50 protein-coding genes and 1 tRNA gene (2 of these 51 cut by a window edge) are annotated in these 56774 nt (G+C 62.9%); 26 read left to right on the top strand and 25 right to left on the bottom strand.

Features of this window, described 5'->3' with window-relative positions; all coding sequences use genetic code 11:
- The 4 genes from ACWNZ3_RS08920 to ACWNZ3_RS08935 form a co-directional block, all read left to right on the top strand.
- Window positions 1-681, top strand: partial view of a helix-turn-helix domain-containing protein gene (locus tag ACWNZ3_RS08920; RefSeq protein ID WP_274577185.1) — the 3' portion only. The gene continues 591 nt to the left of window position 1, outside the view; 681 of the gene's 1272 nt are visible here — the last part of the coding sequence; the start codon falls outside the window, past its left edge; it ends in the stop codon at window positions 679-681.
- 79 nt (window positions 682-760) lie between these two features.
- Window positions 761-1885 (top strand): flavodoxin-dependent (E)-4-hydroxy-3-methylbut-2-enyl-diphosphate synthase, encoded by a 1125-nt coding sequence (ispG, locus tag ACWNZ3_RS08925; protein ID WP_274577188.1) that lies wholly within the window; start codon window positions 761-763, stop codon window positions 1883-1885.
- A gap of 66 nt (window positions 1886-1951) precedes the next feature.
- Window positions 1952-3103, top strand: a complete 1152-nt coding sequence (locus ACWNZ3_RS08930) for a DNA cytosine methyltransferase (RefSeq protein ID WP_496901894.1) — start codon at window positions 1952-1954, stop codon at window positions 3101-3103.
- A complete protein-coding gene (locus tag ACWNZ3_RS08935; RefSeq protein ID WP_496901864.1) occupies window positions 3100-3639 on the top strand; it encodes a GIY-YIG nuclease family protein in 540 nt (179 codons plus the stop codon). The genes ACWNZ3_RS08930 and ACWNZ3_RS08935 overlap by 4 nt, the downstream gene beginning before the upstream one ends.
- Here the strand turns inward: ACWNZ3_RS08935 and ACWNZ3_RS08940 are convergent.
- Window positions 3636-4388, bottom strand: a complete 753-nt coding sequence (locus ACWNZ3_RS08940) for a DsbA family protein (protein ID WP_496901865.1) — start codon at window positions 4386-4388, stop codon at window positions 3636-3638. The two genes, ACWNZ3_RS08935 and ACWNZ3_RS08940, sit on opposite strands and share 4 nt — an antisense overlap.
- 82 nt (window positions 4389-4470) lie before the next feature.
- Here ACWNZ3_RS08940 and ACWNZ3_RS08945 point away from each other — a divergent pair, with 82 nt between their 5' ends.
- The 5 genes from ACWNZ3_RS08945 to ACWNZ3_RS08965 all read left to right on the top strand — a co-directional run bounded on the left by ACWNZ3_RS08945 (window position 4471) and on the right by ACWNZ3_RS08965 (window position 12309).
- A complete protein-coding gene (locus tag ACWNZ3_RS08945) occupies window positions 4471-5613 on the top strand; it encodes a pyridoxal phosphate-dependent aminotransferase (RefSeq protein ID WP_496901866.1) in 1143 nt (380 codons plus the stop codon).
- 62 nt (window positions 5614-5675) lie between these two features.
- Window positions 5676-6890, top strand: coding sequence for an N-acetylmuramoyl-L-alanine amidase (locus ACWNZ3_RS08950; protein ID WP_496901867.1), 1215 nt, complete (start codon window positions 5676-5678; stop codon window positions 6888-6890).
- 125 nt (window positions 6891-7015) lie between these two features.
- A complete protein-coding gene (locus ACWNZ3_RS08955) occupies window positions 7016-9568 on the top strand; it encodes a penicillin-binding protein 1A (protein ID WP_496901868.1) in 2553 nt (850 codons plus the stop codon).
- A 108-nt stretch (window positions 9569-9676) separates the two neighbouring features.
- Entirely contained in the window at window positions 9677-10801 is a 1125-nt protein-coding gene (gene prfB / locus ACWNZ3_RS08960) for a peptide chain release factor 2 (protein ID WP_269366339.1), read from the top strand.
- Window positions 10802-10899: 98 nt separating this feature from the next.
- Window positions 10900-12309 (top strand): amidase, encoded by a 1410-nt coding sequence (locus ACWNZ3_RS08965; RefSeq protein ID WP_496901869.1) that lies wholly within the window; start codon window positions 10900-10902, stop codon window positions 12307-12309.
- Here ACWNZ3_RS08965 and ACWNZ3_RS08970 read toward each other — a convergent pair.
- The 3 genes from ACWNZ3_RS08970 to ACWNZ3_RS08980 all read right to left on the bottom strand — a co-directional run bounded on the left by ACWNZ3_RS08970 (window position 12302) and on the right by ACWNZ3_RS08980 (window position 14562).
- Window positions 12302-12544 (bottom strand): hypothetical protein, encoded by a 243-nt coding sequence (locus ACWNZ3_RS08970; protein ID WP_496901870.1) that lies wholly within the window; start codon window positions 12542-12544, stop codon window positions 12302-12304. The genes ACWNZ3_RS08965 and ACWNZ3_RS08970 overlap by 8 nt on opposite strands.
- Window positions 12541-13701: an aromatic ring-hydroxylating oxygenase subunit alpha gene (locus ACWNZ3_RS08975; protein WP_496901871.1), complete on the bottom strand. Its 1161-nt coding sequence runs from the start codon at window positions 13699-13701 to the stop codon at window positions 12541-12543. The genes ACWNZ3_RS08970 and ACWNZ3_RS08975 overlap by 4 nt, the downstream gene beginning before the upstream one ends.
- Before the next feature lie 117 nt (window positions 13702-13818).
- Window positions 13819-14562 (bottom strand): helix-turn-helix domain-containing protein, encoded by a 744-nt coding sequence (locus ACWNZ3_RS08980; protein ID WP_496901872.1) that lies wholly within the window; start codon window positions 14560-14562, stop codon window positions 13819-13821.
- Window positions 14563-14837: 275 nt separating this feature from the next.
- On the opposite strand from ACWNZ3_RS08980, the gene ACWNZ3_RS08985 reads away from it, so the two are divergent.
- On the top strand, window positions 14838-15197 hold the full coding sequence (locus ACWNZ3_RS08985) for a hypothetical protein (protein ID WP_269366332.1): 360 nt from the start codon (window positions 14838-14840) through the stop codon (window positions 15195-15197).
- Window positions 15198-15239: 42 nt separating this feature from the next.
- Here ACWNZ3_RS08985 and ilvN read toward each other — a convergent pair whose 3' ends face one another.
- Both ilvN and ACWNZ3_RS08995 read right to left on the bottom strand, forming a co-directional pair.
- Window positions 15240-15800 carry an acetolactate synthase small subunit gene (gene ilvN, locus ACWNZ3_RS08990; protein ID WP_114276483.1) on the bottom strand — a complete coding sequence of 187 codons (561 nt, stop codon included), beginning with the start codon at window positions 15798-15800 and terminating at the stop codon, window positions 15240-15242.
- A gap of 77 nt (window positions 15801-15877) precedes the next feature.
- On the bottom strand, window positions 15878-17629 hold the full coding sequence (locus ACWNZ3_RS08995) for an acetolactate synthase 3 large subunit (RefSeq protein ID WP_274577205.1): 1752 nt from the start codon (window positions 17627-17629) through the stop codon (window positions 15878-15880).
- Between the two features lie 631 nt (window positions 17630-18260).
- On the opposite strand from ACWNZ3_RS08995, the gene ACWNZ3_RS09000 reads away from it, so the two are divergent.
- From ACWNZ3_RS09000 to ACWNZ3_RS09010, 3 genes are all read left to right on the top strand, one after another.
- Window positions 18261-19352, top strand: coding sequence for a TRAP transporter substrate-binding protein (locus tag ACWNZ3_RS09000; RefSeq protein WP_269366330.1), 1092 nt, complete (start codon window positions 18261-18263; stop codon window positions 19350-19352).
- Between the two features lie 114 nt (window positions 19353-19466).
- Window positions 19467-20357 (top strand): TRAP transporter small permease subunit, encoded by an 891-nt coding sequence (locus tag ACWNZ3_RS09005; RefSeq protein WP_269366329.1) that lies wholly within the window; start codon window positions 19467-19469, stop codon window positions 20355-20357.
- A 27-nt stretch (window positions 20358-20384) separates the two neighbouring features.
- Entirely contained in the window at window positions 20385-22739 is a 2355-nt protein-coding gene (locus ACWNZ3_RS09010) for a TRAP transporter large permease subunit (protein ID WP_496899744.1), read from the top strand.
- A 509-nt stretch (window positions 22740-23248) separates the two neighbouring features.
- On the opposite strand, the gene ACWNZ3_RS09015 is transcribed toward ACWNZ3_RS09010, so the two are convergent.
- From ACWNZ3_RS09015 to ACWNZ3_RS09030, 4 genes are all read right to left on the bottom strand, one after another.
- On the bottom strand, window positions 23249-24070 hold the full coding sequence (locus ACWNZ3_RS09015) for an arginyltransferase (protein ID WP_274577209.1): 822 nt from the start codon (window positions 24068-24070) through the stop codon (window positions 23249-23251).
- An 87-nt stretch (window positions 24071-24157) separates the two neighbouring features.
- Window positions 24158-24583 (bottom strand): RDD family protein, encoded by a 426-nt coding sequence (locus ACWNZ3_RS09020; protein ID WP_496899745.1) that lies wholly within the window; start codon window positions 24581-24583, stop codon window positions 24158-24160.
- Window positions 24584-24676: 93 nt separating this feature from the next.
- Window positions 24677-25087, bottom strand: coding sequence for a DUF2852 domain-containing protein (locus tag ACWNZ3_RS09025; RefSeq protein WP_114276491.1), 411 nt, complete (start codon window positions 25085-25087; stop codon window positions 24677-24679).
- Between the two features lie 127 nt (window positions 25088-25214).
- Complete coding sequence (locus ACWNZ3_RS09030; RefSeq protein ID WP_496899746.1) at window positions 25215-25697, bottom strand: YbaK/EbsC family protein; 483 nt, start codon at window positions 25695-25697, stop codon at window positions 25215-25217.
- A gap of 28 nt (window positions 25698-25725) precedes the next feature.
- Between ACWNZ3_RS09030 and ACWNZ3_RS09035 the strand changes: the two genes are divergently transcribed.
- The 5 genes from ACWNZ3_RS09035 (at window position 25726) to ACWNZ3_RS09055 (ending at window position 31814) form a co-directional block, all read left to right on the top strand.
- On the top strand, window positions 25726-28527 hold the full coding sequence (locus ACWNZ3_RS09035) for a [protein-PII] uridylyltransferase family protein (RefSeq protein WP_496899747.1): 2802 nt from the start codon (window positions 25726-25728) through the stop codon (window positions 28525-28527).
- A complete protein-coding gene (locus ACWNZ3_RS09040) occupies window positions 28524-28802 on the top strand; it encodes a hypothetical protein (RefSeq protein ID WP_269367366.1) in 279 nt (92 codons plus the stop codon). Before ACWNZ3_RS09035 ends, ACWNZ3_RS09040 begins: the two co-directional genes overlap by 4 nt.
- A gap of 530 nt (window positions 28803-29332) precedes the next feature.
- Complete coding sequence (locus ACWNZ3_RS09045) at window positions 29333-29962, top strand: DUF6778 family protein (protein WP_496899748.1); 630 nt, start codon at window positions 29333-29335, stop codon at window positions 29960-29962.
- 74 nt (window positions 29963-30036) lie between these two features.
- The gene (locus ACWNZ3_RS09050; RefSeq protein WP_496899749.1) at window positions 30037-31272 is read left to right on the top strand and encodes an RSP_2647 family RNA methyltransferase; all 1236 of its coding nucleotides are present in this window, start codon (window positions 30037-30039) and stop codon (window positions 31270-31272) included.
- On the top strand, window positions 31272-31814 hold the full coding sequence (locus tag ACWNZ3_RS09055; protein WP_496899750.1) for an RSP_2648 family PIN domain-containing protein: 543 nt from the start codon (window positions 31272-31274) through the stop codon (window positions 31812-31814). The genes ACWNZ3_RS09050 and ACWNZ3_RS09055 overlap by 1 nt, the downstream gene beginning before the upstream one ends.
- A gap of 57 nt (window positions 31815-31871) precedes the next feature.
- Here ACWNZ3_RS09055 and ACWNZ3_RS09060 read toward each other — a convergent pair whose 3' ends face one another.
- The 7 genes from ACWNZ3_RS09060 to ACWNZ3_RS09090 form a co-directional block, all read right to left on the bottom strand.
- Entirely contained in the window at window positions 31872-32555 is a 684-nt protein-coding gene (locus ACWNZ3_RS09060) for a M48 family metalloprotease (protein ID WP_496899751.1), read from the bottom strand.
- A 72-nt stretch (window positions 32556-32627) separates the two neighbouring features.
- Window positions 32628-33776: a cytochrome P450 gene (locus tag ACWNZ3_RS09065; RefSeq protein ID WP_496899752.1), complete on the bottom strand. Its 1149-nt coding sequence runs from the start codon at window positions 33774-33776 to the stop codon at window positions 32628-32630.
- Between the two features lie 107 nt (window positions 33777-33883).
- Window positions 33884-34312 (bottom strand): OsmC family protein, encoded by a 429-nt coding sequence (locus tag ACWNZ3_RS09070; RefSeq protein WP_496899753.1) that lies wholly within the window; start codon window positions 34310-34312, stop codon window positions 33884-33886.
- Between the two features lie 248 nt (window positions 34313-34560).
- Entirely contained in the window at window positions 34561-35748 is a 1188-nt protein-coding gene (locus ACWNZ3_RS09075) for a vWA domain-containing protein (RefSeq protein ID WP_269367373.1), read from the bottom strand.
- Window positions 35749-35751: 3 nt separating this feature from the next.
- Window positions 35752-35922, bottom strand: a complete 171-nt coding sequence (locus ACWNZ3_RS09080; protein ID WP_269367374.1) for an apolipoprotein acyltransferase — start codon at window positions 35920-35922, stop codon at window positions 35752-35754.
- A 16-nt stretch (window positions 35923-35938) separates the two neighbouring features.
- On the bottom strand, window positions 35939-37309 hold the full coding sequence (locus ACWNZ3_RS09085; protein WP_496899754.1) for a DUF2927 domain-containing protein: 1371 nt from the start codon (window positions 37307-37309) through the stop codon (window positions 35939-35941).
- Between the two features lie 279 nt (window positions 37310-37588).
- Window positions 37589-38428: an AAA family ATPase gene (locus ACWNZ3_RS09090; protein WP_114276504.1), complete on the bottom strand. Its 840-nt coding sequence runs from the start codon at window positions 38426-38428 to the stop codon at window positions 37589-37591.
- Window positions 38429-38563: 135 nt separating this feature from the next.
- On the opposite strand from ACWNZ3_RS09090, the gene dksA reads away from it, so the two are divergent.
- Together dksA and ACWNZ3_RS09100 are read left to right on the top strand one after the other, a co-directional pair.
- Complete coding sequence (dksA, locus tag ACWNZ3_RS09095) at window positions 38564-39019, top strand: RNA polymerase-binding protein DksA (protein WP_269367376.1); 456 nt, start codon at window positions 38564-38566, stop codon at window positions 39017-39019.
- Between the two features lie 67 nt (window positions 39020-39086).
- Window positions 39087-40247 carry an FAD-dependent monooxygenase gene (locus ACWNZ3_RS09100; protein WP_496899755.1) on the top strand — a complete coding sequence of 387 codons (1161 nt, stop codon included), beginning with the start codon at window positions 39087-39089 and terminating at the stop codon, window positions 40245-40247.
- Window positions 40248-40504: 257 nt separating this feature from the next.
- Here ACWNZ3_RS09100 and ocd read toward each other — a convergent pair whose 3' ends face one another.
- Entirely contained in the window at window positions 40505-41557 is a 1053-nt protein-coding gene (ocd, locus tag ACWNZ3_RS09105) for an ornithine cyclodeaminase (protein ID WP_496899756.1), read from the bottom strand.
- 11 nt (window positions 41558-41568) lie between these two features.
- The gene (rocF, locus tag ACWNZ3_RS09110) at window positions 41569-42489 is read right to left on the bottom strand and encodes an arginase (RefSeq protein ID WP_496899757.1); all 921 of its coding nucleotides are present in this window, start codon (window positions 42487-42489) and stop codon (window positions 41569-41571) included.
- 107 nt (window positions 42490-42596) lie between these two features.
- Here rocF and ACWNZ3_RS09115 point away from each other — a divergent pair, with 107 nt between their 5' ends.
- Window positions 42597-43022, top strand: coding sequence for an Lrp/AsnC family transcriptional regulator (locus tag ACWNZ3_RS09115; RefSeq protein ID WP_269367380.1), 426 nt, complete (start codon window positions 42597-42599; stop codon window positions 43020-43022).
- Here the strand turns inward: ACWNZ3_RS09115 and ACWNZ3_RS09120 are convergent.
- A complete protein-coding gene (locus tag ACWNZ3_RS09120) occupies window positions 43014-43481 on the bottom strand; it encodes a disulfide bond formation protein B (protein WP_496899758.1) in 468 nt (155 codons plus the stop codon). The two genes, ACWNZ3_RS09115 and ACWNZ3_RS09120, sit on opposite strands and share 9 nt — an antisense overlap.
- Window positions 43478-44056 (bottom strand): YqaA family protein, encoded by a 579-nt coding sequence (locus ACWNZ3_RS09125; protein ID WP_496899759.1) that lies wholly within the window; start codon window positions 44054-44056, stop codon window positions 43478-43480. Before ACWNZ3_RS09125 ends, ACWNZ3_RS09120 begins: the two co-directional genes overlap by 4 nt.
- 121 nt (window positions 44057-44177) lie before the next feature.
- Between ACWNZ3_RS09125 and ACWNZ3_RS09130 the strand changes: the two genes are divergently transcribed.
- A tRNA-Leu gene (locus tag ACWNZ3_RS09130) sits at window positions 44178-44261 on the top strand.
- Window positions 44262-44777: 516 nt separating this feature from the next.
- Here the strand turns inward: ACWNZ3_RS09130 and ACWNZ3_RS09135 are convergent.
- Window positions 44778-45602, bottom strand: a complete 825-nt coding sequence (locus tag ACWNZ3_RS09135) for an IS5 family transposase (RefSeq protein WP_067290280.1) — start codon at window positions 45600-45602, stop codon at window positions 44778-44780.
- 474 nt (window positions 45603-46076) lie between these two features.
- Here ACWNZ3_RS09135 and ACWNZ3_RS09140 point away from each other — a divergent pair, with 474 nt between their 5' ends.
- Together ACWNZ3_RS09140 and ACWNZ3_RS09145 are read left to right on the top strand one after the other, a co-directional pair.
- Window positions 46077-48959 (top strand): Hint domain-containing protein, encoded by a 2883-nt coding sequence (locus ACWNZ3_RS09140; protein ID WP_496899760.1) that lies wholly within the window; start codon window positions 46077-46079, stop codon window positions 48957-48959.
- A 166-nt stretch (window positions 48960-49125) separates the two neighbouring features.
- The gene (locus tag ACWNZ3_RS09145) at window positions 49126-49500 is read left to right on the top strand and encodes a DUF4440 domain-containing protein (protein ID WP_496899761.1); all 375 of its coding nucleotides are present in this window, start codon (window positions 49126-49128) and stop codon (window positions 49498-49500) included.
- A 423-nt stretch (window positions 49501-49923) separates the two neighbouring features.
- On the opposite strand, the gene ACWNZ3_RS09150 is transcribed toward ACWNZ3_RS09145, so the two are convergent.
- Together ACWNZ3_RS09150 and ACWNZ3_RS09155 are read right to left on the bottom strand one after the other, a co-directional pair.
- Complete coding sequence (locus ACWNZ3_RS09150) at window positions 49924-50544, bottom strand: nucleotidyltransferase family protein (RefSeq protein WP_496899762.1); 621 nt, start codon at window positions 50542-50544, stop codon at window positions 49924-49926.
- A gap of 40 nt (window positions 50545-50584) precedes the next feature.
- The gene (locus ACWNZ3_RS09155; protein ID WP_496899763.1) at window positions 50585-53002 is read right to left on the bottom strand and encodes a GcvT family protein; all 2418 of its coding nucleotides are present in this window, start codon (window positions 53000-53002) and stop codon (window positions 50585-50587) included.
- A 180-nt stretch (window positions 53003-53182) separates the two neighbouring features.
- Here ACWNZ3_RS09155 and ACWNZ3_RS09160 point away from each other — a divergent pair, with 180 nt between their 5' ends.
- Window positions 53183-54487, top strand: a complete 1305-nt coding sequence (locus tag ACWNZ3_RS09160) for a DUF2254 domain-containing protein (protein ID WP_496899764.1) — start codon at window positions 53183-53185, stop codon at window positions 54485-54487.
- A 38-nt stretch (window positions 54488-54525) separates the two neighbouring features.
- Here ACWNZ3_RS09160 and ACWNZ3_RS09165 read toward each other — a convergent pair whose 3' ends face one another.
- Complete coding sequence (locus tag ACWNZ3_RS09165) at window positions 54526-54753, bottom strand: hypothetical protein (protein WP_496899765.1); 228 nt, start codon at window positions 54751-54753, stop codon at window positions 54526-54528.
- 173 nt (window positions 54754-54926) lie between these two features.
- Here ACWNZ3_RS09165 and ACWNZ3_RS09170 point away from each other — a divergent pair, with 173 nt between their 5' ends.
- Window positions 54927-56774 carry the 5' portion of a GcvT family protein gene (locus ACWNZ3_RS09170; RefSeq protein ID WP_496899766.1) on the top strand. 576 nt of this gene lie beyond the right edge of the window, so the window shows 1848 of its 2424 coding nt (coding positions 1-1848); its start codon is at window positions 54927-54929; the stop codon falls past the right edge of the window.

Consider the following 56774-nt stretch of genomic DNA (forward strand, 5'->3'; position numbering starts at 1 on the left):
GATCCGCTTGACGGCGCGCTGTCAGCAGCGCCCGAGATCGGCGGTTCCGCAGATGCGCCGGACGCCATCGAGGCCCCCCGCGCCGATGCGCTGGACCGTCTCTATCGCCCGCAGGCGCTGGATGTGCCGGTACTGGTCGCCCGCGATGCCCCGATTTCCACCATTGATCCGCGTTCGGTCGGGAATTTCCCGGACCTGTCCACCATCGGGTCACCTGCCGTGATCCAGACCGCTGAACTGACGCTGGATGCCGAGCCGGGGGCCGCCGGCTCTCCGGGTGGCGCTGTCCCGCAGGTTGTGGAAGGTGCTGCAGGGACCGTGCGCATGGTTGCCGCCTATCCGTCCTGGGTGCGTGTGACCGCTGCGAATGGCTCCGTCATCTTTGAAAAGGTGATGAACAAGGGCGATACCTACGATATTCCCGCCACGGAAGAGCCGCCAACCCTGCGCACGGGCGAATCCGGTGCGCTGTATTTCGCGCTGGCGGATGCCTGTGTCGGTCCGGTGGGCGCACGCGGTGCGATCACATCGAACCTGCCGCTGCATCACGAAGCCCTTGCGGAACTTTACGCGCCGGTTGACCCGACCAAGGAGCAGCCGCTGAGCCGGATGTTCGCCGACCTCGCGGGCAGCGACATCGACCCTGCCGTGCTGGCAGCGATGCCCTGCCAGACCCGGTAGAACAACGGGCTGCCCCCATTGCGAAGGGGCGGCCGAGTGTCTAGGTTCCCCTTGAATTCGCAACCCCCGGGAAGCCGTAATGTCGCTCAACCACATCCGTCCATGGCGCAATATCTACCGTCGTAAAAGCCGTCAGATCATGGTGGGCAATGTGCCCGTCGGGGGTGATGCGCCGATCACCGTCCAGACCATGACCAATACGCTGACCACGGACGTGAAGGCGACGATTGCTCAGGTGCAGGCGGCGGCGGATGCGGGGGCGGATATCGTGCGCATTTCGGTCCCGGATGAGGCATCGTCCAAGGCGTTGCGGCAGATCGTGCCGGAGGTTTCCGTGCCGATCGTGGCCGACATCCATTTCCACTACAAACGCGGGATCGAGGCGGCAGAGGCGGGTGCGGCCTGCCTGCGCATCAACCCCGGCAACATCGGTGACGAAAAGCGCGTGCGCGAGGTCATCAAGGCCGCGCGCGACCACAATTGTTCGATCCGCATCGGGGTGAATGCCGGCTCGCTTGAGCGGCACCTGCTGGAGAAATACGGCGAACCCTGTCCCGATGCGATGGTGGAAAGCGGTCTGGACCACATCAAGATCCTGCAGGACAACGATTTTCACGAATTCAAGATCAGCTGCAAGGCCTCTGACGTCTTCATGGCTGCCGCGGCCTATCAGCAACTGGCAGAGGCCACGGATGCGCCCATTCACCTTGGCATCACGGAGGCGGGGGGCCTGACCTCCGGCACCATCAAATCGGCCATCGGGCTGGGCAACCTTCTGTGGATGGGCATCGGCGACACAATCCGCGTCAGCCTCTCCGCCGACCCGGTGGAAGAGGTCAAGGTCGGCTATGAGATCCTGAAGTCGCTGGGCCTGCGGCACCGGGGTGTGAACATCATTTCCTGCCCCAGCTGCGCGCGCCAGGGTTTTGACGTGATCAAGACCGTCGAGGCGCTGGAAAAGCGGCTGGAACACATCAAGACGCCCATGAGCCTCAGCATCATCGGCTGTGTGGTCAACGGCCCCGGCGAGGCGCTGATGACCGATGTGGGATTTACCGGCGGCGGGGCGGGTTCCGGCATGGTCTATCTTGCCGGCAAGCAGAGCCACAAGCTGGGCAATGACGGCATGATCGAACATATCGTCGAACAGGTGGAAAAACGCGCCGCCGAGATCGAAGCGCAAGAGGTCAGGGCGGCGGAATAAACCTGTAAGAGTTTACCATTCATTTACTATCGACAAGTCAGACTGGCTTTTATAGCAATAGATATGGTGTCAGATTTGGATACAACCCCACGATATGCCGAGTTTTTCTGCGGCGGAGGGATGGTGCGTGCCGCACTTGGCGAAACTTGGCAATGCGTTCTGGCAAACGATATTGATCCGATGAAATGCAGGGTCTACCGGAGCAATTGGGGTGATGTTGGCCTTGTTGAGGGCGATATTGCGGATTTGAATGATCAGTTTCTTCGCCAACCGATTGACTTGTATTGGGCCTCCAGCCCATGTCAGGACTTTTCACTGGCTGGTAAGGGCAAAGGTTTGGTTGGTGAGAGGAGCGGTGTATTCGCTGTTTGGGCAGAAAAGATTTCAGAGAGTGTTTCGAGCGGTTTTGCGCCGAAAATCATCGCATTTGAAAATGTCGTCGGCTTGATCTCCCGCGACAACGGACGGGATTTTTCCGCAGTTGTACTCCGGTTAAGTGAACTGGGCTATTCCGTCGGTGCGCTGGAAATTGATGCAAGCGGTTTTTTACCGCAAAGCCGTCCGAGACTGTTCGTCATCGCCGTTCGCAATGACCTCGATATATCGGGCTTTCGGGAACATGGCGCAAGCGGACCTTATCATTCGGACCGGCTGAAATCCTATGTCTCTTCCGCTTGCAATGAAATTCGCGAAAGATGGGTATGGTGGAAACACACCGAAGGCGGGTCATCACGCAACAGCCTGATCGATTTGGTGGATGATGAACCGGATACGCATTGGCTAACGGATGTGGAAGTCAATTATCTTCTCAGTATGATGTCTGAACCAAATCTGAAACGTGTTGAGGATGCCAAAGAACGGGGGGGGCGCCAGATTGGGATGCTTTACAAACGGGGTCGGCCAGATGGCACTGGCCGGGTGCGGCAACGGGCAGAGATTAGATTTGACGGTCTGGCAGGCTGCCTTCGTACCCCTACTGGAGGTTCTTCGCGCCAGACCATTGTGATTATCGAAGAAGGGACTGTAAAGGCCCGGTTGCTTTCATCTCGTGAAGTGGGGCGGCTTATGGGATTGCCGGATACCTTCCGGATGCCTTCGCGCTACAATCAAGCCTATCAGGTCGCTGGCGATGGCGTAGCCGTCCCTGTTGTGCGCTATCTGGACGAGCAGTTTTTTCGGCCGTTTCTGTTGATTTCCAAGCAACGGAACGCGGCGTGAGTTCTGCTCAGAAGTTTCGGTCGTCCGTTCTGCGTAACCTGACCGACAAGGTCGGCGTTTATGCGCTTTGCGATTTAGATGCCCAACCGATTTACGTTGGCCAGTCCGTCGACGGCATTCGTACCAGGGTACGTCGCCACCTGACATCTGCGCGTTCTGATGTGATTGCGAACAGGCAGATTGATGTTTGGGAAATCGCTTATGTATGGGCGTGGCCACTTGACGATGTGGCCGAAATTTCTAACCTCGAAGCCGCGATTTTTGCTAAATATGATGCGGAAATGCCGTTGATGAACGGAAAAAGTCTGTCGACACCGGATGGATCAGTAGCGAGACCGGCAAAGCAGACAGTCCAGATCATTGATGACGCGACTTTGCGCCAGCGGCTCATGCCTGCCCAGCGACTGCCCCGGCAAATCCAACAATATAATCTTTTGGTTGACTACATTCTCAATGTGAAAGACGCGGCTCATCTCAAACGTTCGCTGAATGCACACTTTGAACGCCTGATCAGATATCATAGCAAGTTTCTTTAGCCCCGTTTGTCGTCCACGATGGCGCGCATCTGGTCATAGGGCAGATAGCCGCGCAGCATTTCGTCATGCACCACAAAGGTCGGCGTGCCGGAAATCTGCAGCGTCTGCGCCAGGGCGCGGGTCTGCGCGATCTCCTGCGTCACCTCTTCGCTGTCCATCCGCGCCTCGATGGCATCCGCATCCAGATCCAGCGTTTCCGCAATCCGGCGCATCGCCGGCACGGTGATGGAGCCGCTATAGGCCATCAGCGCATCGTTCATCGCCTTGTAGGCATCGCCGCCCGCGACCTGTTTGGTGGCGATGGCAAAGCGGGAGGCGAGCACGGAATCCTCACCCAGAATCGGCAGTTCCTTGACGATAATCCGGATATTTCCGTCTGTTTCCAGCAGCTTGGCCACTTCACCATGGGCGCGTTTGCAATAACCGCAGCGGTAATCCAGGAATTCGACCAACGTGATGTCGCCCTCCGGATTGCCGCCAACCCAGGAATAGCCATCGTCAAAGATCGCCGCGGCATTGTCGGAAACCATGTTCACATCGGCCTGGGCCTGGGCTTCGGCCTCGCGGCTTTGCAGCAGTTCCACCGCTTCCATGATCACTTCGGGGTTGTCCATCAGATAGGCGCGCACCTCGGCCCGGAACTGCGCGCGCTCCGCCTCTGTCAGTTCGGTCAGGTCCATGGCGCTGGCAGGCAGGGCCAGGGCGGCGGCAAGGACGACGGCTGAGACAGGGGCGAACAGGCGGGGCATCATGGCAAATCTTTCCTAGGGGCGCGGGTTGACGGCGCACCGATGACAGGGTGAAACGTTGCGCAACATTAGGAGCAAGCCCATGCGAAGTTCAACCCGGTCGGCCGTCGATCCCTTTATTGTGATGGATGTGATGCAGGCCGCCACGGCGGCAGAGGCCGCAGGCCGTCACATCATCCATATGGAAGTCGGCCAGCCCGGCACCGGCGCACCCCGGGGGGCGGTATCGGCACTGGGGCAGGCGATGGATCGGGGCGCGCTTGGCTATACTGTCGCGCTGGGGCTGCCCGCGCTGCGCGCGCGCATCGCGCAGATGTATGGCGAATGGTACAATGTCGATCTCGATCCGGGCCGGGTGGTGATCACGCCGGGCTCTTCGGGGGCCTTTATCCTGGCTTTCACCGCGCTTTTCGATACCGGCGACCGGGTTGGCATCGGCGCGCCGGGCTATCCCAGCTACCGCCAGATCCTCAAGGCGCTGGCATTGGAGCCGGTTGACCTGCCCACATCGCCCGAGAACCGCTATCAGCCTGTTCCGGCTGATTTTTCCGGCATGGACCTGGCGGGGCTGATGGTCGCTTCGCCGGCCAATCCTACCGGCACCATGCTGGACCGCGACGCGATTGCGGCGCTGGTCGGGGCCTGCGATGCGGCGGGCACCTCCTTCATCTCGGACGAGATCTATCACGGCATCGAATATGACAAGAAGGCGGTCACCGCGCTGGAGGTCACCGACGACTGCTATGTGATCAATTCCTTTTCCAAGTATTTTTCCATGACCGGCTGGCGCGTGGGCTGGATGGTGGTGCCCGAGGATCATGTGCGCGTCATCGAACGCATCGCGCAGAACATGTTCATCTGTGCGCCCCATGCCAGCCAGATCGCAGCACTGGCCGCAATGGACTGCGATGCGGAACTGCAGGGCAACATGGATGTCTACCGCGCCAACCGCACCCTGATGCTGGAGGGGCTGACCGAAGCCGGGTTCACCAGGATCGCCCCGCCGGACGGCGCCTTCTATGTCTATGCCGATGTGTCCGACCTGACCGATGACAGCCGCAGCTTTGCCGCCGAGATTCTTGAAAAGGCCGGGGTTGCGGTGACGCCGGGGCTTGATTTCGACCCGGCGCGGGGGGGCTCGACCCTGCGGTTCTCCTATGCCCGCAGTACCGCGGATATTGCCGAGGGACTGGCACGGCTCAAGGCGTTCATGGCCGCGCGCTGAGGCTGGCGGCAGGGTGGCATTGATGCTAGCTTTGCCACAACAACAGCGTCAAGCGGTGGCACATGCGGGCATTATTTTCGACATTTCTGGCTTTGACGATCTGGGCGGGGCCTGCCCTGACGCAGGAGCTGAACGCGCTGGCCCGTGTGGACGGCGCGCGCAGTGAGATCACCGATGGCTGGTTCGGGCGCACCGACCTGCGGCTGGGGCTGAGCCAGGGGGTGCCGTTCCGGGTGTTCCTGCTGGATGATCCCGCGCGCCTGGTTGTCGATTTCCGCGAGGCGGATTGGGCCGGGATCAGCCCGCAGATGCTGCTGGCCGAACCGGGCCGCGTGTCTGCCGTGCGGTTCGGCGCGTTCCAGCCCGGCTGGTCGCGGCTGGTGGCGGATCTGGCGGTGCCGATGATCCCGACCGAGATCGGCATGCCGGTCGATGCGGCAAGCGGGACCGCGACGCTTGAGATCGACCTGAAGGAAGTGGACGCCGAAAGCTATGCCGCCGCCGCCGGCGCGCCGGTGGACCCGGCCTGGACCAGGGCGCTGGTTGCCCCGCCCAAGCCCGAAAACCCTGAAAAGGACCGTTTCGTGGTGGTGCTGGACCCCGGCCACGGCGGCATCGACCCCGGAGCGGAAAGCGACGGGGTTGCCGAAAAAGACCTGATGCTGAGCTTTGCACGGGCGCTGCGCGATGCGCTGGTGCGCGCGGGCATAGAGGTCGTGATGACCCGTGACGAAGACATCTTTGTGGCACTCGAACACCGCGTGGCCATCGCCCATCAGCGCGATGCCGATCTGTTCATCTCGCTGCATGCCGACAGCCTCAGCCAGGGCGGCGCCAAGGGGGCGACGGTCTATACCCTGTCGGACGAGGCCAGCGATGCCGCGACGGAACATCTGGCGGCGCGCCATAACCGGGCCGACATCATCGCGGGTGCCGATCTGACCGGCTCCGATGACCAGGTGGCGGGCATCCTGCTGGACCTCGCGCGGCAGGAGACAGAGCCCCGGTCCGCAGCCCTGGCAAAGGTGCTGGTGCAGGGCATGGCCAAGACCGGTGGCCCGATGAACAGCCGCCCGCTGCGCCGCGCGGGTTTTTCCGTGTTGAAATCGGCCGATATCCCGTCGGTTCTGATCGAAGTGGGATTCCTCAGCAATCCACGCGACCTGAACAACCTGCGCGATCCGGTGTGGCGGTCGGTCATGGTCAATGGTCTGGCGGATGCGATTCTGGCCTGGCGCGACGCGGACGAGGCGCGCGCGCCCTTGGTGCGACAATAACACTCCAGAACCTAACGGCTTTTGGGCGGCAAACGGCCCAATGCAGGGGTTTTGCCGTTTTGACCATTCCGACGCGGACAGATATAAGTCCGCTCAGTTTCCCGCGACCAGAAGGGCTGTGCGCCGTGTTCCGATTCATCCTGTCATTCTTTGGCGGCATCTTTACGACCCTGACGATGAGCATCGGCATGGTGGCGCTGACCATCGGTGCGATTTTCTGGATGTATGGCCGCGACCTGCCCAGCCACGAAAGCCTGGCGCAATATACGCCGCCAACAATCAGCCGGATCTATTCGGGGCAGGGCCGTCTGATCGACGAATTCGCCAAGGAGCGGCGGCTGTTCGCGCCCGCTGACACGATCCCCGATCTGGTGAAACAGGCCTTCATCTCTGCCGAGGACAAGAACTTTTACACCCACGAGGGCTATGACCTGCGCGGCATCGCGGCGGCGGCCATCGACGCGGTGCGGTCGCGCGGGCGCGAGGTGCGCGGTGCCTCCACCATCACCCAGCAGGTGATGAAGAACTTCCTGCTGTCCGGTGACCGCCGGGCGGAACGCAAGATCAAGGAGATCATCCTCGCCGCGCGGCTTGAGGAAACACTGCCGAAGGAAAAGATCCTGGAGCTGTACCTGAACGAGATTTTCCTCGGCCAGAATTCCTATGGCGTGGCGGCGGCCAGCCAGACCTATTTCAACAAGACGCTGGCCGAACTGGCCCCGCATGAGGCGGCCTTCCTGGCCTCGCTGCCCAAGGCCCCGTCGGATTACCACCCGGTGCGCCGCAAGGACCGCCTGCTGGCGCGGCGCAACTATGTGCTCAAGGAGATGGAGGACAACGGCTATATCTCCGAAGCGGTTTACGAAAGCGAGCGTGCGCAGCCGCTGCGCTCGGTACAGAATGGCGATTTCGAGAGTTTCAAGGCAGAACTGCCGCCGCGCGATTACTTCACCGACGAAATCCGCCGCCAGCTGTCCAACGACTTTGGCGAGGGCGAATTCTTTACCGGCGGGCTGACCGTGCGGGCCACCATCGACAACGAGATGCAGCCGTTTGCCGCCAATGCCCTGCGCGAGCAGCTTGAGCAATATGACCGGGGGCGGGGTGTCTGGCATGGCACCGGCAAGAAGATTGCCGCGGAACAACTGAACTCCGAGGAAAGCTGGCGCGCCGCGCTGGCGGACATCCGGGTGCCACGCGACATCGACCTTGAGAATCAATGGTATCCGGCTGTGGTGCTGGAAGTCGGCGCCAGCGATGCGCGCATCGGCATCGAGGGCGTCGAGGAAGTCGCGGATGGCCACTGGATTCCGGCCAAGGATGTGCAATGGGCCCGCAAGCGGCTGGAGAACGGCAAGCTGGCCGGCAAGGCGCGTGTGGCCGGTGATCTGGTTGAAGTCGGCGATGTGGTGCTGGTGCGCAGGATGACGGCGGATGCGGATGGGACCTTTATCCGCTGGACGCTGCGGCAGGTGCCGGAAGTGCAGGGCGCCTTTGTTGCGATGGACGTGAACACAGGCCGCGTGATCGCCATGCAGGGCGGATTTTCCTATCAGGATTCGGTCTTTAACCGCGCGACGCAGGCGCAGCGGCAGCCCGGCTCCTCCTTCAAGCCCTTCGTCTATGCCTCGGCGCTGGATTCGGGCTATTCCCCCGCGACCATCGTGGTGGACGCCCCGATCGAGATCAACACGCCGCAGGGGGTCTGGCGGCCCAAGAACGCCTCCAACCGCTACTACGGGCCGACCCCGCTGCGCACCGGAATCGAACAGTCGCGCAACCTGATGACCATTCGTCTGGCCCAGGAAGTGGGCATGGACGTGGTGGGCAGCTATGCCGAACGCTTTGGTGTCTATGACGACCTGGCCCCGGTGCTGGCCAATGCGCTTGGCAGTCAGGAAACCACGCTTTACCAGATGGTCAGCGCCTATGCGATGTTCGCCAATGGCGGCGAGCGGGTGCAGCCGACCCTGGTGGACCGGGTGCAGGACCGCTATGGCCGCACGGTCTACAAACACGATCAGCGGATCTGCAACGACTGCCAGATCGCCAGCCTGCCTGCGGGCAGCGCCCCGCGGATCATCTCCAACCGCGAGCGGGTGATGGACCCGGTGACCGCCTATCAGCTCACCTCGATGATGCGTGGCGTGGTGGAACGGGGCACGGCGCGTTCCGCCGTGAACCTGCCGGTGCCCACGGCGGGCAAGACCGGGACCACCAATGACGAAAAGGACGCCTGGTTCGTCGGCTTCACCTCGAACATCGTGGCGGGCTGTTACATCGGTTATGACCAGCCGCGCCCGATGGGCCGGGGCGCGGGTGGCGGACGGCTTTGTGCGCCGGCGTTCCAGCGCTTCATGACCGAGGCGGTCAAGAAATACGGCGGCGGCGATTTCAAGGTGCCGGAGCAATGCGTCTTCATCAACATCGACCGTTTTTCCGGCGCGCGGCTGAGCGACAGCGCATCGGGCCCCAATGTGGTTTCCGAATGTTTCCGCGATGGCGAGGAGCCGATTTTCGGCATCACCTTCGATGGCGGTTTTGCCATGGGGGCCGATCTGCCGCTGGTGGAGGAAGTAGGCCAGTCCGGGCGGCAGGTGACCACCTCGACCGGGCGCAAGGCGACGGTCGGGCCGAAGGCGAGCTTTGGCACGCTGTCCTCGGGCGGCCTGTACTAAGGCCACCCCTTTCGGCAAAGCGGTGTCGCGCTGCAAACCCCACCCGACGGCTTGTCCCTGCCGCGGTGCTGGTTTATCTGCGAGGAACCCAATCAAAGGCAGGCGAAGATGCGCGCAGAGGTACAAAACACCGTCGATGAAATCAGCAAGTCGCTGGAATTGCTGGCGCAACGGCTGAACGTGGAGACCGCCCAGCACCGGTTGGAAGAATTCAATGCCCGCGTCGAGGACCCGAACCTCTGGGATGACCCGGAGGCGGCGCAGAAATTGATGCGCGACCGGCAGGGGCTGGTGGATGCCATCGACACCTATGAGGGCATCAAGCAGGACCTGGCCGACAACATCGAACTGATCGAACTGGGCGAGATGGAAGACGACGCCGAGGTGGTCGCCGACGCGGAACGCGCGCTCAAGGCGCTGGCCGAGACCGCCGCGCAGAAAGAGCTTGAGGCGCTGCTGGACGGCGAGGCCGACGGCAATGACACCTTCCTCGAAATCAACGCAGGTGCCGGTGGCACGGAAAGCTGCGACTGGGCGCAGATGCTGGCGCGGATGTATGTCCGCTGGGCGGAAAAGAAGGGCTACAAGGTCGAGCTTCAGGCCGAGAGTGCCGGCGAAGAGGCGGGCATCAAATCCGCCACCTACAAGATCGCGGGGCATAATGCCTATGGCTGGCTGAAATCCGAAAGCGGCGTGCACCGTCTGGTGCGGATCAGCCCCTTCGATTCAGCGGCAAAGCGGCATACTTCCTTTACCTCGGTCAAAGTCTATCCGGTGGTGGACGACAACATCGAGATCGAAGTGAACCCCTCTGACATCCGCATCGACACCTACCGGTCCTCGGGGGCGGGCGGCCAGCACGTGAACACCACCGATTCCGCCGTGCGGATCACCCACCACCCCACCGGCATCGTGGTGACCTCCTCCGAGAAATCCCAGCACCAGAACCGCGACATCGCGATGAAGGCGCTGAAATCACGGCTCTACCAGCTGGAACTGGACAAACGGTCCGCCCTGGTGAACGAGGCCCATGAAAGCGCGGGCGATGCGGGCTGGGGCAATCAGATCCGGTCCTATGTCTTGCAGCCCTACCAGATGGTCAAGGATCTGCGCACCAACTACGAGACCTCGGACACCAAGGGGGTTCTGGACGGTGATCTTGACGGGCTGATGGGGGCCACGCTGGCGCTGGCCGTCAGCGGCAAGAGCCGGGCCGAAGCGCAGGGCAGTTGAGCGTCGGGGGGGCCTTTGCCCCCGGACCCCACGCCTGTTTTGAGCATTGAGCAGCAGGGGGATTGCACCTTCTTGTGAAGAAGTGCTCATGTGTTTTCATGGATATTCTGGATATGGATGCGCTTGCGCAATCGGCGGCGATTGATGCGGGCGAGTTGAGTGCAGCAGAGCTGATGCAGGCCACGCTGGCGCGGATCGCGGCGGTGAACGGGACCGTGAATGCGGTGGTGGCCTTGCGCGACGCGGATCTGCTGATGGCGGAGGCGCGGGCGGCGGATGCGGCCCCGCGCAAGGGATGGCTGCACGGCATTCCGATGGCGATCAAGGATCTGGCCAATGTGGCGGGTTTGACCACCTCCAGCGGCTCGCCGCTGTTTGCGAATATGGTCGCGCCGGAGGATGACCTGATTGTCAGTCGCCTGCGGGCGGCGGGGGCGCTGATCATCGGCAAGACCAATACCCCGGAATTCGGCCTTGGCAGCCATACCTTCAACCCGGTCTACGGGGCCACCACCAATCCCTATGATGCCACCCGGTCGGCGGGCGGCTCCTCCGGCGGGGCGGCGGCGGCATTGGCGGCGCGGATGCTGAGCGTCGCGGATGGCTCCGACATGATGGGATCCCTGCGCAACCCGGCGGGCTGGAACAACGTCTATGGCATGCGGCCTTCCTGGGGTGATGTGCCGGCGGAACCGGCGCGGGAGATGTTCCTGCATCAACTGGCGACACTTGGCCCGATGGCGCGCAGCCCTGCGGACCTTGCGGCTTTGCTGGACACGATGACCGGTGCCGATCCGCGCGACCCGCATGGGCGCAGCCCGGCGGACAGGCTGCCGGGGATATCAACACCGCCGGGGCGGTTGCGGATCGGCTGGCTGGGGGATTGGGGCGGTGCCTTGCCATTCGAAGACGGCATCCTGGCCGGGAGCGAGGCGGCGCTGGCGCAATTGACGGGCCTCGGCCATGCGGTCGAGGCGCTGGGGGCGCCATTCTCTGCCGATGCGATCTGGGACAGCTGGATCACCCTGCGGTCCTTTTCCGTGGCGACCGGGCTGGCAGAGATCTACCTGAACCCTAGGACGCGGGATGCGCTGAAGGAGGCCGCGCAATGGGAGGTGGCGCGCGGGCTGGCGATGGATGCGATGACGGTGCACCGCGCAAGCGAGGTGCGGTCGGATTGGTTCAGATCTGCCGCCAGGCTCTTTGACGGGCTGGATGTGCTGGTGCTGCCCTCGGCGCAGGTCTGGCCCTTTGACGTGACCCTGACCCATCCGGTGCAGATTGCCGGGCAGGGGATGGATACCTATCACCGCTGGATGCAGGTTGTCGTGCCAGCCAGCCTGATCGGTCTGCCCGTGGTGAACATCCCGGCAGGCTTTGACGACAACGGATTGCCGCTGGGTCTGCAGCTGATCGGGCGGCGCGGCAGCGACGCGCGCCTGTTGCAACTGGCGCAGCAATGGCATGGCGCGACCGGCTGGCCGCAGAAAAGACCCCCCGTTATCTGAACGGCGGGCTTGGCGCGGGCAGGGCGCTTTCGCGGCCCTGCGCCACCAGCTGCGCACGCAGCGCTGCGGCATCCGGGTGGTTGGTCTCAAGCGCGAAGACATGGGCGTGGGTCAGGTAGAACGCCGCGCGTTCCGGCGCATTGGCCTGGGCCGCGGCCTGTTGGTAGAGAGTTACCAGGGCCCGCAGATCCCTGGCGGCATGGGCCGCCAGCAATTCCCGTTCCAGTGCGATCACTCGGCGGCCTGTGGCAGGCTGCGGTGCCGTTCGATCTGTGCCGCGACCCAATCGTGAAACAGATGTGTCGGGCCGTCCATCGCGGGTGAGAACCTTCCGCCATCGAAGGTCGGCGCGTGCCGCCCCCGCTGCATGCCTTCGACAACAAAGACGTCCTCGTCAAAGACCTCTCTCCATTGTTTGGCGTTGCGTTCGCGCAGGGCCGGGTCGGTGTCGGGTCGGGCGTAGTAGATATGCACATGCTCGACCGTATGCGCCTGGCTTTCAGGGACCAGGATGATGGCAAAGCTGTGGTCGCGGTGCACGCCCATCAGCACATTGGGATAGACGGTGATATATTCCGCGGCCGTGTCCCATTTGTCGCTGATGCCGGCAAAATCGGGAAAGCTCTGGCCCGCCTCGTCCTTGAGCTGCCGGTACACCAGCGTGCCCTGGCCGGAGTACCGCCCCGGTTCCTCGATGTGATAATGATCCTCCAGCCGGGAATAGCTGTTCAGGCCGGGATGGACCCAGGGCAGGTGGTAGCTTTCGCAGTAGTTTTCGACCGCCAGCTTCCAGTTGCAGTCGACGGGAATCTGAAACCGGCTTTCCGCGCCGCCATGGTACAGGGGCTGGTCGAATTCGGCCCAGCGGGCCAGCAGGTCGGCATGGGCATCGGCAAAGGCGGGGGCCTGACCGGAGACATTGATAAAGATCACATCCATCCAGATGTGACTGCGGATTTCCACCAGACCCAGCAGCGCACGGTCGATCCCGCTATGGGTGTTCTGACCGGGACCGCCCACATGCGGGGTGCTGACCAGCCGGCCATCGGTGGCATAACACCAGCTGTGATAGGGGCAGCGGATGGCGCCCTCGATGTTGCGCGGTTCCTCGACCAGGATCATGCCCCGGTGGCGGCAGGTGTTCTGGAACACGCGCACCTCGCCCTGGCGGTCGCGGACGATCAGCAGGGGCATGCCCAGAAAGCTGAGCGGCACGGCGTCGCCGATGTCGGGCACATCCGCGGTCACGGCCAGCCCCGCCCAATTGTCGAAAAGCACCGCCTGGCGTTCCTCGGCAAAAACCTCCGGATCGATGTAATGGGGATTCGGCAGGCCATTGGCCTGTTCGATCGGGCGTCTGACATTTCTGAGGTCGGTCCGGTGCTGGGCCATGCTGCTCTCCTGCTGCTGGCTTGAGGCTAGCAGATGGCGCGCGCAGCCGTATTTCCGGCAGCGACCCGTTTTTATCACCGGCGACATGCCCCTGCGGCGGCTGTTGGCGGTGGCGGATCAGGAAAACGGGATATGGGGGCGCAGCAGGTGTTTGTGGAAGGGCTGCAACTGGTCCAGTTCCTTCAGCCCTGCGCTGCGGGCGGCGGGCAGGGCATCGGATATCTTTTCGCCAAGGTATTCATAGACCAGCCGGGTCACCCGCAACGCACCTGCGGATTCCGGCACCGTCCGGGTGACATAACCCACCCAGAAATTGTTTTCGAAGGATGCGGCGCGGCTGAGATGGTTGAAAGACACCGTCATTGCGTTGCTGCGCGCGGCGATGATGGTGATTCCCTCGTCCTGGCGCATGACGGCACCCCGGAATTCACGCGATCTGGCACCGGTGGGCAGGCCCTGGATGCGCATCGCTTCTCTTGTCTCAAAGCCGCGCAGCAGGGTATTTCCCCCCTCCCGGCCAACCATCACCACAGAGACCACAAACCGGTCCGGATCGACAAAGCTGCGCCGGGAAAACCGGTAGAAGCCACTTGGGAAGTCATCCTGTGACACCTGCCGGTTGCCTGCGCCCACGAAATTGCGCAGATAGGCGCATGAAAACGGGTCCGGCGGGCAGGTGAGACTGTCGATCGGTTCGAGCATGATGCGCGCATCGACCCCAAAGAAGCTGCAGATGCGCGCCAATATGTCCGGCCGGGGAAAACTTTCGCCGGACAGGTATCGGTTGAACTGCGTCCGGTTGATTGAAAGCTGCCGCGACAGGTCGGAAACCGAGGCATAGCTTTCTGCAAGCTTGCGCAAATTCGCGCCAAAAACATTGCGCAATTGCGCAGGAGATTGTTTATTTGGTTCCATATTCTCAGTGAGGTGGAAAAATCCGGCGGGTTTGCGGAGATTTATGTCCCGCGATTAATTGAAGATAGATATTTCGTTCCTGTTCCGCGTCAAGTGTGACGGCAATTTGTGGCAGAACGACGCCAGAGCGGCATTATTTGGAACAAACGTACGGATATTGTTCATATCTACTCTCGGTGAGATGTAGTTAGATAACAGCTAGGATGGGTTAAGGTTATTTGATGTTGGGCGTGGTCCTTTGGAGCGATCCTGTTGACCGGAAAGCGGTGTTCTGGTGCGAAGACCAGGGCGATCTGGCCTATTATTGTGCCGGACACGCGACAGACCTCTGCGACGGCTTTCTTGAAGCCGGGGACATGGTGACCTTCACCGCCGATATCGTTGGCAAACTGCGCAAGGCGCGCGATGTCGCGCTGGTGCAAGAGCAGGCCTGTACGGAATTGCCGGAAAAACTGCGCGATACATCCCGGACATCCCAGGCCCCCGCCAGGCGGCAGGAGGGCGACAAGCGGATTCTGTCCTTTGTGTCACCCTCAGCGCCGCAGGTCGTCACGCATCAGTTTCGCAAGCGCAACGTCTGATCATTCAGGTCGCACCCGGTGCGGCACCGTGGCGGCGCCGGGTCAGTCGCCCCGTGACAATGCGGCGACCCCGGTGCGGGCCACTTCGGTCAGGCCCAGCGGGCGCATCAGATCGGCAAAGGCGTCGATCTTTTCCGGCGCGCCGGTGATTTCGAAGACAAAGCTTTCCAGGGTGCTGTCCACCACATTCGCGCGAAAGATATCGGCCAGCCGCAGGGCCTCGACCCGGTGTTCGCCCTTGCCGGTGACCTTGAACATCGCCAGCTCGCGTTCCACGCATTTGCCCTCGACCGTGAGGTCATGCACATCATGGACCGGCACGATCCGGCCCAGCTGCGCCTTGATCTGTTCGATCACCTGCGGGGTGCCCGAGGTCACGATGGTGATGCGGCTCAGATGCCCGGTGTGATCCACCTCAGCCACGGTCAGGCTGTCGATGTTATAGCCACGCCCGGAGAACAACCCGATGACCCGCGCCAGCACGCCGGGCTCGTTTTCGACCAGCACGGCGAGTGTATGACGTTCGATCACATCCGAAAAGTTGGGCCGCAGGTTATAGGCGGAATGGCTGGTCGCGCCTTTTTTGATCTTGAGTGCTGACATTGTTCAGGTCCTGAGAATGAGGGGTAGAAGGCCGGAGTTTTCGAAAACTCCGGTCCGATTTTTTCGAAAAAATCGCGTCACACCAAAACACTCCCCTTGGCGTCGATGACGCCCTGGGTATCGGCTTCGCCCAGAAGCATTTCGTTATGCGCCTTGCCGCTCGGGATCATCGGGAAGCAGTTTTCGTGCTTTTCGACCAGGCAGTCAAAGATCACCGGCCCGTCGTGGTTCAGCATCTCCATGATCGCATCGTCCAGATCGGCGGGATCCTTGCACAGGATGCCCTTGGCGCCGAAGGCCTCGGCCAGTTTCACGAAATCGGGCAGGCTTTCCGACCAGGAATGCGAATAGCGTTCGCCGTGCAGCAGCTCCTGCCACTGGCGCACCATGCCCAGACGTTCGTTGTTCAGGATGAATTGTTTGACCGGCAGGTTGTACTGCATGGCTGTGCCCATTTCCTGCATGTTCATCAGCCAGGATGCTTCGCCCGCCACATTGATCACAAGGGCGTCGGGATGCGCCATCTGCACACCGATGGAGGCGGGGAAGCCATAGCCCATGGTGCCCAGCCCCCCGGAGGTCATCCAGCGGTTCGGGTCCTCAAAGCCGAGGTATTGCGCGGCCCACATCTGGTGCTGGCCGACCTCGGTACAGATATAGCGGTCGTGATCCTTGGTCAGCGCCTCAAGCCGCTGCAGCGCATATTGCGGTTTGATCGTCTTGCCCGTCTGCTTGAACTTGAGGCAATCCACACTGCGCCATTCGTTGATCTGCTGCCACCATTTGGCCAGCGCCTCGCCGTTGGTCTTGCGGCCGCGCGATTTCCAGATCTTCAGCAGGTCCTCCAGCACATGGCCCACATCCCCCATGATCGGGATGTCCACGCGGATGACCTTGTTGATGGACGACGGGTCGATGTCGATATGCGCTTTCTTGGACTTGGGGCTGAAGGCGTCGATCGTGCCGGTGATCCGGTCGTCAAAACGCGCACCGATGTTGATCATCAGGTCGCAGCCGTGCATCGCCATATTGGCCTCGTAAAGCCCGTGCATCCCCAGCATGCCCAGCCATTTGTCGCCCGACGCGGGGTAGGCGCCAAGGCCCATGAGCGTGGAGGTGATGGGAAAGCCCGTGGCCTCCACCAGTTCGCGCAGCAACTGGCTGGCACCGGGGCCGGAGTTGATCACACCGCCGCCGGTATAGAACACGGGGCGCTTGGCCTTTTCGATGGCGGCGGCCAGTTCGGTGATCGCCTCCAGGTCGCCCTTGACCTGCGGCTGGTAATGCGAGGTCGAGGGTTTGCGCGCCTCATAGGTGCCGGTGGCGAATTGCACGTCCTTGGGGATGTCCACCAGAACCGGGCCGGGGCGGCCGCTGGTCGCAACGTGAAAGGCCTCGTGCAGCACGCCCGACAGCTTGTCGGTCTCTTTCACCAGCCAGTTGTGTTTCGTGCAGGGCCGGGTGATGCCCACGGTATCGGCTTCCTGAAAGGCGTCCGAGCCGATCATGAAGGTCGGCACCTGGCCGGTCAGCACCACGATCGGAATGGAATCGAGCAAGGCATCGGTCAGGCCGGTCACCGCATTGGTGGCACCGGGGCCGGAGGTCACCAGAACAACGCCGGGCTTGCCGGTCGAGCGCGCATAGCCTTCGGCGGCATGCACGGCACCCTGTTCGTGGCGCACCAGAACATGTTTGATCGAGTTTTGCTGAAACACCTCATCATAAATGGGTAGGACAGCGCCGCCGGGATACCCAAATACGGTATCGACACCCTGATCTATCAGGGCTTGAACGATCATCTTCGCTCCGGTCATCTGGCGTGTCATCTGCTTTTCTCCGTTTCAGCAGGTTCAAGGTGCGCATAAAAAAACCCCCGTTTTGGCGGGGGCGCATGGGTCAGATTATGGTCTACCGTTACCGGCCCATGCGCGTGTGTCCTACAATGACGACTAGAGTGGTCATGCCCTGGGGCTCCTTTAAGCGTGCGGCGACATTATGTTCGTCCGCCGGGAGGGTCAACAGGCAAATATCCACTTTCGTGTCGTGCGGTGCTGATTTTGCGACATATTGTTGCGCAATGCCGGTTTCAGGCGAAACTTTCGATTCCTGCTTCAGCAGGGGAATGCCGCCCGTTCAGGGTTGTTTCCGAGATGGGGCGATCCCGCGCCGCGACCCCGAATCCGCCGTGTAACAATTCGTTAGATTTGGGTTGCAAGCGACTGATTCGGCGCGAAATTGCGGAAATCAGCCCCACCGCTCAGTAATTCATCTGCAGCCTTTGTTTTAAGCGACGAAAACGACCCGAGGTTACAACTTTTGCGCGAAATCACGCATCTTATGGACGTCAAGTCAGAAGAAGGTGTTCCATATCGCGGGTTGAACGCTAAAGTGCGGTTATTCGAAACGATCCGTGGCCCCAATGGCAACACGGGCATTCTATCCGGGAGGAATCTACCTATGGACCGTCGTTCATTTCTGAAGACGTCTGCACTTGGCGGCACCGCTGCCGCCGCGACCACATTGGCCGCACCTGCCTATGCACAGGGCAAACGCACACTGACAATGGTAACCACTTGGCCCCGCGGCCTTGCCGGTGTCTGGGATTCGGTGGAGCGTGTGGTGCAAAACGTCTCTGACATCACAGACGGTCAGATCACCATCGACCCGAAAGGTGCGGGCGAACTCGTCGGTGCCTTCGAGGTGTTCGATGCCGTGACCTCTGGCCAGGCCGACATGTATCATGGCGCTGACTACTACTTTACCGGCCAGCACCCCGGTTTTGCATATTTCACCGCTGTGCCCTTCGGCATGACCGCGCCGGAAATGATGACCTGGTACTACGGTCAGGACGGCAAGGCGCTGCACCACGAGCTGGGCGAAGTCTTTGGCATCAAGTCCTTCATCGCGGGCCAGACCGGCGCGCAGGGTGGCGGCTGGTTCCGCAAGGAAATGAAGTCGGCTGCCGATTTCAACGGTCTCAAGTTCCGCATGCCGGGTCTTGGCGGTCAGGCATTGTCCAAGCTGGGCGCTTCCGTTCAGGTTCTGCCGGGCGGTGAAATCTATCAGGCCCTGTCCACAGGCGCGCTGGATGGCACCGAATGGATCGGCCCCTGGTCCGACGAGAAGCTGGGCCTGCAGGAAGTCTGCGACTACTACTATCCTGCCGGTTTCCACGAGCCGGGCGCGGCCTTGTCGGTTGCAACCAACCTCGATGTGTTCGAAGGCCTGACACCTGCGCAGCAACGCGCGATCGAAGTGTCCTGCGCCGATGCGCACCAGCAGAACTATGCGCTGTTCATCGCCAACAACGGCCCGGCGCTGCAGCGTCTGAAGTCTGGCGGCGCGCAGGTTCTGGAATTCTCCGACGACATCTGGGATGCCTTCGGCAAGGCCTCCGTGGAGGTTCTGAACGAGTTCACCAGCGACGATCTGTTCAAGAAGATCCACGATTCAGCCCAGAAGTCGATGCGTGAATCCGGCGAATGGCTGGCGGTGTCGGACAGCAAATACGCTTCCGAGCGTAACCGCGTGCTGGCGACAATGGAGTAAACTGATGCGGCCCCCATCCGGGGGCCGCGTTTCGGTTAGACTTGGCACGGGCTGCGACACCTTTACAGGGGTGACGCGGCCTGTGTTGGCACAATCAAACAGGGGTCCGTCCAGATGCTCGATGGCATACGGTGGTTCTTTTCCAACATCGCGATGGCTTTCTACAACTTCGGCTATGCCGTGACCCATCCGGGGCTCTGGCTGGACTGGAGCGACAAGACGGCGATCATGCGGTTTGTCTATTACGGTGCGTCGATCGAATTGTTCTTCGTGATCTTCGACGCGCTGCTGATCCTCACGCTTGTCTGCGTGCTGCGGCCAAACTTCATGTGGACCGTGGTCCGCGGTCTGGAAGGGCTTGCAAACGGGCTTGGCCGGTTCTTTGCCTGGGCGGGTCTGCTCATGGTGCTGCAACAGATCATCATCGTCTTCATGCAACGGATTTTTGCCCGGCCCGACATCGTTGTCGGTTTTGGTGTGCCGCTGCAATTCGACATTTCATGGTATGCCGAAGAGCTGAAGCTCTATAACGCGATGATCATCGTCTTCTGCGTGGCCTATACCTTTGTGCAGGGCGGGCATGTGCGGGTGGACCTGATCTATGCCGGCGTGAAATTCCGAACCAAAAAGATCCTCGACATGTTCGGCGCGGTCTTTTTCATGATGCCTTTTGCCGTGCTTACATGGCTTTACGGCTGGTACTTCATGTGGCGTCACCTGATCGTGCCGAATCCCTCGGCCTCAGACTCCCTGGACCGGCTGGTCAACAAGGCCCGCGCCCTGCGCTGGAACGTGGAGACAACCGGCTTCAGTCCCAGCGGGTTCAACGGCTACTTCCTGTTCAAGGTCCTGTTGTGCCTGTTCTGCGCCATGGTCTTCCTGCAAGCGATTGCAGTGGCCTACCGGTCCTGGCGGGAACTGCGTGAAGGCCCGGAAAGCGAAGGCCGCTATCTCGACCGCGACTCGCTCGGCGAGGGCGAAGAAGCCTATGAAGGCACCCATTAATTTCGGCAAGTAATCAGGGGACATCCCATGCTGTTTGGTCTGGACGGGGTCGAGGTTGGCCTGCTTATCGTTTTCATCTGTCTGTTCGGTGGCATCCTTTCAGGGTTCCCGGTGGCCTTTGCCATCGGCGGCGCGGGGATCATCTCTTTCGGGATCATCGCGGCGATGGACAGCGCCGGTCTGCTGATCCACCAGGCCATCGACACCTCGTCGGATGCCTATCGGGCGCTGGTCAGCACCGGCGTCAAACACGACGCGATATCCATTTTCCGATACCCTGACCTGCCACGGGTGGGGCAATCTGTCTTCCCCCAGGGCTGGGAAACCGCGCTGGACCGGAACGTCAGCTTTATCGTGAACCGGATGAACGAACGCGTGCTCGCGGGCCAAAGCATCGAGACGCTGCTCGCGGTTCTGATGTTCGTGCTGATGGGCATTACCCTGGAACGCTCCAAGATCGCCAATGACCTGCTGACCACGATGGCTCGGGTCTTCGGGCCGCTGCCGGGCGGTCTGGCGGTGTCGATCGTGGTTGTGGGCGCCTTCCTTGCGGCCTCCACCGGGATCGTGGGGGCCACGGTTGTCACCATGGGCCTGCTGGCCCTGCCCACGATGCTGCGCAGCGGCTATTCGCCGGAGCTGGCGACAGGTGTCATCGCGGCCTCCGGCACGCTGGGGCAGATCATTCCGCCCTCCATCGTGATCGTTCTGCTGGGCACGCTTGCGGGCGATCTTTATTCCGCTGCACAGGAGGCGCGGGCCACCGCTGCGGGGTGCAGCGATGCGCTGACCTTCCTGGGGCAACCGGCGGTGGTCTCCGTCGGCACGCTGTTCCAGGCGGCGCTGCTGCCGGGCATTCTGCTGGCGGTGCTCTATGCGCTTTATGCCTTCTGCTACGCGCTGCTCAACCCCGAGAAGGCCCCGGCGGTCGAACTCGGCACGACCAGCAGCGAAGCGATCACCCGGCGCGAAGCCTTCACCTGGTTTGTCGGCGCACCTGTGCTGCTGATTGTCGGGACCATCCTGCTGGGCAACATCGGTGCCGTAGGCAGCCAGTCGACCGTTGTCTCCAGCTTCTCCGACTCCGGGGATACCGCGATCCTGCGGACCAATGTGGGTGAGGATTGCAAGACCGCGATGATCGAACTGCACGGGCAGGACAAATGGGACCAGGCCGTGGCGCAACAGGCCGAGATAGACGCGGCTGGCGGCGTTCAGACCAGTGAGCGGCTGTCGGTTGAAGCCCTTGCAGAGAAAACTGCGGCCAAGATTGCGGCGGCGGCACCCATCGGCACCGGCGTGGCGATCATCGTCGTGTTGCTGGGCCTGGTGCTGAGCGCCGGTCGGGGCGTGTCGCCCTCTGCCGCCGGCAGGCCGCTGATCCTCGGCGCAATCGGGCTGGTGCTGATGCTGCTGGTGGACATCCTGCTGATCGGGCCAGTCACTTCGCCCGGGGTGATGGTGCTGCTGATGGCGCTGCCCTTTGCCCTTGCGATGTACGGGGTGGTCTATGCCACAAGGCTTTGCGCCGGAAATGAGCTGATCCGGGTGGTCTTCCCGCCGCTGATGCTGATCGTCGCGGTGCTGGGCTCGATCCTGGGCGGGATCACCAACCCGACACCGGCCGCGGCGCTGGGGGCGGGCGGTGCGATCATGCTGGCCGCCTATCGCAAGCTCAAGGATCAGGACCGCAGCCCCAAGATCATCATCTGGTCGACACTGGCAATCGTGATCTGCATCCTGGTCGGCGTGAACTTCGACCTGCGGATCAACCAGGACGGGGTCAGTTTCGAAAGCTGGGTCGCCTTCTTTGTGGCCTATGCCGCCTATATCTATGCCGTCTTCGGGCTGCTCTTTGCCTGCTGGGTGCTTTACACCTCCGGGGTGCTGACACCGGTGGTGCGCGAAACGGCCAAGGTCACCTCGATGGTCTTCACCATCCTGATCGGCTCGCAATTGCTGAACCTCGTGGTGATCAGCTTTGGCGGGGAGCATTACATCCAGCAGTTCCTGCGGTCCTTCGACAACGAGCTGACCGTCTTCCTGCTGGTGATGCTGGTGCTCTTCGTGCTGGGCTTCGTGCTCGACTTCCTTGAGATCATCTACATCGTGGTGCCCATCGTGGGGCCGGTGATCTATGGCGGCACCTTTGACCCGAAATGGGTGACGATCATGATCGCGGTGAACCTGCAGACCTCCTTCCTGACACCGCCCTTCGGCTTTGCGCTGTTCTATCTGCGCGGGGTCGCCCCGGCGAGTGTCACGACGCAGCACATCTACCGCGGCATTGTGCCCTTCGTGCTGATCCAGGTGGCGGGGCTGGCGATCCTGTGGTTCTTCCCGGCGATTGTCACCATCGTGCCGGAACTGATGCCGAACTGAGGCGTCGCGCCACAGGGCAGGGGTATTATCAAAAGGAGAGGGCGCCCGCGGGCGCCCTCAGATTGCTGACAAACCCGGAAACGGCTGCCGCCGGAGGTAAATCGTTCTTCTGCGCTCAGCGTTTCGTTTTCGAACGAAGGGACGCGCCCGAGCCTGGGAGGGCGCATTGAGACGCGCATTCGGAGCGCCTCCCTTACAAATATCAATGTTGTCAGTGTGATACGAGAAGTCACCAAAAGCGCCCTCCCGGGGGGAGGGTCGGGCGCGGCCCGGGCTGACACCCGGGCCAAGGCTTGTGGCTAGCGTCGTGGAAGAACGATTTCGTTGTTTCGGGGGGGGGCGGGTGCAGGAACGTGCTTTTTCAGCAGCCTCAGGGCGCCCCCGGGCGCCCTCATGCGTTTCATGGATTGCAGGCGGGCCTTGTCACGGGCTGCATAACCTCGGGGGGGCTTTGCCCCCGGGCGCTCTGAGTATTTCTGGCATGAAGAAGCGGGCAGACCCCGGGCCCGTCAGCGGCGGTGGCGCGCCATGTCGGGCAGGGCGATATTGGCCACCTGTTCGGCAATCGGATCGTTGCCGAGCGGGTGTTGCTCCGGCCTGAATTCTTCGGGGTCGCGCAGTTTCTGCCAGTGACCGCCTAGGTAGATCTCCAGCCCGGAAAAGCGCGCCTTGTATCCCATCTTGGGGCTGCCGGGGACCCAGTAGCCCAGGTAGACATAAGGCAGACCCGCCGCGCGGGCGATCTCGATGTGATCGAGGATGATGTAATTGCCCAGCCCGTTGCGGGGAAGCTCGGGAGAGTAGAAGGAATAGACCATGCTGACGCCATCGGCCAGCACATCGGTCAGGCAGACCCCGGCCAGTTCACCGGTTTCGGGATCGACATATTCGATCACCCGGCTGCGGATCGGCGTTTCCTCGATCATCGCGGCAAATTCGAAGATGTCCATGTCCGCCATGCCGCCGTCCGCATGGCGGCTGTCCAGATAGCGGCGGAACAGGGCGTATTGGTCTTCCGTCGCCCAGGGCGAGGTGGCGCGGCGCACCAGATGCCGGTTGCGCTTCAGGGTACGTTTCTGACCCTTCGAGGGTTTGAATGCGGCCACGTCGATCCGTGCGGAAAGGCAGGAGGCGCAATCGGCGCAGGAGGGACGGTAGAGCACATTCTGCGAGCGGCGAAACCCCTGTGCCGACAGGCTGTCATTCAGCTCTGTCGCGGTGTCACCCTGCAGTGCCGTGAACAATTTCCGCTCCATCCTGTTCTCAAGATACGGACAGGGTTGCGGCGCGGTCACATAGAACTGCGGTGTGATCGGAAGACTGTGGCGCATGGAGATCCTTTGGTTGACGAAATGATAACCAAGGTCCTGTCACGCGCCAAGGGGACATTTAATAAAATGGTAAAGAGTCGCCCAGTGTCATGTGCGCCGGTTCAGCGGCACGGTGCCCAGCAGCATGTCGGTCAGCCCCTGCCGGCGTGCGGAGGTGATCATGAGCACGACGGAGATCAGTTGCAGCGGGGCCATGGCGACCGAAACCGTATAGCCCAGCGTATGCATGAAGGCGGTGCCGCCATCGAAGGGCAGGTCGCGCCCGTCGCGCAGTTCCATCCCCACCAGGCGCATCCCCCAGGTCGCAGAGCCGCTCGCGAGGGTGGCCAGCCGGTAGAGGAAGCCGATCACCAGGATCAGCGCGGGGAAAAAGAACACACCGGTAAAGGCGGTGAAGGGCAGCACCAGCAGGCACAAGGCAACAATCAGGATGCTGTCCACCACCCAGGCAAAAAAGCGCTTTGCAAGGATGCCGTCGTAGAATTCCGGCTGGTCGAAGGGATCGGGTGTCATTGCTGGTCCTGTGGCGGGCAAAGGCCCCCGGCAGGCGGCGGGGGCGGGAGAGGGTAGGTTGTCGGCCCGGTGTCCGGGCCGACCCGTGATGCGTCAGGCCTCTGCCGGGCCGTCGTTGCGCTTGGCGCGTTCGTCCATGAACTGGTCGAACTCGGCTTTGTCCTTGGCTTCGCGCAGCCGCTCCAGGAAGGATTCGAAATTGGTCTGCTCTTCCTCAAGCCGGCGCAGCGTGTCCGCCTTGTAGGCGTCGAATGCGGCATTGCCGGTGTTGCGGGTGGTCATCATCGTGCGTTTGCTGCGCTTGGCGCAGGAGGGGCCGGAAAACATGCGTTTGCTCCAGATCATGTACATAAGAAGGGCGAGGCCGACAGGCCAGAAGAAGATGAAGCCAAGCACCATCGCGGCGATCCAGGCACCTTTGCCCTTGTCGTCCAGCCAGCCCTCGGTCCGGGCGAACCAGTTCTGGCGGGTGCCGTAGCTAGAAGTTTCGGTCATGGTCGTCATGTGACAAGCCTTTCTGGTGGTAAGGCCTGACTGCGGCCTCGGGATCAAAAGGTCTTATGTGAATGCCTTTTACATCAACCAAGATGGGCATTGCCGCGATTCGTACAAGAGGGTATGTGAAGACTTTTTACATTTTCTCTGAAATCTGTTGGAAATCAGCGACTTGCGCGCCAGAAATCTGGAGCATTTCTTGCGGTGTAAGCCGGAAAACGTGATGAGGCGTGCCCGCTGCGGCCCAGATTTCGGGGAAATCCAGCAGCCGCCGGTCAAACCACATGCGGCAGGGATTGAGGTGCCCGACCGGGGAAACGCCGCCGATGGCAAAGCCGGTCTGCGCCCGGATCAGCGCCGCATCCGCCTTGCCCAGGGGTTCTCCGGCCAGGGCGGTGGCGGCGGCAAGGTCGACCTGGTTGCCGCCGGCCGTGATGAAGACCACCACATCGCCGGAGGTTTCGCCCCGCAATGCGATGGATTTCGCGATCTGGTCGATCTCGCATCCCACGGCAGCGGCCGCATCGGCGGCGGTGCGGGCCAGTTCGGTTTCACGGATCTCGGCGGGGACGCCGGCAGCCTCAAGGGCGGCGCGGACTCTTTTCAGGCTCTTGCTCATGGGCGCAGACTGTCGCAAAGCTGGGGCCATGACAAGTACGCTCGAAGCCCGTGTCACCCGATGCCCGCGACCCCATGATCCGGGCCGGGTCGATGATATCAAGGCGCTGGTGGGCGACCTGCCGCCGAAGCTGCGCGAGCTTGCTGTCGGGGCCGGGGCCTCTGCGCCCTATCTGGCGGGACTGCTGGAAAAGGAGCGTGACTGGCTGGCCGATGCCGTTGCGGACCCGGAGGCGGCAGTCCGCGCGGTGATCCGGGGCGCGGGTGAGCTGGCTCCGGAGGGGCTGGCAGACGGGTTGCGGCAGGGCAAGCGGCGCGTGGCGCTGATGGCGGCGCTGGCCGATCTAGGCGGCGCCTGGGCGTTGGAGCAGGTGACAGGCGCGCTGACCGATTATGCCGATGCGGCCTGTGCCGCCGCATTGCATGCGGGGCTGGTGGTGCAGGTCAAACGCGGCAAGCTGCCCGGGGTGACCCTGGACGATCTGGGGGATTCAGGCGGCATGGTGGTGCTGGCCATGGGCAAGATGGGCGCCCACGAGCTGAATTATTCCTCTGACATCGACCTGATTTGCCTGTTTGACGAAACCCGGTTCGACCCGGAGGTGTTTCACGACGCCCGCAGCGCCTTTGTGCGCGCAACCCGGGCGATGGCGGCCACGCTCAGCGATCTGACCGGGCAGGGCTATGTGTTCCGGACCGATCTGCGGCTGCGGCCCGACCCTTCGGTGACCCCGGTGTGTCTGGGGATGGAAGCGGCGGAACGCTATTACGAATCCCTTGGCCGGACCTGGGAACGCGCAGCCTATATCAAGGCGCGCCCCTGTGCGGGGGATGTGAAGGCGGGTGAGCGTTTCCTTGCGGATCTGCGGCCTTTCGTCTGGCGCAGGCATCTGGACTTTGCCGCCATTCAGGATGCCCATGACATGCGTCTGGCAATCCGCGAGCACAAGGGGCTGGGCGGGCCGATCACCCTGCCGGGGCACAACATGAAGCTGGGCCGGGGCGGCATTCGGGAGATCGAGTTCTTTACCCAGACCCGGCAGCTGATTGCAGGCGGGCGCGACCCCGATCTGCGCCAGCGCGGCACCTGTGCGGGGCTGAAGGTGCTGGCCGAAAAGGGCTGGGTGCCGCAGGAGGTCGCCGAAACCCTGACCGACCATTACCGCGCCCACCGCACGGTGGAGCACCGGTTGCAGATGGTGCGCGACGCCCAGACCCATGAGCTGCCGGGATCGGAGGAGGGATTTGCGCGGCTGGCGGCGATGATGGACATGGATGTACTGGCGCTGGAGCAAGACCTGCACCGCCGCCTCAGCGCGGTGCATGAAATGACCGAAGGCTTCTTTGCCGCCTCGCGCAAGGGTGCGGATCAACCCGGCGCGCCCCATGCCTTCGACAGTACGATCCTTGACCGCTGGCCCAGCTATCCTGCGCTGCGCTCTGTCCGGGGGGCGGAAATCTTTGAACGTCTCAAGCCCGAGTTGCTGGCGCGGCTGGCCGATGCGGCCAAGCCGGACGAAGCCTTGCTGGCCTTTGACGGTTTCCTGGCCGGGCTGCCTGCGGGGGTGCAGCTGTTTTCCCTGCTCAGGGCCAATCCGCAGCTGGCGGACCTGCTGATCGACGTGGTCAGCACCTCACCGGCGCTGGCCGCGCATCTGTCGCGCAATGCGCAGGTGCTGGATGCGGTGATCGGCGGCGATTTCTTCAGCGACTGGCCGGGGGCGGAGGCGCTGGGAGAAGCCCTGTCCGAGGTGCTGGCCCGCGAACCGGATTACGAGGCGCGGCTGGACGGCACCCGCCGCTGGGCCCGCGAATGGCATTTCCGCATCGGGGTGCATCTGCTGCGCGGTCTGACCGATGCGCAGACGGCGGGCCGCCAATATGCCGATCTGGCCCGCGCGGTTCTCTCCGCGCTCTGGCCGGTGGTGGTCGCGCAGTTTGCGGAACGCTACGGCCCGCCGCCGGGGCGGGGTGCCGTGATCCTTGGTATGGGGTCGCTGGGGGCAGGGCGGCTGACCGCGACCTCCGATCTGGACCTGCTGGTGATCTATGATGCCCAGGGGCAGGAGACATCGGAAGGGCCGCGTCAGCTCGCCTCGCGCAGCTATTACGCGCGGCTGACCCAGGCCATGGTCACGGCGATGACCGCGCCGATGTCGCAGGGCAAGCTTTACGAGATCGACATGCGCCTGCGCCCCTCGGGCAATCAGGGGCCGGTGGCCACCTCGCTGGCCAGCTTTGACAGCTATCAGCGGTCAGAGGCCTGGGTCTGGGAACATCTGGCCCTGACCCGCGCCGATGTGGTGGCGGGGCCTTCCGATCTGGCGGTGGCGGTTCATGCGCTGCGCGACGATATCCTCGCCCGGCCCACCGATCGCGACAAGGCGCTGGCGGAAGTGGCCGAGATGCGCAGCCGGATCGCCCAGGCCAAGGCCCCCGCAGGCCCCTGGGACGCCAAGATCGGGCCGGGCCGGTTGCAGGACATCGAATTGCTGGCACAGGCAGGCGCCCTGCTGGCCGGGACCACCGCGCGCCATATCCCTGACGGGCTGACCGCCGCCTGCACCGTGGGGCTGATCGACAAGCAGGAGGCCGAGACCCTGAAACAGGCCTACACCCGCTGCTGGGCGCTGCAATGCGCGGGCCGCCTGCTCTCGGCTGAGCCGCTGGGAGAGGAAACACTGGGTCAGGCCGGTGCGGGTTTTCTGGCCCGGACATTGAATGCGCCAGATCTGCCCGCCCTTGAGGTAAAGATCATCGGCACCTATGACGCGGCGGCGGCGGTGATCGACCGCGCCCTTTCGGGACCAGAAGGGAATGAAAGCGCATGAGCAAGGCAAAAGGCACGACAGAGGACCCCAAGGCATTGATACACGAAAGCTATCAGATCGAAGGGATCACCCTGTCCGAATGCCGCTCGATCTTTCTGGACTGGGCGCTCAGCCTGCCGCTGGAAGAGGATACGGGTGCTGCGATCAAGACCCTGCTGGAACGCTATGGCGATGATGCGCCCGATCACCCCATGTCGCAGGTGCTGCGCGAGGGGCAGGGCGGCATGACCGCGCCCCGGCGCCGGGGCGGTTGGCGCGGCCGCACGCGCAACTAGCGCTGATTTAGAGCCGATCCATCCCCTGAAGAGACGGAAATCCGCCACCTGTTATCAGCTATGCCGGACAGGCTTGCTTTCGTAACGACCGTGAGCGGCGATTGGTGGACAGCGCGACGAACGGCGGGCCTTTCCGCTGCCCCCCGCGCGGAATCAAGGCCGCAGGCCGCCGCGCATCGCCGGGCCGTCCCCTGGCACGGCGATTTGGCTGCTGTCGTGTTCCACGGATAACTTGGAAGTGCTTGGCAGCCATAAAGTGCCAGTCACCGATGTCGGCTCGCCGCACCACGGCCCGTCGATGCGCGGCTCGACGGTTCGTTGCGAACGGCAGCAAACTCCGCGTATCGGGCACCTGACCTGCTCAGTCCGGACCGCCGCTCTTAACGCGGCTGATATTGACTGAGGATGTCGCTACCGCCGCCGAATGGCCCCATTATCAATGACGTTTCGACTAAAACGTGCCTCAATCTGAGGCGAATGTCCCTCAACGCCACAGTGGGCGGCCCTGCGTTGCCCCGAAGGAGGACTTGATGAAGACCTTGAAAATCATTGCCGCGATTGGCCTGGGTGCCCTTGTTTCTGCCTGTTCGTCCGTGCCGGACCTCGCCAGCCGCAACGCGCCCTTCGAAGCGACACCGCAACTGGCCTTTCAACAACCCGCGCAGGGTGCGGGGGGGCAGATGGTCCTGCCGCAATCGCTTCAGGTCACTGCCATCAATGTGCGGGTGCCGGAAAGCCTCAAGGTCTCCGAGGCGAACCTCTTTTACCCGAGTGCCGATATCGTCTGGCGCGGTGAGCCGATCGGCAACCGCCACGCACAGGTTCAGAAGATCTTTGAACAGGCCTTTCTGCACGGCACCAAAGACATGAATGGCATGGTGGACGTGGTGCTGGATGTCGAGGTGACCCGTTTCCATTCGGTCACGGAAAAGACCCGCTACAGCATCGGCGGTGTCCACAACATGGAATTCAAACTGACCGTCCGTTCCGCGGAAACCGGTCTGCCGCTGGCCCCGACCCGGGAGGTGGAGGCGAACCTCCGCGCATTTGGCGGCAAGCAGGCGATTGATGCCGACCGCCGCGGTCAGACCCAGAAAGTGCGGGTCAGCGGCTATCTGGCCCAAGTGATCCGCCAGGAGCTGGCCAGGCCCTCGGTGTAGGCTGGCGGGCCTCTGCCCGGGTCCTTTGAATTCCGGGCTTTCACTGGCAGCGGTAAAGCACTAGACGGGGCGCTATGACAGCGCCCCTTTCCCCATCCCGCCCCTCTGACGCAGCACCTTCGGGTGATCTGCCCGTCGTGAGGCTTTTGCCCAAGGCCAATGCCCGCGCCATCCGCCACGGCTTTCCCTGGGTCTATGCAAACGAATTGGTCACCGACCGCCGCACCCGCAAGCTGGACCCCGGCACGCTGGCCCTGCTGGAAGACAACGAGCGGCAGCCAATGGGGCTGGTGTCGGTCAACCCGAATTCCAAGATCATCGCACGGGTGCTTGACCGCGATCCGGCGGCTGTCATCGACCAGCGCTGGTTCGAAGGGCATATCGCCCGCGCCCTGGACCTGCGCGCGCGGATGTTCGATGCGCCGTTCTACCGCCTGATCCATGCGGAGGCGGATGGCCTGCCCGGCGTGGTGATCGACCGTTTCGGCGACACCTGCGTGGTGCAACCCAATGCGGCCTGGGCCGAGGCCCTGCTGGAGCCGCTGTGCGCGGCCCTGATTGCCGTGACCGGCGTGACCCATGTGCTCAAGAACGCCGCCGGACGCACCCGTGCGCTGGAAGGGCTGGACGATGTGAACGCGGTGCTGGCGGGCAGCGCGCCGACCGGCCCGGTGCCGGTGCAGATGAACGGTGCGATCTATCTGGCCGACCTCACGGGCGGGCAAAAGACCGGCATCTTCTATGACCAGCGCCCCAACCATGCCTTTGCGGCCAGCCTGTCCCGTGGCGCACGTGTCCTTGATGTCTTTGCCCATGTGGGCGGCTTCTCCCTCGCCGCGCTCGCGGCGGGTGCGCAGAGCGCGCTGGCGGTGGATGGATCGGCCCCGGCGCTGGAACTGGCGCAGGGCGGGGCCGAGGCCGCAGGCCTTGCCGACCGCTTCCAGACCCGGCAGGGCGATGCCTTTGACGTGCTGACCGATTTGCGCGCGGAAGGGGCCGAATTCGATGTGGTGATCTGCGACCCGCCGGCATTTGCACCGGCGCGCCCCGCGCTGGAGGCGGGGCTGCGCGCCTATGAGCGTATCGCGCGGCTGGCCGCACCGCTGGTGGCCGAGAATGGCATCCTGGGCCTTTGCTCCTGCTCTCACGCCGCCGACCTGTCGCAGTTCCGCGTGGCCAGCGTGCGCGGCATCGGCCGCGCGGGGCGCAAGGGTGTGTTGCTGCACACCGGTTTTGCCGGGCCGGACCATCCGCAATTGCCGCAACTGGCCGAAAGCGGCTACCTGAAATCGCTCTTCTTCCGCCTCTGATGCGGGTGCTGATCGACACCTGCGTGCTTTATCCGACGGTGATGCGCGAAATGGTGTTGGGCGCGGCGGCACAGGGATTGTATGAGCCGGTCTGGTCGGCCCGCATCATTGAGGAATGGGCCCGCGCCGCCATCAAGCTGGGACCGGCAGGCGAAGCCCAGGCGCGCGCCGAAATCGCCCTGCTGCGCCGCGACTGGCCAGCGGCGGAACGGCCTCCGGCCTCCGGCATTGCCGCGCGGCTCTGGCTGCCGGACGCGGATGACATCCATGTTCTCGCGGTCGCGGTGGCGGCAAGTGCCGATGCGATCATGACCCTGAATGCCAAGGATTTTCCCAAGGGAACCCTGGCCGGGGAAGGGCTGGACCGGATCGACCCGGATCACTTCCTGACCAGGCTCTGGACGGATCACCCGGGCAAGATCACCAACGTGGCAGACCATGTCCTGCAGACCGCAAGGGCGCTGTCGGGCGAAGCATGGGAGATGCGGGCGCTGCTGAAAAAGGCGCGACTGCCGCGTCTGGCCAAGGCGCTGACCCGGTAGCGGGGGCGGAATTTTCAAAAATTCCGGCACGAAAAATTCAAATTTTTCGGCTCTGTCTCAGCTGTTCCAGCGGGATTCCAGCTTTTGCAGCGCGGCGATGCGTTCGGCGGTCTTCGGATGGCTCAGCATCCAGGCCGGCGCGCTGCCATGGTTGCTTTGGGTCAGGGCTTCCAGCTTGCGAAACAGCGAGATCTGCGGCGCAACGCCGATCCCGGCCTTGGTCAGCAGGGCGGCGGCATAGGCGTCCGCCTCATATTCATCGCCCCGCGACAGGCGCGCCGCCAGCAGCGTGGTGATCATATTGGCGAGCCACACGCCAACGAATGGAATGAACCGGCCCAGCACCATCGCCAGCACCGTGCGGATGGCATTCTGGCCGGAAAAGTCGATCATCCGCCGCCGGGAATGCCCCAGCGCCACATGGCCCAGCTCATGCGCGATCACGGATGCGATCTCTTCGGCAGAGACCTCGCCCGAGCGGAACTTGTTGTAGAACCCGCGGGTGATGAAAATGCGCCCGTCCGGTGCGGCCAGCCCGTTCACCGGCTCTATCTCGTAGATATGCACCTTGATCTGCGGCAGATCGAGCGCGCGGGCCAGCCTGTTGCTGACCTCCTTCAGGGCCGGATCGGCCAGCCGCGTCGATCGAGCATCCAGTTCCCGCGCGGTGCGCCAGCTGGAAAAGCGGTACATCGCCAGCGCATAGAGAATGGCCAGAAGGATGGGAAGGACACGGATCATGCGCTCAATATGGGGGCGGGCGGCGCGGGGGCAAGCGGTTTGTCGGTAGAATGCCGCGCGCCCCGCCCGGTCTTACCACGCCACCGGCATCGCCGTGGGGCCGCGAAAGGCCCAGCCCCGGAAGGGCACCGGCCCGGTCAGCCGCAGGCCCGGCAGCGCCTCGAACAACAGCGGCAGGGCCACCTGGGTGATCAGGCAGCGCGCGGCGGCCGCCCCGGCGCAGAAATGCGGCCCGGCGCCAAAGGGGATGGCCGCAGCGGTATCGCGGGTGATGTCAAAATCCTCCGGCCGGTCAAAATGCGCCTCGTCCCGCCCGGCAGAGGAAAACATCAAAAAGACCCGGTCGCCGGGATCAAACCGCACCGCGCCCACCCGGTCCTCGCGCGCAACGATCCGGGGCGACATGCCGATGGGGCTGATCCAGCGCGCGTATTCCGCAAAGGCCTCCTGCCAGCTGTTCTGGCCGCGACGGATGCGCTGCAACTGGTCGGGATGGGTCAAGAGCGCCCAGGCGATGCCCGCGATTGCATCGCGCGGCTCGTTCTGGCCGCCGGAAATCACCAGCTTGATATTGGCGCGCAGGCTGTCCATCGGCAGCCCCGCCTCCTGCTGAACCGCAAGGGCGCTCATCGGGGCAGGGCTGGCGAAGGCCCTGTCGATATGGCTGTCGATCAGCGCCGTGGCCGCGTGACAGCGCGCCTCCACCCCGGCATCACCGGTGTAATTCGCGCAGCCGTCGATCATGTGCTGGCTGACCCGGTCCATTTCCGCGCAGGACATTTCCGCCAGCCCGGTGATGGCGATCAGCGCCGAGGCCGAGACCGGCATGGCATAATCCGTCACCAGGTCACAGGCGCCGCGCGGGGCGAGATCCGCAAGGATGCGCCGGGCCGAGGCTTCAAAGACCGGGGCCCAATGCTGTGCCACGGTGCGCGGGCTGAGCGCGGGAAACAGCGCGCGCCGCTCCGCCTGATGGTCGGCCCCGTCCTTGCGCATCATGTTCTCGCCCATGAGACGGGTCATCAGCCCATCCGGCTGCCGGGAGGAAAACACCTCGATCCGCTTTTCCTCGCGGTGGATGTCATCGCGCCGGGTCAGCAGGGTTGCATCCAGTTCCGGCACATAGGCGATGGGGGCCTCATGCCGCATACGCGCGAGTATGGGATAGGGATCAGCGGCAAAGCTGGCCGGGTCGAGGGAGAAGAGGGGCGCGTTGGACATGGCAAGAGCCTAGGGCAGACCGAAGCTCCAGCCAATTGTAATCCAGCCAATTGCTAAGACGCGGGGTGCAATGACGAAGGGCGCCCGGCTTGCGCCGGGCGGGAGCGTCAGGCCAGTCTGGCGTCCATCGTGATGTCAGCCGTCAGCAGTTTGGAAATCGGGCAATTCTCCTTGGCGGTTTTGGCCGCTTGGGCAAATTGGTCTTCCGTTGCATTCGGAATGGTCGCGGTCACGTCCAGATGCACCTTGGGAATGTGAAACCCGCCATCCTTCTGCTCCAGATAGACGGTCGCCCTGGTCTCAATGCTGTCGGCGACAAGGTCATGCCCCTCAAGCACCATGGAAAGCGCCATGGAGAAACAGGAGGCATGGGCCGCCCCGATCAGCTCTTCGGGGTTGGTGCCCTTGCCATCCTCGAAGCGGGTGTTGAAGCCATAGGGCTGATCCGCCAGCACGCCGGTCTGGGTGGAAACAAACCCCTTGCCTGTCTTCAGATTGCCGGACCATTTTGCCGAACCTGATTTCTTGATTGCCATGATATCGTCCTTTCAACTCTATGCGCCGGACCAACGCGCCGATGCGCATAGCGTTCCGTATGAGGTACAGTGGGGGAGGAGAAAGTGAAGGACGGGCGAAACACGGGCGATGGGAGGTGTCGATCAAGTTAAAGCATCACTTTAACTTATTTATTTAATACTCAGGAATATAAAGGAAATATATCACTCCCGAGGTTTTTTCTGCCCCTTCGATACAGGCGCGCAGCCCGTTCACCAAAAGCGCCGCCTCAGCGCGCCATGGTCTTGATCCCGCGCGACAGGCCTTCAAGGGTCATGGGCACCATCGCCTCGGGGCCGAAAATCTCGCGGATCATGGAGATCGACTGGGTGTAGGGCCAGTATTTCTCCGGCACCGGGTTGATCCACAGATTGCTTTGCCACTGATCACGCGCACGGGTCAGCCATGTGGCGCCGCTTTCGGCGTTCCAATGTTCATTGGCGCCGCCCGGATAGGCAATTTCATAGGGCGACATGGAGGCGTCGCCAACGAAAATGCATTTGTAATCAGGGCCATAGGTGCGCAGGATCTCATGGGTGCTCAGCTGTGCATCCCAGCGGCGGCGGTTGTCCTTCCACACGCCTTCATAAAGGCAGTTGTGAAAGTAGAAATATTCAAAATGCTTGAACTCCGCCTTGGCCGCGCTGAATAGCTCCTGCACCACCTTTACATGCGGGTCCATGGAACCGCCCACGTCGAGAAACAGCAGCACCTTGACCGCATTGCGCCGCTCGGGGCGGGTTTTCACATCCAGATAGCCATGTTCTGCCGTGGCGCGGATGGTGCCGTTCAGGTCCAGCTCCTCCTCCGCGCCGTCACGGGCCCAGCGGCGCAGGCGTTTCAGGGCCACCTTGATGTTGCGCGTGCCCAGTTCGACATTGTCGTCCAGGTTGCGGAATTCGCGTTTGTCCCAGACCTTGGTCGCGCGCTGGTGGCGGCTTTCCTTCTGGCCGATGCGCACGCCTTCGGGGTTGTAGCCATAGGCCCCGAAGGGCGAGGTGCCCGCGGTGCCGACCCATTTGTTGCCCCCCTGATGGCGGCCTTTTTGTTCCTCAAGACGTTTCTTGAGCGTTTCCATCAGCTTGTCGAAGCCTCCTAAAGCTTCGATCTCGGCTTTCTCGGCCTCGGTCAGGTGCTTTTCCGCCATCTTTTCCAGCCAGTCGCGCGGGATGTCGACAGCTTCAAGAACGTCGTCCAAACTGATGTTTTCCAAGCCTTTGAAGGCTGCGGCAAAGGCCTGGTCGAACTTGTCGATGTTCCGCTCGTCCTTCACCATCGACACCCGCGCGAGGTAATAGAACGCCTCGACGTCATAGGTCGCGATTCCGGCTGCCATGCCGTCCAGGAACGCCAGGAATTCCCGCATCGAGACAGGCACCTTATGGGCGCGCAGCTGGTCGAAGAAGGGCAGGAACATCCGTCAGCCCATCATCATGCGGTCAACAATGACGGTCAGGATCATGCCGACAATCAGGAAGGCAATGCCATAGCCTGCGGCGTATTGTGCGATGTCCTTGCGGTTGCCCGCCCGCCTGCGCGCGGTCAGCCCACCGATCAGGGCCCCGACAAGCGCCAAAACGATTGCGATCATATTCTTCCGCCCGTGGTTACGAGCCTTTCAGCGGGTTCAGCGAAGCGATTTCGCGCAGCTTGGCCCGCACGGCCCAATCTGGCCCAAACCCGTATCGCGCCCAGCCCACACTGTCCAGCCTGACGCCACTGGCCTCTGTGGGGCGGTTCTCCAGTTCCAGCGCCTCTGCGCGCAGCAACAACAGGGTGGCGAGCAAAGCGGCATTCTCCGACTGGATCGCCGTGTCCACATGTGGGGCGATCAGCCGCAGGGCGCGGTTGCCGTCGCCCTTGGTGATGGCATAGGCCGACAATTGGGTGGCGACATAGGCCCGGTGCAGCCGGGTGCCCGGCGACATCGCATAATAGCGGTCGGCAATCAGATAATGTTTCTGGGCCATTTCCGCATCGCTGGCCTGCATGACACGGCCCATGGCGTAATGGGCAAAGGCGCGGCGGTGGTCCTGCCAGCCCATCGCACCGGCAATCCGGATCGCTTCCTGTGCCGCGGCCTGACGCCTGGCAAAGGAGACCGAACGCCCGCCCAGCGCGGTCTGGATTGCCTTGCTCCATTCCGTGGGGGTGCGGGTGGCAAAGCGCGCCCTGGCCTGGGCACCGCGCGGATTGATGCGCGCCAGGATCGCGGGCAGGGCGGCGGCCACCTGGCCCCGTGTCATCCCCGAGCGCAGCGCGGGATCGTAATAGGCGCGCAGGATCAGCATGTCGAAACCCGTCAGCACCGTATGGACATTGTCGTCGTTGAAGACGGAATCGGGCAGGCGGTAGAGATCGTTCAGCGGCCCCAGCGCCTGCGCCAGCTCCTCGTGCAGGCAATCGCGCACCTCTTGCGGGCTGGCATCGTTCGGCAGGAAAATCGCGATCTTTTCGCGGGTTTTCAGCAGGGTCCAGTTGGTCTTGGCCTGCCTGCGGGCGCTGCGGTATTCGTCAATCGTGGTGACATTGGGGGCCACGAAACAGGCCGCCTGGGGCAGAACCCGGCGGATGTCCTCGCGGCTGACGGCCTGGATGGTGATATTCGCATCCCCTGAACGGGCCTCGCGGATGTCGATTTTTGCCTCGCTGCGCAGACGCGCCATCAGCTTTCTTAGATCGGGCAGCAAGGTGGGTGGGGGGCTGCCCGCAACCCGCAGGGAAATCGGCGTTTCAAAGCGGGTCAGCACCGGCAGGCTGCGGCCACTTTCCATCTGGAAGGACAGTTCGATGAAATCCAGGGCAAGATCGTTGTTCGACCGCACCGGCGCTTCGGGCAGGCTGGTTGCAAAGCTTTTCATCGGTGGCAGGCTGCTGGCCGACGTGTCAAGGGCGGCGCGGGTGGCGACATCGGGGTTGGAAGCAGGGACGCAGGCGTTCAACAGCAATACGAGCGGCAGGAAAATGCGACCCCTCACAGAAAGAACCCTTGTCCGAACAAGGGGTTGGCGAATATCTGTTGGTCTGGCGTCGCGGCGGATGCCTGCGCCGACTGAGCGGTTCTGCTGTTCATCTGTGCCTGCCTGCACTTTTTGTTCTGTCGATCTGAGGCCTTTTCACCTTCTGACCCGACTTGAGTAGGGAGCAATTGAGGCAAAATGGAGGCAAAGCCGACAGTTTGGGGCAGGCGCGCGCATTGTGGCTTTCAGGTCAGCACGCGGGGCCGGGCGGATAGCGGCGGCGCAGGCCCCCGGCGTTCAGCGTTGCGCGCGCGCCATGAAGGCAAGCCGTTCGAACAGATGCACATCCTGCTCGTTCTTCAGCAGGGCGCCATGCAGCTTGGGCAGCGCGCTGCTGCCGTCCTTCCTGAGGTCCTCGGCATCCATGTCCTCGGCCAGCAGCAGTTTCAGCCAGTCCAGCACTTCGGAGGTGGAGGGTTTCTTTTTCAGACCGGCCTGATCGCGGATTTCGTAGAACTGCGTCAGCGCGGTGGTCAGCAGGTTCTGCTTGATCCCCGGGTGATGCACCTCGACGATCTTTTTCAGCGTCTCCATCTCGGGGAAGCGGATGTAGTGAAAGAAACAGCGGCGCAGAAAGGCGTCGGGCAGTTCCTTTTCATTGTTCGAGGTGATGATGACGATCGGGCGCTGGCGGGCCTTGATCGTCTCGCCGGTCTCGTAGACATAGAACTCCATCTTGTCGAGTTCCTGCAGCAGGTCGTTGGGGAATTCGATGTCGGCCTTGTCGATCTCGTCGATCAGCAGCACCACCTTTTCATCGGCCTCGAAGGCCTCCCAGAGCTTGCCCTTGCGGATGTAGTTCCTGACGTCATGCACCCGCTCTTCGCCCAGCTGGCTGTCGCGCAACCGGCTGACCGCATCGTATTCGTAAAGCCCCTGTTGCGCCCTTGTGGTCGACTTGATGTTCCATTCGATCATCCGCAGCCCCAGCGCGGAAGAGACCTGCAGCGCCAGTTCCGTCTTGCCGGTTCCGGGTTCACCCTTGACCAGCAGGGGACGTTCCAATGTCACGGCGGCATTGACCGCGATGGTCAGATCGTCCGTGGCGACGTAATCGGCGGTGCCTTGAAATTTCATTTGCTTTCAATCCTCTGTGATCCGGAGCTTGGCTTGAAGTCTTTAACCAAGAATCAAAAGGATTGTGTAGTGACAAAACTGAAAGGCTGAGGTAGACGCTGCGGCAGGGAGCGTTCTCGGGGAGATAAGTCTCACATGCTCAGTCTAAAAACACTTGAGGGACAATCGATGAAACAGGAAGTTTTCCTGCCGGATAATTATTCGCCGGCTGAAGATGAACCATTCATGAATGACAAGCAGCTGGAATATTTTCGTCGCAAGCTGCTGAACTGGAAATCCGAATTGCTGGCAGGCAGCCGCGACACCATCGAAGGGTTGCAGGACGGCACAAGGAACATTCCGGACGTGGCCGACCGGGCAAGCGAAGAGACCGACCGCGCGCTTGAATTGCGCACGCGTGACCGTGCGCGCAAGCTGGTGGGCAAGATCGACGCGGCCCTGCGCCGGATCGACGAAGGGGAGTTCGGATATTGCTCGGTGACGGGCGAACCGATCTCGCTCAAGCGGCTGGATGCGCGGCCCATCGCGACGATGAGCCTGGAAGCGCAGGAAAAGCACGAGCGCCGCGAAAAGGTGCACCGCGACGATTGAGCGGGGCGCCAAAGCAGGCAATCCAATCCGCCGGGGCAAATGCCCCGGCGTTTTCATATGAGGCAGGATGCGGATTTCAAATGCCATTGTGATCGGCGCCGGGATCGGCGGGCTGGCGGCCGCTGCGGCCCTGGCACGGCGCGGTGTTGCGGTGACGCTGCTGGAGCAGGCCGACAGGCTGGGCGAAGTCGGCGCGGGCCTGCAGGTCAGCCCCAATGGCATGGCGGTCCTGCGGGCCCTGGGGCTGGAGCCCGAGCTGCGCCGCAAACAGGCGGTGGCGGGCCGCGCGGTTGTGCTGCAGACCGAGACCGGTCGCGAGGTGGCGCGCCTCGACCTTGCGCGCCTGCGCCCCGACCAGCCCTATTGCTTTTTACACCGTGCCGATCTGGTCGACATGCTGGCCGGTCTGGCCCGGCGCGCCAATGTCAGCTTTGAATTCGGCGCGAAAGTGGCGAGCGTGCGGCCCGGCACCCTGCCGCAGGTGCAGCTTGCCGGGGGCGGCACAAGGCGCGCAGAGGTGGTGGTGGCCGCGGATGGCATCCATTCCGTCGCGCGTTCTGTCCTGAACGGGGCGGACAAGGCGGCTTTCACCGGGCAGGTGGCCTGGCGCGCTTTGGTGCCGAACCATATGGGCCACCCGGCAGAGGCGCATGTGGCCATGGGGCCGGGCCGCCATCTGGTCAGCTATCCGATCCGGGGCGCAAGCCAGGTGAACCTTGTCGCCGTCGAGGAGCGTGGCAGCTGGGCGGCGGAGGGCTGGAACCATGCGGATGCGCCCGCGCATCTGCGCGCCGCCTTTGACGGGTTTTCCGGGCAGGCCGCAGAGATGATCGCGACGGTGCGCGAGGTGACCCTTTGGGGGTTGCATCAGCATCCCGTGGCGGCGCATTGGCATCAGGACGGGATTGTCCTGCTGGGGGATGCGGCCCATCCGACGCTGCCGTTTCTGGCCCAGGGGGCCAATATGGCGCTGGAAGACGCCTGGGTTCTGGCCGGGGCGCTGACCGGGCGCGGGCAGGCGGGTCTGGCCTCTTATCAGGCGGCACGGCAACCCCGGGTGCGCCGGGTGATCGCTGCGGCCTCACGCAATGCCTGGCGCTATCATCTGCGTCCGGGGCTTGTCCGCAGTGCTGCGCATCTGGGTCTCGGGCTGGTCAGCCGCCTGGCACCGGGCCTGATGGTTGGCGGATTTGACTGGCTTTACGGGCATGACGTGACCCGGGCGTGATCTGAAGGCCTGCGCTGCGCGCAGATTACATTATGGATTTTTGCTGCGGGATGGATCTTCGCTGCGGGCCCACCATCCCAGGAGGGTCTGGTGCCGCCCTTGATTGATCTCTTTCATGGCACCATCCGCCCGTCTTCCCAAGCACAATAGCCGTCTCCCCCTGCGGGGGCCCCTCGGCGATTGTGCTTGGCAATCCGGTCGGTCGGCGCCCTGACGTGCTCAAGCAAGGGCGGCGCCAGACCAGGGATGTCAGCGGGTCAGACCTGGGTCTTTGACCGTTGCAGCATGCCAAAAAGATCGCGGGGATCGTCGGGGTCTGCCAGCAGGTCCAGGGGTCGGAAAAATCCGGTGCCCGCGATCTGGTCGCGGATGTAACGCAGGGCGGAGAAATCCTCGATCGCGAAGCCGACGCTGTCAAAAAGCGTGATCTGGCGGTCATCGGTCCGGCCCTGGGCCTGGCCGGTCAGCACCTGCCAGATCTCCGTCACCGGGTGGTCGGGGGCGAGCTGCTGGATTTCGCCTTCGATCCGGGTCTGTTCGGGGTATTCAACGAAGATCCCCGCCCGCTGCAGGATCGCCGGGGCCAGTTCGGTCTTGCCCGGGCAATCGCCGCCGATGGCGTTGATATGCACGCCGCTGCCGACCATGTTGTCGGTCAGGATGGTGGCATATTGCTTGTCTGCCGTGCAGGTGGTGATGATCTGTGCGCCCAGCATCGCCTCTTCGGCGCTGGCGCAGGAAACCACCGTGATCCCCTGGCCCGCAAGGTTGGCGGCGCATTTGCGGGTTGCGGCGGGGTCGATGTCGTAAAGACGCACCTCGTCCACGCCGGCGATGGCCTTCATCGCGAGGCTCTGGAACTCCGACTGGGCGCCATTGCCGATCATCGCCATCACATGTGCGCCTTTCGGCGCCAGCAGCCGCGCCACCAGCGCCGAGGTGGCGGCGGTGCGCAGGGCGGTGAGCAATGTCATCTCGCTGAGCAGAACCGGATAGCCCGAGGCCACATCGGCCAGCAGGCCGAAGGCGGTCACGGTTTGCAGCCCGTCCCTGGTGTTGCCGGGGTGGCCGTTGACGTATTTGAAGCCGTAATCCTCGCCATCCGAGGTGGGCATCAGCTCGATCACGCCTTTCTCCGAATGGCTGGCCACGCGCGGGGTCTTGTCGAAAAGCTCCCAGCGCCGGAAGTCAGCCTCGATATAGGCCGCGAGACCTTTGAGCATCTCCTCCACGCCGATGTGGTGGATCAGCTTCATCATGTGATCGACGGATACGAAAGGCACCAGCGCCTTGTCAGAGGGGGTCATCATGATCTGTTCCTTCAATAGGCGCGGTTGGGACGGTCGAAGACGCGGCGGCCCAGGGCCGAGGCGGCGAGGTCCACCATCAGGGTTGCGGTCTTGCCGCGTTCGTCGAGGAAGGGGTTCAGTTCCACCAGGTCGAGCGAGGTCATCAACCCGCTGTCATGCAGCATTTCCATGACAAGGTGGCCTTCGCGCACGGTGGCGCCGCCCGGCACCGTGGTGCCGACGGCGGGGGCCACCGCGGGGTCGAGGAAATCCACGTCGAGGGAGACATGCAGCAACCCGTTTGCCGCGGCCACCCGGTCGAGGAAAGCCTGCAGCGGGCGGGCGATGCCGCTTTCGTCGATCTCGCGCATGTCCACATGGGTGATGGCGCTGTCCTGCAGGGCGGCGCGTTCTGCCGCATCGACGGAGCGCAACCCGATGATGGCGACGTTTTCCTCGGGCAGCGGGGTGCCAATCTCGGGAAAGCCGTCAAACCCCTTGCGCCCGGTGACATAGCCCAGCGGGGTGCCGTGCAGGTTGCCGCTGTCGCTGGTCTCGGGGGTATGAAAGTCGCTGTGCGCGTCGAGCCAGAGCACGAAGAGCGGGCGCGCGGCCTGGCGGGCGTGGCGCATCACCCCCAGCACAGAGCCCAGCGACAGAGCGTGATCGCCGCCCATGAAGATCGGCAGCCCGTCCTGCATCGCCGCTTCGGCGGCATCGGCAAGGCTTTGCGTCCAGGCGATGGTGGCCTCAAGCTCCACCAGCTTGGGGTGCGGTCTGGCGGTAAAGGGGGCGGGGGCGACATTGCCCCGGTCGCTGACCTCATGGCCCAGATCGCGCAGCGCCTGGGGCAGGCCCGCGGTGCGGTAGGCGTCGGGGCCCATGAGACAGCCCTTGCTGCGTTTGCCGGAATCCATCGGTGCGCCGATCAGAATGCAGTTGCGTGTGGTCATGTGGAGGGTCCTTTGCTGTTGATCTGGAGATACCCTGCCGAACGGGGCGTGGACAACTGGGCAAACTGGCCGTATTGAGCCATAAGTGATCGATATGGACAGTCGAGATGGACAAAACGGATGAGCGCCTGATCGCGGCCCTGCGCCATGACGCGCGTGCGGCGCTGTCGGACCTTGCCACCACGCTGAACCTGTCGCGCACCACGGTCCGGGCACGGATCGCGAAACTGCGCGAGAGCGGCGAGATCATCGGTTTCACCGTGGTGACCCGCGCGGATGTCGCCCGCGACCCGGTGCGCGGCATGATGATGATCGGGATCGAGGGGCGCGGCACCGAACGGATCACCCGGCAGCTTGGCAGCATGCGCCAGGTCCGCGCGGTGCACAGCACCAATGGCCGTTGGGATGTGATCGTGGAAATCGGCAGCGAGACGCTGGAGGATTTCGACGCGGCGCTGACCCAGATCAGGCGGCTGGACGGTGTGGTGGCGAGCGAGACCAGCCTGTTCCTGAAAACCCGGAAATCAGGCTGAGCGGCGCGCCGCCGCAATCCAGATCGCGGTCAGGCCCAGGGAGATGACGGCATTCCAGCCTGCCATCGACAGGCCTGCCAATTGCCAGACAACCTCGTCGCACATGACAACGCCCATGGGGCCGTCCATCGACAGCAGGTCGCCGCCGGTCATGGTGCCCAGGTCCATGCCACCCCCGGTGCAGGAGGAGGGGCCGGGCCACCAGCCCCATTCGACACCTGCGTGATAGGCGCCGATGCCTGCGGTCGTGGCGGCGGCCAGCGCGCCCAGCCAGGCCAGCAGACGGTGCCCGCCCGCCAGCAGCGCCACCCCGATCAGGATGGCCGCCGCATGGGGCCAGCGTTGCCACAGGCACAGCTTGCAGGGGGCCAGCCCACCCAGGTGCTGAAATCCGAAGGCGCCCAGCAGCAGGCCGGCGGAGCCGAGCGTGGCCAGCAGGATCAGGGTTTTCCGGGTCATATGTACCTCACAAGGACAAAGGCGCCGACCAGCAGCAGGATAAACAGGCTGAACATCAGGCCAAGCCTGCGTTCGATGAATGCCCGCACCGGCGCGCCGAATTTCCACAGCAGCGCCGCCACGATGAAGAACCGCAACCCCCGCGCCAGGATCGAGGTGGCGATGAAAGTGCCCAGCGGCATGCCGGTCCAGCCGGACATGATGGTGATCACCTTGTAGGGGAAGGGGGTGACGCCGGCGGTCAGCACCGCCCAGAACCCCAGGTCGTTGAACCGTTCGGAGAATTCGGCCATCGCCTCGGTCTTGCCCATGGCGGCAAGGATCGGCTCGCCCAGGGTTTCAAAGGCAAATGCGCCGATGGCATAGCCCAGCAGCCCGCCCAGCACCGAGGCCACCAGCGCGACAAAGGCGATCAGGAAGGCGCGGTTGGGCCGTGCGATGATCATCGGGATCATCAGGATGTCGGGCGGGATCGGGAAGACCGAGCTTTCGATGAAAGCGACTAAAGCCAGCGCCCAGAGCGCATGGCGATGCTGGGCCAGGCTCAGCGTCCAGTCATAAAGGCGTTGGATCATTTCGTAAGGCCCGATCACTCGTCTGCCCTGCAACATCATGTGGCGGGGCCGGGGTCAAGGGCCTTGGGCGCACAAAGCCCCTTGCCGCCACTTCAAGTGCAAGTTAAAGCAATCGCCGTGTGCCCGAGTGGTGGAATGGTAGACACGACGGATTCAAAATCCGTTGCCGCAAGGCGTGCCGGTTCAAGTCCGGCCTCGGGTACCATCCAATTGGATAAGAACATGGGTTCTGACGGGACCCGCCAATGCCCTTTATCGACATGGCGCGTGGCGGCATGTTTTGGCCTCAATGCCCGGTCTTTGAGAATTTGATTCGACCTTTCCCGGGGCGGATCGGTTGAATCCAGCACCAGTTCCGGCCATTGAGCTTGATTGGTTCCCCCCCGAAAACAACCCGACGACAACCTTGGCGAGAATTGGGCGAAGGTGCGATGATTTTCCGGGCGATGTGATTGTTTCTGGATTCTGCACAATGAGGGCACGGTTTGCAGGCAGCGTTTTCGCGGAGCGCGTGGCGGCCCCTTATTAATATGAGATATGCCGGTGCTGGCACTGCTGTACCTGGAAACAATCAGGTCTCACTTTTCGGAAAATCTTGGTAAAACAGGGCCGTAAATTGGACTCAAGATGGGCGATCCAAACATATTTCGAACATTTTTCACTTTGTTCGCGTAAAGACAGCAGGTATCTAAGAGTCTGATTCAAAACTATCTGAGCATTATTAATCCCTTGCGAGATGGCGTGTGACACGTCGAATATGGGCGACGGTGATCCACGCCTCTGCGCTGGCGATGGATTTTTCCCAATCCTTTGACAGCCGGCGGCATCGGCCCAGCCAGGCGAGAGTACGTTCCACGACCCAACGGCGCGGCAGGACCTCGAAGCCCTGCGCCGTGTCGGAACGCTTGACGATCTGCACGGTCCATCGCCCAATGGCCTTCAGAGCGTCTCGCAGTTTGGGACCGGCATAACCTCCATCGGCAAATATATGACGCAGCATGGGATAGCGCGCGGCGACGGCTTTCAGCACATCCGGCGCGCCGTCACGGTCCTGAATTCCAGCGCTGTGGACCTCGAGCCCGACGAGCAATCCGGTTGTGTCAGTGACGATATGGCGCTTGCGACCCTTAACCCTCTTTCCGGCATCATATCCGCTAACACCGCCGCTTTCCGTGGTTTTTATACTCTGACTATCGATAACCCCCGCCGTTGGCCGGGCTTTACGACCCTCCGCCAGCCGCGTGGCTTCAACCAGCTTGCGGTTCATCTCATCGAGAAAACCGTCGTTGCGCCAAGTATAGAAATAGCTCCGCACAGTCGATACCGCCGGAAAGTCGTTCGGCAGCATCCGCCACTGGCACCCGGTCGTCGCCATGTAGAGGATCGCGTCGAACACGTCGCGCAAGCTTGTCGTGCGGGGTCTGCCCGTGGACTTGGGTGCTGGCATGAATGGCGCGATCAGTGCCCATTCGGGGTCTGTCAGATCGCTTGCATACTTGGCGCCCACTCGGGCATGTTGGCGTCGGGTGAGTTCGGTCCAGGCCATCGTGATCTCCGTTCAGCTTTGCAACCGAACAGAAGCACAACCTGCTGAACTCACTCAATTAGTTTTAAATCGGGCTCTAAGTCTTGCCCAACTGGGGGGCAAAGTCTGTAGGTCACGGGGGCGGCCGCACTTTTGCGCATCTGTTTGATGCGGGAGACGTGTGTACGCCGCGACGTTTGCGAATGTATTCACGACAGGATCATGACGTGCATGATCCGTGCCGTCTGCTGCGGTTCTCCCCATTTATGGAGCATTGGTGTGTGTCGCCCTGACCAGAGGCTTTGCTGACGGGGGTGAGTGAGTTGCTCGGAGTAAGATGAAGATGAACCGTGTGCCAAGGCCACAGATCAATCCCACGGCGTCCCCGGGACGCATTGCTTCGTATGCGGCTGAACTGCCCCACACGCAATCTGCACCATTTTCCAGACCGGCCGCGCTGCGCGCCGCGCGTCGCAACGCTTAGGAGATTACACCATGATTAGAACGCTTGACTTCAATCCATTCGCCGCAGGCACCGTCATCGACGACGAGTATGAAGGCGTGACCATCTCCGCAACCGGCGGCTCCGGCCAGGCCATGGTCTTTGACAGTGCCAACCCGACAGGCGGTGACGAGGACCTCGCCTCCGATACGCTGGGCGGTGTGCTGATCATCTCCGAAGACGGGGACAGCAGCGACCCCGATGACAACGCCACCGGCGGCAGCATCTTCTTTGATTTCGACAACGCCGTGCGGATGAAGTCGATCACCCTCAAGGACATCGAGGAAACCGGCGGCGAAGGCACACGGCTGATCTTTTATAACGAAGCGGGCGATGTCATCGAGAACCAGTTTGTCGAGCCGACAGGTGACGGCGGCGAAGTGACCCTTCAGCTCTTCGTGCCCGGCACGTTCCGCTGCGAAGTCCGCTTTCCCGGTTCCGGCGCGGTGGACAATGTGACCTTCGATGACCCCGGCTTCGGCGGCGGGGACAACGATGATCCCGACGCGGTTGATGACACGCTGATCCTGGACGAGGACACCACCGACACGGTGAACGTCCTGACCAACGATACCGATCCGAATGGCGATCCGCTGACCGTGACCTCGGCAGAAAGCCCCGATGGCGTGGTGACCTTCACGCCCGATGGCGAGGTGACATTCACCCCGAACGAAAACTTCAACGGGCCGACCACGATCACCTATACCGTTTCCGACGGCAATGGCGGCACCGACACGGGCACCGTGAACGTCACCGTGAACCCGGTGAACGATGCGCCGGTTGCGGTGGACGATACCGCCACGACCGACTTCGAGACACCGGTTGTCATCGACCTGCTTGGCAATGACACCGACGTGGACAATACCAACGACGAGCTGACGCTGGTCGATCCGACGGTCCCCGCCGAACAGGGCACGCTTGTCGACAACGGCGACGGCACTGTCACCTTCACACCCGCCGACGGTTTTACCGGCCCGGCGACCATCACCTACACCGTGCGTGATCCCGAAGGTCTGACCGACGCGGGCACCGCCACAGTCACAGTGGGCGCGGGTCCGCTGCTGGACGGCTATGTGGACGGCGACGACGATGGCAACCTGATCGACGAGGATTACCTGGGCGATCCCGATGGCGACCGCATCAACGACCCCGATGCGATCCTGCCGGGCACCGGACCGGACGACGATTATGTCCGCGCGGGCGGCGGTGACGACACTGTTGTCACAGGTCAGGGCAACGACACCGTCGAAGGCGGTGACGGCGATGACAACATCGACACCGGCAATGGTGATCTGGCACCCGATCTGGGCTATCCTTTCGCGGCGACCGATCCGCTGGGCTATGACCCCGATGCGGACCCGGAAAACGACCGTGACTATGTGGACGGCGGTGACGGCAACGACACCATCCGCACCGGTGACGACCGCGACACCATCTTTGGCGGTGCCGGTAACGACGACATCAACGCTGGCATCGACGACGACATCATCGACGGCGGCACCGGCGACGACCGGATTGTCGGCGGCGAAGGCAACGACAGCATCCTGGGCGGTGCCGGCAACGACACGATCTATGCGGGCAACGACCCCGACCTGATCCCCGATGTGGTCAACATCACCGACGAGGACACCGGCGGCGTTTCGCCCGACCGGAACCCCGACAACGGCATGGACACGGTCAACGGCGGTGCCGGCGATGACGTGATCTATGGTGCCGACGACCGCGACTCGCTGTCCGGCGGCTCCGGCGACGATTACATCGACGGCCAGATCGACGATGACATCATCGACGGCAACACCGGCAATGACACCTTGCTGGGCGGCCAGGGCGACGACAGCGTTTCCGGCGGGCAGGGCGATGACCTGCTTGAAGGCGGCATCGGCAATGACACCCTGCGCGGCAACCGTGACAACGACACCCTGATGGGTGGTGACGGCGACGACAGCCTTGATGGCGGCGGCGAAGACGACGCGCTTTACGGCGGCGACGGCGACGACAACATGATGGGTGGCCAGGGCGACGACCTTCTGGACGGCGGCGCGGGCAATGACACGATGACCGGCGGTGCGGGTCAGGATACCTTTGTCAACGTCAACGCAGGCGATGTGGTCGACGGCGGCTCCGGCCCGGTGGACAACGACACGCTCGACCTGCGCGGCTCAACCGCGCCGGGCGGCAGCTTCAGCATCACCTACACGTCGGCAGACCGGGAAGACGGCATCGTCAACTACCTTGATGCGGACGGCAACGACGCGGGCCAGCTGGTGTTCGAGGAAATCGAGAACATCATCCCCTGTTTCACCCCCGGCACAAAGATCGCCACACCCAAGGGTGAGCGCCGTGTCGAGGAGCTGCAGGTGGGCGACCGCGTGATCACCCGTGACAACGGCATCCAGGTCATCCGCTGGGTCGGCAAGCGCGACATGAGCGCCGCCGAATTCGAAAAGGCGGTCCACCTGAAGCCGGTCCTGATCCGTCAGGGCGCGCTTGGCAACGATCTGCCCGAGCGTGACATGATGGTCTCTCCGAACCACCGCGTTCTGATCGCCAACGACAAGACAGCGCTCTACTTTGAAGAGCGTGAGGTTCTGGTCGCGGCCAAGCACCTGACCGGCATGGAAGGGGTGGATGTCGTGGATGTATCCTCGACCACCTATGTGCACATCATGTTCGATCAGCACGAGGTCATCCTGTCGGATGGCGCCTGGACCGAGAGCTTCCAGCCTGGCGACATGTCGCTGGCAGGTATCGGCGATGCACAGCGTCAGGAAATCCTGGAATTGTTCCCGGAGCTGGCGACACAGAACGGCATCGATGCCTATGCATCGGCCCGCCGGTCGCTGAAGAAGCACGAAGCCCAGCTTCTGACCAAGTAACAAGTAATCCCCAGAAAATCGTGCGGTCCCTTCGGGGGCCGCACAACCGGAATATGCAGCTGCTGTTTTGACCCCGGTCAGAGAGCACGGGGAAGCGGAGTGGGCAACCACTCCGCTTTTTCTTTTGCCGGGTGACGGCGCGCCCGTTGCCGGGTATCGGTGGGGCATGGAACAGGACAACGAACTTCTGGCCGAACTGACCACCTGCGAGGAATTGGTCTGGGACGCCCTGGTCGAGGGGGATATCGCCACCGACGAAAAGATGCTGCATGCCGATTTCCTTGGCGTCTATTCGACCGGTTTCGCGACCAGGGACGAGCACAGCGGGCAATTGGACGACGGCCCGACGGTCACCCGCTACAAGCTGACCGGGCACCGGGTGATGCGGCTGGGCCGCGATCACGCGGTCCTGTGCTATCGCGCCGATTTTCTGCGGGCCGGGCGGCAGGCGTCAGAGGCCATGTATGTCAGTTCGATCTGGCAACGCGGGCCGGATGGCTGGCGCAATGTCTTTTCGCAGGATACGACTGCGCGTGAATGAAGCTCCTTGCTGTTGAGCGCCAGGTGACTTTGGCTGTGACGTCGTCAGCTGATCCGAAGCGGGAAACCGGACCTGTCGAATGCCAGGCATTTCCGACCCGACCGGACATTTGGCGCGGTGTGGGTGAAGGTCAGGTGAGCGGGACTTTGCTGCCGTTTGCAACACCCGAAACAGGTCGCGCCCGAACCGAGGGGTGGGCGAGTAGCGCCCGCCCCGTGGGGGCGGTTCGGGCGCTGCCAAAGCTTTGCTTTGGCAATGGGTCTTTACTTTGAGAGCACAGGTTGGACTCAATCCCGCCCTTCGCTGCATTTTTCACGAATGACCACTTAGCCCCTGCCTCCCATCGGACATAACGCCGCGCTCCGGGCCAGCGATGTGACACAGCGACGTTCCACCGCTGCTGCCTGAACCCGCGACCGCGTGTCAGGGCGCGCCGCCCTTGCCCCGCCCGGCGCGCCAGTCCGCCCAGGCCTCCGGCGTATCCAGATCCAGCCGGGCGCGACTGCCGGGCAGGGGGATCAGCACGACACGCTCCCTGACCTGCGCCACCACCTCGCGCCCGCCGCTGTCGCCGGTCAGCCTGGCCAGCGCCGGGAACAGCTCAGATCGGAACACGATCGGATGGCCGGGCGCGCCTTCTGCCGTTGCGCCGCGCCAGATCAGGGCGGGGCCATCCGTGTCAACCGCATCGGCAACCTTTGCCAGGTCCTGCACTGTCAGATCCGGCAGGTCGCCCAGCAGAACCATCGCACAGATGGCCCCATCGGGCAGGGCGGCGATACCGGCGCGCAGGCTGGCGTTCATGCCTTCCGCCGCATCCGGGACGGGCAGGGCCTGCAGGTCAAGCCCCGCCAGCGCCGCATATCTTGGGTGTGGCGTGGGCGGCAGGGCCACAATGACCGGACCACGGCCCAGCGTCAGCGCCTTGCGCGCCTGAAGGCGCAGCAGGGGTGTTCCATCCACCGTTTCCAGCAGCTTGTCGCGCCCCTGCATCCGCGTCGATCCGCCCGCGGCAAGGATGATGATCGGCATCAGGTGATCCATCGGGTCATCCTAGGGCCGTCCGGCGCCGAGCGCCATCCCGTCAGCCGCGCATCCGGTCCCCGTCGGGATCGAACAGCGCCGTGGTGATCAGCCTCGCGGGACGCATCTGGCCCAGGATTTCGATCTCCACCTTCAGCCCTTCCGCAATCCGCCCGCGCGGGACAAAGCCCATGGCGACGGAGGTGCCGGTGAAATGCGAATAGCCCCCCGACGTGCAGAACCCCACAACCGCACCATCCAGCCATATCGGCTCATAGCCCTGCACATCCGCGTCTTCGGCCTCCACGTCAAAGGCCACAAGCTGCCGCGCGGGCGGTGTTGCCCTTTCCGCCTCCGCCGGGGCGCGGCCGATGAAATCCACGTTCTTCTTCCAGGAAATGAACCGGTCCAGCCCGGTTTCCGCCGCCGTGTAATCGGGCGAGAATTCCGACATCCAGGAGCCAAAGAACTTGTCCAGCCGCAGCGACATCATGGCGCGCATGCCAAAGGGCACCATGCCATGCACCTGTCCTGCCGCCCAGAGCACCGACCACAGCGCGCGCTGGTCCATCGGGTCGCAATAGATCTCGAACCCCAGATCGCCGGTATAGCTGACCCGCTGCACGATACAGGCGGTCTGGCCCACGGTCATCTGCCAGACGTCCAGGAACTTCATGCCGCTGACATCGGTGCGGGTGCAGGCCTGCAGCACCGCGCGCGCCTCTGGTCCCGCAATCTGGAAACCGGTGCGCTTGTCGGAGATGTTCTGAACGTCAACACCGTCTTCCAGATGATTGATAAACCACCGATAATGGAATTCCTGCGACCCGTAGGAGGCGGTCAGCTGGAAGGTCTGCGCATCCAGGCAGGAGATCGTGAAATCGCCGATCAGCTTGCCCTTTTCCGACAGCATCGGGGTCAGCGACAAGCGGCCCTGCGCCGGGACGCGGCCCGCCATGATCCGGTCCAGCCAGGCGCGGGCCTGTGGCCCGGTGACCAGGAACTTGCCAAAGTTCTGCACCTCGTTGATGCCCACCCCGTTGCGCACCGCCAGCACCTCGCGCGTGGTGGCGCCAAAGGCATCCGAGCGGCGGAAGGACGGGGTTTCATAGGTCGGCTCATCGCCCGTGGCGAAGTAGTTGGCGACCTCAAGCCCGAATTGCTGGCCCCAGACCGCGCCCATCCCGGTAAAGATGTCGTACATCGGTGTGGTGCGGTGCGGCCGGGCGGCGGGCAGTTCCTCGTTCGGGTAGGAGACGGAAAAGCGTTTCTGATAGTTCTCGATCACCTTGGGCAGGGTGTAGCCCGGCGTGATCCATTTGCCAAAGCGCGCCACATCCATCGCCATCACATCGCGTTCCGGCTCGCCCTCGATCATCCATTGCGCCAGGGTCAGGCCCACGCCACCGCCCTGGCTGAAGCCCGCCATGACGCCGCAGGCGGACCAGTAGTTGCGCATTCCGGGCACCGGGCCGACCAGCGGGTTGCCATCGGGGGCAAAGGTGAAGGGGCCGTGAATCACGTTCTTGACGCCTGCGCGTTCCAGGTCGGGGAAGCGGCGGTAGGCAAAGGTGATGCTGTCCTCGATCTTGTCGAAATCGTCCTGCAACAGGTCCTGACCAAAGGACCAGGGCGTGCCATCCACCGACCAGGGGCGGCAGGTCTGTTCGTAGAACCCGATGCAAAGGCCCCGGCCTTCCTGCCGCAGATAGCTTTCGCCCGCCGGGTCCATCACATGGGGATGTTCCTTGCCGTCCTGCATCATCTCCACGATCAGCGGCACTTCCTCGGTCACCAGATACTGGTGCTCCATCGGGTGCAGCGGGAAGTAGACGCCCGCCATCGCGCCAACCTCGCGCGCCCAGAGGCCACCTGCGTTCACGACGTGTTCGGCGTGGATGGTGCCCTTGTCGGTGACCACCTCCCAGGTGCCGTCGGGGCGCTGGTTGGTTTCCCGGACCATGCAATGGGTCTCGATCGTTGCGCCGCCCATCCGTGCGGCGCGGGCATAGGCATGGGTGGTGCCGGAGGGGTCGAGGTGACCGTCCAGCGGGTCATAAAGCCCGCCGATGATGCCGTCGATATTGGTGACGGGGGCGATCTTTGCGATCTCCTCCGGTGTCACAATCTCGGTGTCCAGACCCATGAAACGGTGCTTGGCCCGTTCGGCCAGCAACATGTCGAAACGGTCCTGGTTGTCGGCCAGGGTCACACCGCCGACGTGGTGCAGCCCGCAGGACATGCCGGTGATTTCTTCCAGTTCCTTGTAGAGCCGGATGGTATAGCCCTGAAGTGCTGCCATATTGGTGTTGCCGTTCAGCGTGTGAAACCCGCCCGCCGCGTGCCATGTTGACCCCGAGGTCAGCTCTGACCGCTCCACCAGCATGACATCCGACCAACCCAGTTTGGTCAGGTGGTAGAGGCAAGAAGCGCCGACGACGCCGCCGCCGATGATCAGGACACGGGTGGTGGTTTGCATGGGAAAACTCCGGTTGGATTTTGCCACAGATTGGCGGGCTGCGGAAAACACCTCTGGTCCGTTAACGACAGATCATGTCGCGCGCGGTCGGATTGCCCGGGGTTGGTTTCGAATCCGCGACCGGCTTGTTTCGCGCAGCACCGCTATGGACCTTCGCGCAGCCGTGCTAGATCATGCCGCATGGATCTTTCCGCATTGACCCCCAGGACCATTCTAAGACGGGCCCGCTCTTATACCCGCAAGCTCTGGGTCCGTGTTGTGATCATGGGGCTGATGTCCTTTGTGGCGCTGGGGCTGACGCAGCTGATCGAAGGGTTCGTGCCGGATGAGATTGCGACCATGCTGCACGGGGATGCGGCGGACCGGCTGCTGAACATCATCGCCAATGCCATGCTGGCGGTGACCACATTCTCGCTGACCGTCATGGTATCGGTCTATCGCGCGTCTTCGACCCAATGGACCCCGCGGGTGCACCGCCTGATCCTGGAGGACCCGACGACCCAGAATACCCTGGCGGTTTTCATCGGCGCCTATGTCTATGCTCTGGTGGCGATCATCCTGCGCGAACTCGGGGTCTATGTGGATGACCGGGCCTTTGTGTTGTTTCTCATGACGGTTCTGGTGCTGGCGGTGATCGTGATCTACCTGATCCGCTGGGTCCTGCACCTGCAGACATTCGGCAGCTTGATGGATGTGACCCGCCAGATCGAGACGGTGACCGTTTCGGGGTTCAGGGAGCGGTTGCAGAACCCCTGTCTGGGTGCAAATGCCCTGACAGGTGACATTCCCGAGGGGGCGGAAAAGGTGCTGGCCACCGAAAGCGGATATATCCAGCACGTCTATCCCGAAGCGCTGCACCAGACCGCGGCGGAGCAGGGCGCGCGCATCTATTTTCTGCGCAACATCGGCGATTATGTTTTCATCAACGAACCGCTTGTTGCGGTGATCTATGACAAGCAGGACGCTGACAGCGAAGCGGTGGAAAAGGCGGTGCGCGATTGCATCGCGCTGGGCGATCTGCGGACCTATGACCAGGACCCGCGCTTTGGCCTAGTGGTGATGGGGGAAGTCGCCTCCAAGGCGCTGTCGCCGGGGGTCAACGACCCCGGCACCGCCATCGACGTGATCGGGCGCATCGGGCGGATCCTGTCGCTCTACAAGGATGAAGAGGCCAAGGACCGCGAAGACGAAGTGCTTGATGCGCTTTATTTCCCGCCGCTGGACCCCGGCGACCTGATCGAGGACGGCTTTGGCGCGCTGGCACGGGACGGGGTGCAGATTGTCGAGGTGCAGCAGCGCCTGCAGAAAGCCCTGAGTGGATTGATGCGGCACCCCGATGCAGGGCTGAGCCGCGCGGCCAGGGAGGCGGCGGTTCTGCATCTGCGCCGTGCGGTTCAGGCGATCCCCTTCGGGCCGGATCAGGACCGTGTGCTGGCCTCTGCCTGTGCCGAGGTGCGCGCGGCAGTCTCAAAGGTCGACGATTAAAAAGTTAACAAAAGGTTAACCAAAAAACTCACCGCGTGTTATCGAACGATCTCTTGGAGAGATCGGGATATTTTCATGTTTGTGGTTCGGGCACTGTTTCTTGGGGTCACTGTCGTCACGCTTGCAGCGGCAGGACCAATGTCGGTTCCGAAGATACCCGCTGCTGATTTCCTGAGTGTGTTGAACTCCTTGAACGGAAAAGCACCGATGAATGCTGCCTGTTGCAAGGTCTGCTCAAAGGGCAAGGCCTGCGGCGATTCCTGCATCAGCCGCTCATATACATGCCGCAAAGGGGTCGGTTGCGCCTGCGACGGTTAAGAAATCCGGATCCCTCGGGCGTCGAATTATATTCGAGCGACGGCAGATGTCGCTTTCTGGCAATCAGCCCGATGCAAGCCCGTAGAGGTTGTGAATAACGCAACCCAATTCAGGACCTATCATGCGCACCCATGCCCAGGCCGTCGTCATCGGGGGCGGCGTTATCGGCTGCTCGATCCTCTACCACCTGACCAAGCTGGGCTGGACGGATGTGGTGCTGCTGGAACGCTCCGAACTGACCTCGGGCAGTACATGGCATGCGGCGGCTAACATTCACGGGCTGCACGACAACAACAACATCACCCGGATCCAGAACTACACGATGGACCTTTACAACGCGCTGGAGGCCGAGACGGGCCAGAGCTGTGGCGTGTTCCAGCCCGGATCGCTTTATCTGGCGCAGACCGAGGCGCGGGAACACCAGCTGCGCCTGCAGGCGGCCAAGGCGAAATATTATGGCCTGCCGTTCCGCGAGATCGACCGCGCCGAGGCAGAGGCGCTGCATCCGCTGGTCGATTTCGACGGCATCCGCTGCATCATGTACGAGGAAAACGGCGGCAACGTGGACCCTTCCGGCGTGACCAACGCCTATGCCGTGGGGGCGCGGCAGAACGGGGCCGAGATCATCCGCTTCTGCCCCGTCACCGGCACCGAGCAGCAACCGGATGGCAGCTGGATCGTGCGCACGCAGAAGGGGAACATCGCGACACAATGGGTGGTGAATGCCGCCGGTCTCTGGGGGCGCGAGGTGGCGGCACTTGCAGGGCTCAAACTGCCGCTGCAACCGACCGAGCACCAGTATTTCGTTACCGAAACCATTGCGGAGATTGCCGGGATGGACCGCCGCCTGCCGTCGGTCGCGGACCGCGATGGCGAATATTACCTGCGGCAGGAGGGCAAGGGCCTGCTGGTCGGCGCTTATGAGAAGGATATGCGCTACTGGGCCGAGGACGGGACCCCGCAGGGGTTCGGCCACGAGCTGTTTGCCGATGATCTGGAGCGGATCGAACCCAACATGATGCGCGCGATTGCAAGGGTGCCTGCGGTGGGCGAGGCGGGAATCAAGCGGGTGATCAACGGCCCGATGATCTGGTCGCCGGATTCCAACGTGCTGTTCGGACCGGTGCCGGAACTGCGCAATTACTTCTGCTGCAACGGCATCATTCCGGGATTCTCGCAATCCGGCGGCATGGGGCTTTTGGCCGCCGACTGGATCGTCACCGGCGAAACCCGCTATGACATGTTCGCCTGGGACATGGCGCGCTTTGGCGACTGGGCCGATGCCGCCTTTACCCGGGCGCGGGTGGGCGACCAATATGCCAACCGGTTCAAGATCCACTTTCCAAACGAGGAACGCAGCGCGGGCCGCCCCATGCGGATGCGCCCGGCCTATCAGATGCAGCGTGACCTGGGCGCGGTCTTTGGCCTGAACTACGGGTGGGAACATCCGCTGTACTACGGCCAGCCCGTCGGGGCAGAGGATGAAACCCACGGGTTCACCCGGCAGGGCTGGTGGGCGCAGGTGGGCCGCGAGGCGCGGATGCTGCGCGAGTATGCGGGTATCATCGACATTTCGAACTTTGCCAAATACCGCTGCAAGGGGCCGGGGGCGGAAAGCTGGCTGAACGCGGTTTTTGCCAATACCATGCCCCGGGCTGTGGGTCGGTCCTGCCTGACCCCGCTGATCGGCACGCGGGGCGGGATTGCCGGGGATTTCACCGTGACCCGGCTGGCGGAGGATGAATTCTGGATCATCGGCTCCGGCATGGCCGAACGCTATCACCAGCGGTTCTTTGGCGCGCTGCCCCTGCCGGAGGGCACGACATTCGACAGCCTGACGGTGGATGTCTGCGGCTTCAACGTCGCAGGACCGAAATCGCGCGATCTGTTGCAAAAGCTGACCAATACCGCGCTGGCGACGCCTGATTTCCCCTTCATGCGGTCGAAATGGATCACTCTGGCGGGGATC

The sequence above is a fragment of the Sulfitobacter sp. IGS-18 genome, assembly GCF_059628195.1.

Excerpts from the sequence above, each read along its gene's own strand:
- ispG (WP_274577188.1), top strand. The coding sequence starts at position 761 with ATGTCGCTCAACCACATCCGTCCATGGCGCAATATCTACCGTCGTAAA.
- ACWNZ3_RS08940 (WP_496901865.1), bottom strand. The coding sequence starts at position 4,388 with ATGCCCCGCCTGTTCGCCCCTGTCTCAGCCGTCGTCCTTGCCGCCGCC.
- ACWNZ3_RS08945 (WP_496901866.1), top strand. The coding sequence starts at position 4,471 with ATGCGAAGTTCAACCCGGTCGGCCGTCGATCCCTTTATTGTGATGGAT.
- ACWNZ3_RS08950 (WP_496901867.1), top strand. The coding sequence starts at position 5,676 with ATGCGGGCATTATTTTCGACATTTCTGGCTTTGACGATCTGGGCGGGG.
- prfB (WP_269366339.1), top strand. The coding sequence starts at position 9,677 with ATGCGCGCAGAGGTACAAAACACCGTCGATGAAATCAGCAAGTCGCTG.
- ACWNZ3_RS08965 (WP_496901869.1), top strand. The coding sequence starts at position 10,900 with ATGGATATTCTGGATATGGATGCGCTTGCGCAATCGGCGGCGATTGAT.
- ACWNZ3_RS08975 (WP_496901871.1), bottom strand. The coding sequence starts at position 13,701 with ATGGCCCAGCACCGGACCGACCTCAGAAATGTCAGACGCCCGATCGAA.
- ACWNZ3_RS08985 (WP_269366332.1), top strand. The coding sequence starts at position 14,838 with ATGTTGGGCGTGGTCCTTTGGAGCGATCCTGTTGACCGGAAAGCGGTG.
- ilvN (WP_114276483.1), bottom strand. The coding sequence starts at position 15,800 with ATGTCAGCACTCAAGATCAAAAAAGGCGCGACCAGCCATTCCGCCTAT.
- ACWNZ3_RS08995 (WP_274577205.1), bottom strand. The coding sequence starts at position 17,629 with ATGACACGCCAGATGACCGGAGCGAAGATGATCGTTCAAGCCCTGATA.
- ACWNZ3_RS09000 (WP_269366330.1), top strand. The coding sequence starts at position 18,261 with ATGGACCGTCGTTCATTTCTGAAGACGTCTGCACTTGGCGGCACCGCT.
- ACWNZ3_RS09005 (WP_269366329.1), top strand. The coding sequence starts at position 19,467 with ATGCTCGATGGCATACGGTGGTTCTTTTCCAACATCGCGATGGCTTTC.
- ACWNZ3_RS09010 (WP_496899744.1), top strand. The coding sequence starts at position 20,385 with ATGCTGTTTGGTCTGGACGGGGTCGAGGTTGGCCTGCTTATCGTTTTC.
- ACWNZ3_RS09015 (WP_274577209.1), bottom strand. The coding sequence starts at position 24,070 with ATGCGCCACAGTCTTCCGATCACACCGCAGTTCTATGTGACCGCGCCG.
- ACWNZ3_RS09020 (WP_496899745.1), bottom strand. The coding sequence starts at position 24,583 with ATGACACCCGATCCCTTCGACCAGCCGGAATTCTACGACGGCATCCTT.
- ACWNZ3_RS09025 (WP_114276491.1), bottom strand. The coding sequence starts at position 25,087 with ATGACGACCATGACCGAAACTTCTAGCTACGGCACCCGCCAGAACTGG.
- ACWNZ3_RS09030 (WP_496899746.1), bottom strand. The coding sequence starts at position 25,697 with ATGAGCAAGAGCCTGAAAAGAGTCCGCGCCGCCCTTGAGGCTGCCGGC.
- ACWNZ3_RS09035 (WP_496899747.1), top strand. The coding sequence starts at position 25,726 with ATGACAAGTACGCTCGAAGCCCGTGTCACCCGATGCCCGCGACCCCAT.
- ACWNZ3_RS09040 (WP_269367366.1), top strand. The coding sequence starts at position 28,524 with ATGAGCAAGGCAAAAGGCACGACAGAGGACCCCAAGGCATTGATACAC.
- ACWNZ3_RS09045 (WP_496899748.1), top strand. The coding sequence starts at position 29,333 with ATGAAGACCTTGAAAATCATTGCCGCGATTGGCCTGGGTGCCCTTGTT.
- ACWNZ3_RS09050 (WP_496899749.1), top strand. The coding sequence starts at position 30,037 with ATGACAGCGCCCCTTTCCCCATCCCGCCCCTCTGACGCAGCACCTTCG.
- ACWNZ3_RS09055 (WP_496899750.1), top strand. The coding sequence starts at position 31,272 with ATGCGGGTGCTGATCGACACCTGCGTGCTTTATCCGACGGTGATGCGC.
- ACWNZ3_RS09060 (WP_496899751.1), bottom strand. The coding sequence starts at position 32,555 with ATGATCCGTGTCCTTCCCATCCTTCTGGCCATTCTCTATGCGCTGGCG.
- ACWNZ3_RS09065 (WP_496899752.1), bottom strand. The coding sequence starts at position 33,776 with ATGTCCAACGCGCCCCTCTTCTCCCTCGACCCGGCCAGCTTTGCCGCT.
- ACWNZ3_RS09070 (WP_496899753.1), bottom strand. The coding sequence starts at position 34,312 with ATGGCAATCAAGAAATCAGGTTCGGCAAAATGGTCCGGCAATCTGAAG.
- ACWNZ3_RS09075 (WP_269367373.1), bottom strand. The coding sequence starts at position 35,748 with ATGTTCCTGCCCTTCTTCGACCAGCTGCGCGCCCATAAGGTGCCTGTC.
- ACWNZ3_RS09080 (WP_269367374.1), bottom strand. The coding sequence starts at position 35,922 with ATGATCGCAATCGTTTTGGCGCTTGTCGGGGCCCTGATCGGTGGGCTG.
- ACWNZ3_RS09090 (WP_114276504.1), bottom strand. The coding sequence starts at position 38,428 with ATGAAATTTCAAGGCACCGCCGATTACGTCGCCACGGACGATCTGACC.
- dksA (WP_269367376.1), top strand. The coding sequence starts at position 38,564 with ATGCTCAGTCTAAAAACACTTGAGGGACAATCGATGAAACAGGAAGTT.
- ACWNZ3_RS09100 (WP_496899755.1), top strand. The coding sequence starts at position 39,087 with ATGCGGATTTCAAATGCCATTGTGATCGGCGCCGGGATCGGCGGGCTG.
- ocd (WP_496899756.1), bottom strand. The coding sequence starts at position 41,557 with ATGATGACCCCCTCTGACAAGGCGCTGGTGCCTTTCGTATCCGTCGAT.
- rocF (WP_496899757.1), bottom strand. The coding sequence starts at position 42,489 with ATGACCACACGCAACTGCATTCTGATCGGCGCACCGATGGATTCCGGC.
- ACWNZ3_RS09115 (WP_269367380.1), top strand. The coding sequence starts at position 42,597 with ATGGACAAAACGGATGAGCGCCTGATCGCGGCCCTGCGCCATGACGCG.
- ACWNZ3_RS09120 (WP_496899758.1), bottom strand. The coding sequence starts at position 43,481 with ATGACCCGGAAAACCCTGATCCTGCTGGCCACGCTCGGCTCCGCCGGC.
- ACWNZ3_RS09125 (WP_496899759.1), bottom strand. The coding sequence starts at position 44,056 with ATGATCCAACGCCTTTATGACTGGACGCTGAGCCTGGCCCAGCATCGC.
- ACWNZ3_RS09135 (WP_067290280.1), bottom strand. The coding sequence starts at position 45,602 with ATGGCCTGGACCGAACTCACCCGACGCCAACATGCCCGAGTGGGCGCC.
- ACWNZ3_RS09140 (WP_496899760.1), top strand. The coding sequence starts at position 46,077 with ATGATTAGAACGCTTGACTTCAATCCATTCGCCGCAGGCACCGTCATC.
- ACWNZ3_RS09145 (WP_496899761.1), top strand. The coding sequence starts at position 49,126 with ATGGAACAGGACAACGAACTTCTGGCCGAACTGACCACCTGCGAGGAA.
- ACWNZ3_RS09150 (WP_496899762.1), bottom strand. The coding sequence starts at position 50,544 with ATGGATCACCTGATGCCGATCATCATCCTTGCCGCGGGCGGATCGACG.
- ACWNZ3_RS09155 (WP_496899763.1), bottom strand. The coding sequence starts at position 53,002 with ATGCAAACCACCACCCGTGTCCTGATCATCGGCGGCGGCGTCGTCGGC.
- ACWNZ3_RS09160 (WP_496899764.1), top strand. The coding sequence starts at position 53,183 with ATGGATCTTTCCGCATTGACCCCCAGGACCATTCTAAGACGGGCCCGC.
- ACWNZ3_RS09165 (WP_496899765.1), bottom strand. The coding sequence starts at position 54,753 with ATGCAGGAATCGCCGCAGGCCTTGCCCTTTGAGCAGACCTTGCAACAG.